This is a genomic window from Nonomuraea sp. NPDC005650 (assembly GCF_040605375.1).
Taxonomy (GTDB): domain Bacteria; phylum Actinomycetota; class Actinomycetes; order Streptosporangiales; family Streptosporangiaceae; genus Nonomuraea.
In genome coordinates, this window is the sequence record NZ_JBEXCR010000015.1 from 165,421 (window position 1) to 221,783 (window position 56,363).

The following is a 56,363-nucleotide window of genomic DNA, read 5'->3' on the forward strand; positions in this document are numbered from 1 at the left end:
CGTCGGCAGGCGCGCACAGCGGGTCGGTGGTTCATCATGGAGAGTCATCGGCCCGCGTGGCTTCGAGCTGCGGGCGTCGGAGCATTATCCGCCGGAGGAGGCCGTGACGGAGTCGGAGGGCTGGCTCGCCGCACACGCCGGGGCCTATCCCGACCGCCGGTTCGCTCCTCGTGCGCCTGCGCGGGGACCGCGTGCTCGGGCCCATCGCCATTACCCCTGTCTGGACCGTTGTCCGCCACTGCGAGGGAGTGGAGGAAGACCCAGGCCGCCCCGCCCGGGGCCGGCGGGTGATCGGTGGGAAACCGTTGCGAAACGGACTTGTGCTATTACCGTCCGGAAGAACGTACATGGATGGAGAACGCACGTGGACGACCCGCTAGGAAACTTCGCGAACATCGACGTCGAGGCGTTCCTGCGGGATTCCGAGAGACGGGTGGCCGATTTCGAGGCGGCGCAGAAGGAGGTCGCGGCAGCGGTCGGGAAGGCGACGGCCGCCGACGGTCTCATCGCGGTCGAGTGCACCGCGCAGGGCGGTGTGAGCCGGCTGGACATCGATCCGAGGGCGAAGCGGATGAGCGTGCAGGAGATGTCCGCGGCGATCCTCGCGGCCATCCGCGACGCCGACGCCGACCTTCAGCGCCGGCTGTCGGAGATCATGACGGGTACGTTCGGCGGCGGGCTGGACGGCGCCATGGGCGATCCGGACACCGCCCGGGCGAAGATGGCCGAGGCGCAGCAGGCCTTCGACCGGATGATGGGCGATGCGATGGGCGAGCTGGACCGCATGCGCAGGAAGCTCGGTTACTGAGCACCCTGGGGGCGGCCCGCCGCGTACTGCGGCTTGAGGCCGTCCGTGAGGCTGCGTTCGGTCATCCAGGCGGCCCCGTACTTCAGGGCCAGGCCGAGGACGGTTTTGAGCGTGAAGTTGCGCAGCTCGATGACCCGCCGCTCGGCGGTCATCGCCTGCGACAGCGCCTCCCACTTGAGGAACACCCGTCCAGGTCCGACCAGTGCGGCCCTGGCCAGGGTGGCCATCGCCAGGCTCGCGAGGCCCAGGTGGAGGTAGATGTACAGCGTCCAGAGGTTGGCCAGCACTCTGAGCAGCCACGAGAGGCTGTGGGCCGAGTCGGCCGCCGTGTCGGACTCCATGGCGTAGCCGGTCATCTTCTGCCCGTAGAGCTCCCGTTCCGCCGCCTGCCAACTGGCCGTGGACACGCTGTCGTGCTGCTCCTGTGCCGTCGCGCCCGCGGTGTAGACGCCGTTTCCGAAGGCGCTCCAGCCGTCCGCGGCCCTGTGCAGCACCTGCGGGTCGGCCGGCACCGACAGCCCGTACGAGACCACCACGCGCTCGAACACGGGAAAGATCAGGGAGGCGAACGCGTACATGCCGAGCGTGGAGTACTGGATCGCCTTGAGGTCGCCGCCCTCGTCGCCCGGCTGGAACGGGTCCGGGGTGCCGCCGGGGACGGGGATCTTAAAGCCGGACATTGGCCTCGCTCCAGTTCTCCGCGGTCTGGATGTTGTCGGCGACCGTGTGCAGTTGGTCCCGATGGTCGTGCAGGGCTTCGATCGTGTTGTCGACCGTGGTCTCCGCGTAGCCGACGATCTTGTCGTGCTCCTTGGTCAGGGGCCATCCGAGCACGCCCATGGCCCATGGCCCGATGCGCATGTTCGAGGGGAAGTCGGCGGCCTGGTCCAGGTGCGACACGGGGGAGGTGCCTGCGACGTCGTCGACGAGAGCGTCGCCCAGCGCTCTGATCGCTGATTGCCGGTGGATACGTGCGGCTTCGCCTTGGCTCAAAACTACTCCAAGTACGTGATCCATAACTTGGATGCACATACTAGCGATATCCGGATCACTCGGCCGCTGGGCCCCCGCGAGGGCGGATATTCGAGCGGCTCCAGCCCGAGGCCCTCCGCTGTCCGGGGATGGTCAGCGCGTGGACCGATCTGGCCGGGTGCGTCCGGGCCTCTGTTGGACACCTGGCCGCGGTGGCTTTGCTGAGCCTCACCCCCGAGGACCTGATGGTCCGTACCCGCGGGGCGCAAACCAGAACAGGAGCCCGAACCATGTCAGTCAACATCAGGAAGCCGCTCACCCTGCTGACCACCCTCGCGGCCGTCGGCGCCACCCTGCTCACCGCGGCCCCGGCGAGCGCCGCCGTCGGCGAGCGCGGCCGGCTGGCGACCGAGTGCGGCCTCTACCGGGACGGCGACGCGGCCATGTACAAGAACTGCACCGGTGCCGGCGAGAACATCTTCGTGACCTACCTGCTGGGCGGAAACACCTATTTCTGCGTGACACCGGGAGAGGCGAAGTACGTCGGCAGGTGGAGCAACGTGTTCAGGGCGTACAACCGGGGCGGCTGCTGACCGTTCCCATGACACGGGGCCGCGGGCAGCCCGCCTGCGGCCCCGTTGCGGGCCGCCTTGGGGGCCGCCTTGGACGGTGCCGGAGCGGCCGAAGGCGGCGTCATCCGGCCTGATACGCGGAGGCAGGCGGCCTCATCCGGCCTGAAAAGCGGCGTTAGGCGTGCGGATGCCGCGGCGGAACAGGGCGGGCAGGCACAGGACCGTGCCGAGTGCGCCGATCCACACCGCCGACTCCAGCCCGCCGAGCGCGGTGGCGGCGGAGGCGAGCAGGGAGCCGATCGCGACCGCGCCCCACAACAGGAAGCGCTGCACGGAGGCCACGCGGCCGAGGAGTTCGGACGGGGTCTGGGTCTGCCGGAGGGTCACCGAGGTGGGGTTGAACGCGCCCTCGCCCACGCAGTGCACGATGCTGCCGATGACGAGGCCGGCGGCGCCAAGGCTGCCGTGCGCCCCCAGTACGGGCATGGCCACGATGCCCAGCACCGACACGGTGGCGGCGAGCATGAGCGCGCGCGAACTGCCCAGACGCCTGATGAGGAACGCCGAGGCGAGGTTGCCGATCGGATAGCCGGCCGCGGCGGCGCCCACCACGACCCCGATCCACTGCGGTGACAGCCCCAGGACGTTGCGGCAGTACAGGACCAGGCTGGTCTCGACCATGGAGAGGAACAGGACGTAAAGGGTGCCGCAGGAGAAGACCGGCTCCAGGACCGGATGCCGGAGCACGAACCTGAGCCCGGCGGCGACGTCCCGCCGTACCCAGCCTCGCTCCCGCGCGGTGACGGCGGGCGGCGGCTCATGGTGCCGGATCGCGATCAGCGTCACGAGCGAGGCGGCGAAGCTGAGGGTGTTGGCGAGGATCGCGCCGGTCACGCCGACCAGCCCGATGACCGGCCCCGCGGCCATCGGCCCGACCGCCTTGGCGGTCGACTCCGACAGTGCCAGGCGGGTGTTGCCGGTGTGCAGCTCGCCCGGGTCGCGGAAGAGGCCGGGCAGGTACGAGGTGTAGGCGACCTGGAAGAACACCACCGCGCAACCGCTCACCAGCACCAGCGCGAACAGCAGGGGGAAACTCAGCACGCCGGTGGCCGCCGAGACCCAGATCGCGCCGAACGCGATCACCTGCACGCCGTCACAGACGAGCATGACGATGCGGCGGGGCAGCCGGTCCACGATGGCACCGGCCGGCAGGCCGAGCGGCAGGAAGGGCAGGAACAGTGCGAACGGCAGCAGCGCGGCCTGGGCCGGAGTCGCGCCCAGCACCGTCACCGCGAGCAGCGGCAGCGCCAGCGTCATGAACTGGTCCCCGAACAGCGACAACGACTGCCCGGCCCACAGCAGCCCGAAGTCACGCCGGACCGTACGGCCCGCCGTCTCCGGCAAGGACGGCGAGGACGGCGAGGACGGCAAGGGCGGCAAGGAGGTCATGCCTGCCGCCAGAAGTCACGCAGCAGCGAGTGGACGGTCTCGGCCTCCTCGACGTGGCCGAACGAGCCGCTGCGCTCCAGCATGTGGAACCGGGCCTGGGGCGCGAAGCGCCGGAAGTCGCGTTGCAGCGCCGGGTGCAGCGCCCGGTCGTGGCGGCCGGCCAGCACCATCAGGGGAACGCGGATCTCCTTGAGGCGGGGGCGGAAGTCGGGGATCCCGGCCACCTCACCCCCGATCACGAAATCGACGTCGTCGCCGCAGAAGATCGGATAAAGCTCCTGGTTCCTGGCGCCGGGCTCGTTGGCCAGCAGGGCGGCGTTGGCGGGGTCGTAGAAGCGCACCAGGGGCGCCGCCTTGGCGAACTCCCGCCTGAGCGGCTCGTCCGTGGAGCGCAGCCCGTTCAGCCGCAGCTCCTGGATCCGCTCCCACACCTCGGGAAGCTGGGTGGCCAGCTCGCGATTGATGTTGGCGTGGTTGAGCTGCCACATCTCGGGGCTGTGCAGGGTGTTGGCCAGGGTGACGGTGCGCGCCATGGCGGGGTGGTCGAGGGCGACGGCCTGCGCGATCAGCCCGCCGTACGAGAAGCCGTACACGTGCGCCGGACCCAGCAGGTCGAGCAGCGCGGCCACGTCGGCGACGTCGTCGGCGAAGGTGATCTCGGAGAGGTCCCGGGGGCGGTCGGAGCGGCCGCGGCCGTACAGGTCGACGTAGATCACCCTGTGGTCCGCCGCCAGGGCGTCGAAGTGCGGGTGGAAGATCACATGCGACCCCGCGGGGCCCAGCCCGGCGAGCAGCACCACGGCGTCGCCGTCCCCGTGCTGCTCGACCCAGACGCGCCGGCCGCCGCGGATCTCGTACGCCTGACCAGGGGGATGTTCGATCATGGCGCTCATCTTGGCCCGATCGGGAGGCGGAACGACGGCGGATATCGGACCTTTCATTTCGGGCGCCCGCGCGTCGACCGGGCCCGGTGAAATTCGACTGGGAAAGTGTCGGTGCCCGGTGGTAGAAACCAGGTTCGATACTTGTGTGCTCGTGCCCGGGGGAGGGCCTGCCAGTGACCACCAGCAACTCGGAGTTCTCCGTCTCCGGCCCGCGCTACAACCGGCGCGGCCCGGTGCGCTGGCTCTGGTCCCATCTTCGCAGGCATCCGGCGCACCTGATCGGGTTCCTCGGCGGGTCGCTGATCATGGTGGTGCTCAACGCCATGGTGCCGCAGTTCACCGGCGACGCCTTCGACGCCGTGCTGGGGCAGCGGGGCGAGCCGCTGGACGCGCTCGGGTTCATCGCGCTGGCGCTGCTGGCGATCGTGCTGGCCCGGGGGCTGTTCGACCTGGTGGCCAGGCTGTCGAGCGAGGTGCTGGCCAAGCGGCTTGAGCGGGACGCGCGCGACGAGCTCTACGTGAGCCTGCTCGGCAAGAGCCAGACCTTCCACAACCGGCAGCGGGTCGGCGATCTGATGGCCAGGGCCGCCAACGACATCCGGCAGCTCTCCATCATGATCACGCCCGGGGTCGATCTGATCGTGGACTCGGGGCTCACCGGGCTGGTGCCCATTTTCTTCATCGGGGCGATCGATCCTCGGCTGCTGCTGGCGCCCGGGTTGTTCGCCGTCGTGTTCACGGTCGCGCTCTGGCACTACATGCGGCAGCTCAATCCGGTGGCGACGAGTATGCGTGAGCAGTTCGGCGACCTCAACGCCGGGCTCAACCAGGCCGTGCGCGGCATCGAGGTGATCAAGGTGACCGCGCAGGAGGCGCAGGAGCGGCGGCGCTTCCGCACCAACGCGCGGCTCTACCGCGACCTCTTCGTCCGCAACGGGCTGGTCCAGGCCCGCTACCTGCCCACCCTGCTGTTCTCCTTCGCTATGGCCGGGGCGCTGTGGCACGCCCTCTATCTCCAGGGCATCGGGGCGATCACCATCGGCGAGCTGGTGGCGTTCATGGGGCTCATGGGCCAGCTCGGGTTCCCCACGCAGATGTCGATCTTCACGTTCTCCCTGATCCAGATCGGCATCGTGTCCTCGCGCCGGATCCTGAACGTCATCACCTCCGACAGCGAGATCGAGCAGCGGGCCGACGGGCACGCCGCGCCGATCAGCGGCGAGATCGTCTTCGAGGACGTGACGTTCGGCTACGAGGACGACGAGGACCCGGCGGTGCGCGGGGTGACGTTCACCGTGCGGCCGGGGGAGACGGTGGCGATCGTCGGCGAGACCGGGTCGGGCAAGAGCACGCTGACCAAGCTGGTGCCGCGGATCTACGACGTCACGTCCGGGCGGATCCTCGTCGACGGCGTGGACGTGCGCGACTGGGACCTCGACTCGCTGCGGTCCCAGATCTCCACCATCGAGCAGGACATCGTGCTGTTCTCCCGGTCCGTGTCCGAGAACATCGCGTTCAGCCTGGGGCAGCGGGCCGATCACGAGGCCGTGGTGCGGGCGGCGGAGGACGCCCAGGCCGCCGAGTTCATCGGTGAGCTGGACGACGGCTACGAGACCGTGATCGGGGAGCGCGGGGTCACGCTCTCCGGCGGGCAGCGGCAGCGGCTGGCCATCGCGCGGGCCCTGCTGACCGATCCGGCGATCCTCGTGCTCGACGACTCGACCAGCGCCATCGACTCCGCCACCGAGGACCTGATCCAGCAGGCGATCGGGCGCATCCTCGACGGGCGCACCACGCTGCTGATCACCCACCGGCTCTCGCAGATCCGGTGGGCGGACAAGGTGCTGCTGCTCAGGCGCGGCGAGGTGGTCGACTTCGGCACCCACGACGAGCTGATCGCGCGCAGCCGGCTCTACCGCCGGATCTTCGCGCACTACGACGAGGTCGAGCTGGACGCCGCCGAGGACGCGGTCCTGGCCGCGGAGCAGGGAGGGGTGCGCTGATGGGCTTCATCATGGACGGCCTCGACGCCGAGGACTACGACCGCACCTACAGCGACCGTGCCCTGCTGCGCCGGATCCTGTCGTACTTCCGGCCCAAGCTGGGGTCGATGATCCTGGTCGCCACGATGATCGTGCTGCTGTCCGCGAGCCAGGCGGCCGTTCCCATGCTGGGCAGCCTGGCCGTCGACGCGATCGCCGGCGGCACCATCGGCTCGGTGGGCTGGCAGCTCACGGCGGGGATCCTGGTCGCCGGGGTGTTCTCGTGGGTGTTCAACTTCGTCCGGCAGAAGTTCAGCGCGCAGGTCACCGGCGACGTGGTGCTCCGGCTGCGCGAGGACGCGTTCGACGCGGTGCTGGAGCGCGACCTGTCCTTCTACGACGAGACCCCGTCCGGGAAGATCGTCAGCCGGGTGACGTCCGACACCGACGACTTCGCCACCGTGTCCACGCTGACGATGGACCTGATCAGTCAGGTGCTGATGGTCGGCTTCGTCACGGCCCTGCTGTTCGTGCGCAGCGTCGAGCTGGCCCTGCTGACGCTGCTGGTGGTGCCGATCGTGGTGGGCCTGGCGCTGATGTTCCGGCGGCTGGCCAGGGCCGGCACGCGCCGGGCGCAGCGCTCGCTCGGCCGGGTCAACGCCAACCTGCAGGAGACCATGGGCGGCATCGCGGTCGCCAAGAACTTCCGCCAGGAGCAGCAGGTCTACGACGAGTTCCGGCCCATCAACCGGCAGAGCTACCAGGTGACGCTCCGCCAGGGGTTCGTCTTCTCCACCATCTTCCCCGTGCTCTTCCTGGTGGCCGGGCTCGCGACGGTGGGCCTGGTCCGGCTGGGCGGCGCGCAGGTGCTCGACGGCGGGCTGTCCGCGGGCGACTGGTACCTGTTCCTGCAGGGTGTGTCGCTCTTCTGGTTCCCGCTGACGTCCATCGCCGCGTTCTGGTCCCAGTTCCAGCAGGGGCTGTCGGCGTCCGAGCGGGTCTTCGCCCTGATCGACGCCCCGCCGCGGGTGGTGCAGAGCGCCGCCGAGCCGCCCGGCCGGCTGGCCGGGCGCATCGAGTTCCAGGGCGTCACCTTCGGGTACGACGCCGCCAGCCCCGTGCTGCGCGACTTCGACCTGCGCATCGAGGCCGGGGAGACCGTGGCGCTCGTCGGCCACACCGGTGCCGGCAAGTCGACGCTCAGCAAGCTGATCACCCGGTTCTACGAGTTCCAGGAGGGCCGCCTGCTGATCGACGGGCGCGACATCCGCACCCTTGAGCTGGGCGCCTACCGCAGCCAGATCGGCGCGGTGCCGCAGGCCCCGTTCCTGTTCAGCGGCACGGTCGCCGACAACATCCGCTACCCGAGGCCGGAGGCGGGCGACGACGAGGTGCGCGCCGCGGCGGCCGCGGTGGGCGGCGGCGACTGGATCGAGGCCCTGCCCCACGGGCTGGAGACGGACGTGGGCGAGCACGGGCGGGCGCTGTCGATGGGGCAACGCCAGCTCGTCGCGCTGGCCCGGCTGCTGATCCAGGATCCGGCGATCGTGGTCCTCGATGAGGCCACGGCCAGCGTCGACCCGCTGACCGAGGCCCAGATCCAGGAGGGGCTCGACCTGGTGCTGGCCGGGCGGACCTCGATCGTCATCGCGCACCGGCTCTCGACGATCGAGCACGTCGACCGCATCATCGTGCTGGACCACGGGCGGATCGTGGAGGAGGGAGACCACGCTTCGCTGTTGGCCCGGGGCGGGCGCTACTGCGAGGTCTACAACACCTACTTCCGCCACCAGTCACCCCACTACCGGGCCGGCACCGGCTTCGTCTCCGTCGGGGACGAAGCCGCCGGCTGAGACCTCGGCTGCCGGGCGGGGGCGGGTGGCGGCCCGGACCTGTGAGGGCGCTGACCTGCCTGGGGACGGGGGTGCCGGTTGCCGATGGCGGGCGAGTGGGTGGTGACGCGGACCTGCGAGGGTACTGACCCGCTTGGGGACGGCGGTGTTGGCCGGAGTTGGCTGCCGGTGGGCGGGCAGGTGAATGGTGACGCGGACCTGGGAGAGCGCTGACCTGCCTGGGGCTGCCGTGTCGGCTGCCGAGGCCAGGCAGGTGGACGGTGACCTGGACCCGGGAGGCAGCCTTCCCGCTTGGGGATGGCGGTGCCGGCTGCCGATGCCGGGCGGACCCGTGAGGGTGTGAGTCGTTTGGGAGGGGCGGTCAGGTCGCCAGCTCGTGGCCTTCGTCCAGAGATGTTCGCCTGGGCAGCAGCGCGAACCTCCCGGTCAGCCAATCGGCGAGCAGGTCGCGCTCGACGAGCAGCAGCGGCTGGCGCGCGTCGATCGCCTCCTGGCGGGCTGGGCGGGTGAAGTGCCCCGTGGTGATGAGCACGCCGGTATGCCCGGTGAAGGCGTTGGCCAGGGCTCCGAGGAAGTTGCGGACCGCCGGTGCGCCGACACTCTTGCGGTAGCGCTTGCACTGGACGGCGCATCGCGTGCCGTCGGGCGCGACGGCCGTGATGTCCACACCGCCGTCCCCGGCGCCGCCTCGAATCTGCACCCGGCGGAACCCCTCGGCGATCATGCGCTCGGCGACCAGCTGCTCGAACTGCGGCCCGGTCATGAGATCGACCTTCTCCAGGGCCGCGTTGGCCGCGAGGAACTGCATGCGGCGGGCCTGGATGACCCGATGCCGCAGGAAGAGCCCGCCGCCCAGCGCCGCGAGCAGGATGGTGGTTATGGCTATCGCCCATCCCGGATATCGGGTGATGAAATAGGCCACGAGAACGATCGCGACCACGGCTCCCGCCAGTGCTATTACCTGAAGATCGCCGATACCGTTCGACTTTCGCCGCTTGTTGCCCCGTCTGGATCCCCTCGCCATGGGTCCCTCCTGGAAGACCGGTGTTTGACGGCGAGTATGAAGCGCGGCACCGACAGAATCCGCGCGCGGAACAAAAGCAGAATGGGTTGCGGCTTATTGCGTTGGCTATATGCCCGTTTTCGCCCCAACGTGACAGAAACTGCGGCTGCTGGTTTGCCATTCCCGTCAGGCCGGGAGCCCTCCCTGTGATGTTGGCTGCATGTGATCAAGGACGTGGCTTGGAGTGGTCCGGCGAGGTCGTCGCCGTGGGCGTTGGTCGTCCGTGCGGTCTGTGACGATTGTCCATTTTTGTGACAAGTGTGGTAAACCTCCTTCGTCACACCTGTCACGGAGGCCCCATGCGTACCCTGCCCATCGTCGGCTTGACCACCTTGATGCTGGGGCTGGGCGCCCACGCCGCCGTCGCCGAGCCGTCGGTGGCGAAGACGGCGGGGGACGGGCCGCTCGCGCACAATGTCCCGACGACGTTCGCGGCCGGAAATGACTACTGGACCCCGGAGCGGATGCGCGGCGCGCAGCCGCTCGCCGCCCCCGCCGACACGGCGAGCGGCGAGACCAAGAGCGTGACGCCGTTCGCCGCGCAGGAGCAGGTGGACATCGCGCCCACGCCTTCGAAGGACACGATGCGCTGGGTCCGCCCGTACGTCACCTCGGCGGCCAAGCAGCGGACGTGGCAGTCCGGCGGCCTCATCGCCAAGACGGCGGGCAAGGTGTTCGGCACCGGCGGCAACGGCAAGGACTTCGTGGCCTCCGGCAACGTCGTGACCAGCGCGGACGGGGACGTCGTCGTCACCGTCGGGCACGCGTTGATCGACGGTGAGGGCCGGTGGAGCAAGAACCTGGTCTTCATCCCGGCGTACAAGAACGGCGCGGCACCGTACGGCAAGTTCGTGGCGCGGACCATGTTCATCTGGTCCGGCTACTACAAGGACGGCGCGCACCAGCCGCCGCTCGACTTCGGCATGCTGGTCGTCAAGCCGGTGCAGGGCAAGACCGTCGTGCAGACCGTGGGCGGCCAGGGGATCAGGTTCAACTCCGCCACCGTCGGCTCGTCCAACCTGCTGCTCGGCTACCCGAGCAACGGCAACGGTGGCAAGACCCTGCAGTACTGCAGCGGCGCTTCGGTGACCCCGGCGTACGGCATGAAGTACGCGCTGGTGTGCGACATGGGTGGGGGCTCCAGTGGTGGCCCGTGGTTCCAGGGCTTCAACAAGGTCACCGGCATCGGCTACCAGATCTCCACCCACGCCCTGCGCAACAGCACCACCAGCTACGGCTCCTACTTCGGCCCCGAGGCGCTCAAGACCTTCCGCGCCGCAGAGGGCGCCTGAGCCTCAGGGACGGGGCGTCGGGGCACGGCGGACGCGCCGGCCTCAAGGTCGGGGCGGTCAGGCGCGTGGTGGACGCTCCCGCCTCAAGGTCGGGGCGTCAGGGTGCAGTGGACGCTCCAGCCTCAAGGTCAGGCGCGGTGGATGCCCTCGTGAGCGCATGCGGCGGTGGAGCCCCGGCCCCAAGGTTGGGGATCGCGTTTTGTGTTGATTGTGGTAGTAAAGACCACTATTGATGCTTTTGTGGCAACAGGGGGAAATGTGACCGCACTCAGCCGCCGACGGCTCCTCCAGGCGGGCGCGGGCGCCGTACCGGCGATCGCGCTCGGGGCCCGTCCCGCGTCGGCCAGCGTGGCCGCGCCGCTGACCACCGGTGTGGTGCCGAGCGCGATGGCCGGGTTCGACAAGGCGATGACGACGTTCATCACCGAACGGGACATCTCCTGCGCCCAGCTCGCGGTCGCCAAGAACGGCAAGATCCTGCTCGCGCGCGGCTACGGCTTCTACTCCAAGCCGGGCGCCCCCATCGTGCGGGTGCAGCCGACGTCCCTGTTCCGGATCGCGAGCCTCAGCAAGAGCCTCACGGCGGCCGCGATCGTCCGGCTGGTCCAGGACGGCAAGGTGTCGCTGGGCGCGAAGGTGGCCTCCCTGCTGGGGCTGTCCACCACGGCGGACCCCCGGCTGGCGAACGTCACCCTGTGGCGGCTGCTCCAGCACCTCGGCGGCTGGGACAGGGACGTCTCGAAGGACCCGCTGTGGATCGACCCCACGATCTCCGCGTCGCTCGGCGTGCCGCTGCCGATCGACCACGCCGACATCATCAAGTACGTCACCGCGAAGAAGCTCGACCTCGACCCGGGCACGAAGTACGTCTACAGCAACTACGGCTACATGCTGGCCGGGCGGGTCATCGAGAAGATCTCGGGCATGAGCTACGAGTCGTACGTGCGGCAGAAGCTCCTGGCCCCCGTCGGGATCACCCGGTTGCGGCTCGGCCGCAGCCTCCGCTCCGAGGCCGTCTCCACCGAGGTGACCTACGAGTCGAAGCTCACCAACAAGAGCGTCGTGGACCAGTCGGGCGCCGTCGTGCCGTTCCCCTACGGCGGGTTCAACATGCCCAACCAGGACGCCAACGGCGGCTGGCTCGCCTCGGCCGTCGACATGGTCAAGTGGGGCTTCGTCTTCGACGCCGCCGGGCCCGTGCTCAACTCCACGTCGATCTCCCGGACGTTCGCCAAGCCCGAGACCGGCGTGACCGCCGGCGGCTCCTGGTACGGCCTCGGCTGGAACGTGCGCAACAACAACGCCGGAGGGCTGAACACCTGGCACACCGGCAGCATGCCCGGCACGTTCAGCTTCCTCGCGCGGGTGCAGAACGGCGTCAGCTACTGCGCCATCTTCAACCGCAGGGAGGAGACGGGCACGCCCGACTTCGACTCGATCGACCCCATCCTCGGCGCGGCGATCGGCACCGTGAAGACCTGGCCCACCACTGACCTGGCTCCGAGGTATTTCTGACCGTCGGCGGAAAGCTCCACAAAAGTGCATCGTGACCACCAATGTTGTGTCATGTAACGTCGCGGGAAAGGTAAGCCCTACCGAGGAGCGGTAGATGGTAGAGGAGCAGCGCCCCGACGCGACAGGACAGCAGCAGACGAGAAGGCAAGTGGTCCGGGCGGTGGTCGCCTCCGCCGTTGGGACCTCGATCGAGTGGTACGACTTCTTCCTGTACGGCTTCGCCGCCAGCACGATCTTCGCGGAGCTGTTCTTCCCCAAGAGCGACCCGACCACGGGTCTGCTCCTGTCCCTCGGCACCTATTTCGGCGGGTTCGCCGCCCGCCCGATCGGGGCGGCGATCTTCGGTCACTACGGCGACCGGATCGGCCGCAAGGCCACCCTCATCATCACGCTCCTGAGCATGGGCATCGCCACCGCGCTGGTCGGGCTGGTGCCGACCTACGAGCAGATCGGGATCTGGGGCGGCATCCTGCTGACCGTGCTGCGGCTGCTCCAGGGCATCAGCGTCGGCGGCGAGTGGGGCGGCTCCGTGCTGCTGGCCACCGAGTGGGGCAAGTCGCGCGGCGGGCGGCGCGGGTTCCTGGGGAGCTGGCCGCAGTTCGGGGTGCCCGTCGGGCTCGTGCTCGGCTACCTGGCCCTCGAAGTGTTCCAGCCGCTCGACCCCTACTGGGGATGGCGCATCCCGTTCCTGCTCAGCATCGTGATGGCGGGCGTCGGCCTCTACATCAGGCTCGGCATCCTGGAGACGCCGGTCTTCACCAAGGTCCTCCAGGAGAACCGGGTCGAGCGCGTCCCCGTCCGCGAGGTCATCGTCAGGAACTGGCGGGAGATCGTGCTGAGCGCGTTGCTGCGGACCGGGCAGCAGGCGCCGTTCTACATCTTCACCGTCTTCATCCTCACGTACGCGACCAAGACCCTGGGGTTCAAGGCGAGCGACGTCTACCTGTACGTCATCGCCGCCGGGATCGTGTCGCTGTTCACCGTGCCCTTCTGGGGCTACATCTCGGACATCGTGGGGCGCAGGAAGCTGTACATCATCGGCGCGGCGGCCATGGTGGTCTGGTCGTTCATCTACTGGCCGCTGCTGGACACCCGCGTCCCGGCGCTGGTCCTGCTGGCCATCGTGCTGACGGCGCCCATCCATGACATCCAGTACGGCCCGCAGGCCACGTTCATCGCCGAGAGCTTCACCGGGCGGCTGCGTTACAGCGGGGCCTCGCTCGGCTACCAGCTGGCCTCGTTGACGGCGGGCGGGCCCGCGCCGCTGATCGCGGTCTGGCTGTACGCGACGTATCAGAGCTCGTTCGCCATAGCCGTCTATATGGCGATATGTGCGCTGATCAGCGTGGTCGCGGCGTTGGCCCTGAAGGATCGGTCGGATCAGGACTACGCGGTCGAGTACGACGACGTACGGACCGAGACCAGCACCTGACGTCGCGGCCGGACGGGCGCGCGTGGCGAGTAGCGGAAGAGCAGTGCGTGCGGCGGCCAGGCCGGGCACCGCGGTCGATCCGAGGTGGTCGATCCGCGGTGCCGCGTCGCCCGGCCGCCGGGCGTGTCAGCCGAAGGCGCGGACCTCCAGGAGGCCGACCGAGCCCTGGCCGCTCTGCAGCACGACCCGGAGCCTGGTGGTGCTGACGGCGGTGAACGTGACCGGGTTGTACGCCCCGGCCGCGATCCCGTACGCGCTGGCCCCGGGCACGTCCACGTACGCGCTGCCGTTCCAGTACTGCAGCTTCCACGAGGCGGGCACGCGCACGCCGCCGCCGTCGTCGAAGAAGTAGACCTCGGCCGACTTGATCGACTGGGTCGAGGACCAGGTCAGCTCGGCCCACTGGGTGCCGGTCTCCGGCCAGGTGCCCCAGCGCGGGCTGGGCACGAGGCCGTCGTTGACGGCCGCGACGCTCTCCCACGGCGAGGTGTACGAGGCCGAGGGCGTCGCGCTCGACGCCAGGTTGACGGGCGTCGGGTTCCCGCCGCCGCCGCCGAAGGCGAGGTCGTCGTCGCTGAAGATCGGGTGTGACGGGTTGACGTCCGCCTCGCCACCGCCGCCGTCGCAGCGGCGGTCGGGGTTGAACATCAGGTACGTGCCCGAGGAGCAGGCCGTCGCGGGCTCGGCGTCGCCGCCGATGACCACGCTGCCGCCGAGGTTCGCGCCGCCCTGGACCAGCGCGCTGTTCTTCACCACGGCGTTGCCGCCGACGGTCGCGCCGCTGTTGACCCAGGCCAGGTCCTCGACGCGGGCGTTGCCGCTGACCGTGCTGTTGCCGTACACGGCGGCCCTGGGGCCGACGTAGGCGGTGGCGGCCACGTTGGCGCGGTTGTCCACCCAGCCGCCGCCGTTGGAGTGCCAGTGGCCGCCGCCCGGCGCGGCCGGCTGCACGTGACCGGGCTCGAAGCCCCACGGCGTGGCGCCCTGCAGGCGGAACTGGTACGGGTAGCGGTAGTTCTTCGGGTAGCCGTCGAGGAAGGCGTACTTGTGCACGGCGCTCGGCGCGCCGACGACCACGAGGTAGACGTCCTTCTCGCCCGCCTGGGTCTGGAAGGTCACCTCGCCGTTCGAGGAGTTGTAGACGGGGCTGTAGCGGGGCGTGCCATTCTTCACCGCCACGAACCCGTACGACCAGCCCGACCCGGCCGCCGAGTTGACGTGGCCCCTGAACCGCATCCGGATGAGCGCGCCGTCGCTGCTCGGGACCAGGCGGATCTTGTTGTAGCCGTAGTCGGAGGGCGCGATGGCGTCGGAGACGCGGAAGTGCCCGGCCGCCGCGTTGACCGCCTGCGCCTCCACGCCGTTGTAGGCGGTGACGAAGGGATACAGGCTGTTGATGAACGGCATGAAGTCGGCGCGGTTGGAGTAGTCCCACGTCACGTTGCGCTGGGCGTACTCACCCAGCCGCCGGTTGAGCTCCGCCTGGTCGATGCCGGCGATCCGGCGATAGGTCTCCAGCGGGTGCTCGTTGCTCCTGGCCTCGTTCCACAGGCGGCTGAACATGGCCAGGCCGTCGCGGTCCTTGATGTACTGCAGCAGCATCCAGTTGCCGTAGTGGTGGCGGCTGCTGCTGTAGGCGAGGTTCTCCGTGCGGATGAACCGCGTCAGGTCGCCCGCGGCCGTCTTCGGGTAAACCTGCATGGCCATGAACTCGGCGCTGGTCTCCCAGAACGTGCCGGCGCTCGGGTCCGTGAACCCGTATCCGGACCTGCCGAGGAACGTGTAGTTCTGGAAGACGTGCCCCAGCTCGTGCGCCAGCCCCCATGAGCCGGGCAGCGCGGCGCCGGGGGCGATGTTGATGACGCCGACCTTGCCGTCGGTCGAGCCGCCCGTCGCCCACGCGTCGAGCGGCGCGTTCGACCAGGTCCTGGTGACGATGACGATGATCTTGTACTGTGCCAGCAGCCCGGTCTCCGGCGTGAACTTCATGGTGTTCACGTAGAAGGAGTAGAGGCTCTCCAACTGGCTGAGCATGTTGTCGGGGTCGAAGTTGTACGGGGAGGGCGCGGTCTTGGGGTTCGTGCCCGAGCGGTCACCCCATAACAAGATGAAGTTCGCGGACTCCTTCGTACGGTCGCTGGCCCACGGCACCTCGCCCGTGCTCTGCCAGCGCGCGGGGATGAAGACGGCCTTCGCTGCCGCCGAAGCCGCCGGGGTGGTCGTGAGGAACGCGGTGACAAGCATCAGGAGGGCGACCGTCGCCGCCCGCAATCGTCTCATTCGGAAACCTCCGGGAGCCGCCTTTGTGTTAGCGCTAACACCGTGCGTTATGTCACATATTTTGGAGCGGCTAGAGTGTTGAGGTTCGCAACAGAGACTGTCAAGACCCGGTGAAACTTTCAGCTCCGAAAGGCCGCCTCCGCCGCGTTCGCCTGGGCGAGCTTCTCCTGCTCGGCCGTCCACCCGGCGAACTCCCGCTCCAGCGTGGTTCCGGCGGTGGTGCGCGTGTCGGTGCCGATCGTGACCGCCAGCCCGTCCTCCAGAAGCGGGATCGCGGGGTGCTCCGGCATGCTGGGGACGGCACCGGTCATGACGTTGCTGATCGGGCACATCTCCAGGGCGATCCGGTCGCGGCGCAGCCGTTCGAGCAGCGCGGAGTCGCCGGTGCAGCGCACGCCGTGCCCGATCCGGCGGGCGCCGAGCACGTCGAGCGCCTCCCACATGCTCTCCGGGCCCGCCGCCTCGCCGGCGTGCACCGTGCACGGGAGGCCGGCGGCGTGGGCGAGGTCGAACGCGGCCCGGTGCGGCGCGCCGGCGTAGCGCTGCTCGTCGCCGGCCAGGTCGAGCCCGGCCACCTTGTCGCGGTGCCGCAGCGCCGTCTCGGCGACGGCCAGGCTCTCGTCCGGCGTCTGGTGCCGCAGGCAGCACAGCAGCAGCCCGGTACGCACTCCCGTGTTCGCCTGGCCCGCCGCCAGGCCCTCGGCGACGGCCACGACCGCCTCGTCCATGGTCATGCCCTGGTGGCCGTGCAGCTGCGGGGCGAAGCGCGTCTCGCCGTAGACCACGCCGTCCGCGCTCCAGTCCGCCACCAGCTCGCGGGCGGCCCTGCTCAGCGCGTCGGGCGTCTGCAGCACCTGGAGGGGCACGTCGATGTACGTGAGGAACCGGCTCAGGCTGCCGCACCCGGCGGGCGCCGTCACCAGTTCCTCGACGGGTGCGCTCAGGGTGATGCCCTGGCGGCGCGCCAGGTCGGCGATCGTGCTCGGGCGTACCGATCCGTCGAGATGGCAGTGCAGCTCGTAACGCTGGGTCATCGCGGTCCCTCACAGGTGTCGAAGAGCAGTTGTTTGAAAGCGGTCTCGTCGACCCGCCGCACCAGCGTCAGGTTCGGTGCGGGGGCCGTGCGGCGGCGGTCGATGATGAGCTGGCCGCGGGTCTCGTCGCCGAGCGCGACGTCCACGTACGCCCGCTCCCGCTCGACGGCCAGCTCGGGCCGGAGCGCCACGGCCATGGCGACGGGGTCGGGGAGGTCGTAGCCCGGCAGGCCGGTGACGTCGCGGGCCCAGTCGGCGACCGTCCGGTTGACGCGGTGGGCGAAGGCGGCCATGGGGGTGCCGAGCCGCTCCAGCCGGAGCTGGTCCGCCGGGGTCATGACGGCGTCCTGGCGCGAGACGTCCCAGCCGATCCAGGTCACCTTGTCCGGCGTGGCGGCCTGGAGCACCACGCGGGCGGCCTCCGGGTCGGCCCACACGTTGAACTCGGCGGTGGCCGAGACGTTGCCCCGCATGTCCGCGGCGCCGGCCATGCAGTACACGTGCCGGTAGCGGGAGAGCAGGTCGCGGTCGCGGAGCAGGGCGGCGGCGACGTTGGTGAGCGGCCCCAGGGTGACCAGCGTCAGCTCGCCGGGGAGGTCGCGGGGCGCGTCCAGGAGGACGTCGACCGCATGCTCGGGCTCGGCGGCCCGCAGCGGGTCGGGGAGGCCCAGATCGCCCATCCCGTCCTGGCCGTGCACGTGCTGGGCCGTGGACAGCGCGCGGGTCATCGGGCAGGCGCAGCCCTCGTGGACGGGGATGTCCTGGCGGCCGGCCGTCTGCAGGGAGATGAGGGCGTTGCGGGTCGCGACCGGGAGCGGCACGTTGCCCGCCACCGTCGTCACGACGCGTACGTCGCCCAGCCCGCTGGCGGCGGCCAGCAGCAGCGCCACCGCGTCATCCGAGCCGGTGTCGGTGTCGACGACCAAAGGCAGCACGGTCACCTCTTGTCTAATCGTTTAGATCTGCCGAGTGCCTATCTAAACGATTAGATGCGAGAATGTAAACCGTCATGATGAAACGTCCGAGCACTCTGGCCGACGTGGCCCGCAGAGCGGGCACCTCTACGGCGGTGGTCAGCTATGTGATGAACGACGGGCCCCGGCCCGTGGCCGCCGCCACCCGCGAGCGCGTCCTGGCCGCGGCGGCGGAGCTCGGCTACCGCCCCAACCGCATCGCCCGCGCGCTGCGCTCGCGCACCACGGGCGTGGCCGGCCTGGTGCTGGCCGACGCGTCCAACCCCTACTTCGGGGCCCTGGCCAGGCACGTCGAGCGGGCGCTGGAGAGCCGCGACCTGCTCACGCTGGTGGGCAACGCCGGCTACTCGGCGCGGCGCCAGCGGCATCTCGTCGAGCGGTTCCTGGCCGCCCAGGTCGACGGGCTGGTGATCGTCTCGGCGGACTCCGTGGGCGACGTGGCGGACGTGACCGAGGCGGCCGGCGTACGGGCCGTCTACATCCACAACGGCCCCCCGGGCGCGCGCGTGGCGGCGGCCGACAACCAGGGCGCGGTGCGGGAGGCGGTCGCGCACCTGCGCGGGCACGGGCACCGGCACGTCGCCTTCCTGGCCGGGCCGGACGACGAGGGGCCCGTGGGCGTGCGGCGGGCGGCCTGGCACGCGGCCGTCGCCGGCGACCCAGACGCCGCGCTCCTGCGCTGCGCCTACTCACGGGCCGAGGCGGACGCCCTGACCCGCCGCCTCGCCGCCGTGGGCGCCCTGCCCCACGCCCTGGTCACCGCCACGGACGAGCAGGCCATCGGCGTCCTGTCCGGTGCCTGGGCCTGCGGCCTGGCCGTCCCCGACCGGCTCGCCGTCATCAGCCTCGACGGGACCCCGGAGAGCGCCCACACCGCTCCGGCGCTGACGGTGACAGAGCAGCCGCTCCAGGCCATGGCGGAGCAGGCCGTCGCCCTGCTGTTCGACGAGGCGCCCGCCCCGCTCGCCCCGCACGCCGCCCTGGTCACGCGACATAGCTGCGGCTGCGGAGTGAGACCCCAGGGTGAGGTTCAAAGGACCTAGTCTCGTAAGAGAAGGGATAGGTCCATGGACATCAACATCGTGCTCGGAGTCATCGCCTTCTTGCTCTTCTTGGTGGTGGTCGCCGGGGTGAGAGTCGTCAACCAGGTCGAACGCGGCATCGTCTTCCGCTTCGGCCGGGCGCAGCAGCACATCCGCGAGCCGGGCCTGAGGTTCCTGATACCTGGGGTCGACCGCATGCGGAAGGTCAACGTCCAGATCGTCACGATGCCGATCCCCACGCAGGAGGGCATCACCAGGGACAACATCTCCGTACGGGTCGACGCCGTCGCCTACTTCCGGGTGCAGGACCCGATGCGGGCCGCGATCGAGGTGCAGAACTACCTGTTCGCCGTCGAGCAGGTGGCCCAGACCTCGCTGCGGTCCATCATCGGCAAGAGCGAGCTGGACGATCTGCTGACCAACCGCGAGGAGCTGAACAGGGGCCTCGCGCTCATGATCGACAGCCCGGCGCTCGGCTGGGGCATCCACATCGATCGCGTGGAGATCAAGGACGTGCAGCTGCCCGAGGCCATGAAGCGGTCGATCGCCCGCCAGGCCGAGGCCGAGCGCGAGCGGCGGTCCAGGGTGATCGTCGCCGACGGCGAGCTGCAGGCCGCGGGCAAGCTGGCCGACGCCTCGGGCATCATGTCCCAGACGCCGGGCGCGCTGCAGCTGCGCCTGCTGCAGACCGTGGTGGAGGTCGCCGCGGAGAAGAACTCCACGCTGATCATGCCGCTGCCGGTCGAGCTGCTGCGCTTCTTCGAACGGGCGACGCAGAGCGCGGCGCCGGCCGAGCCCGCCACGGTCGGCTCGGAACGGCTCCGGCCCGAGCGGCCCGCCCTCGCGGAGGAGGAGGCCGTCCCCGAGCTGCCCGCCCAGCGGAGCGAGAGCGAGTCGGCCCTTGAGCCCGGACAGAAATCGGGTGACCTACCGCTGACCCGGTGAGAGCCACTCGGCGAGGTCCGCGACCACGGCCGGGTCGACGTGCTGGGCCGGCTCGTACTCGGCCGGGGTCGAAGGGCCCTCGCCGGGGAAGAACAGGTGGTTGTCGGCGTCGTAGACGCGGAACGTGACGTCCGGCCGGTGCGCGAGCCCGGCCCGCCATCGCGCCAGATCGTCGTCGACGGTCACCTGGTAGTCGCGGGCGCCCTGGAGGAGGAGCATCGGCATGTCCAGCGCCGCCGCGGTCGCGACGGGGTCGTAGCCGCGCAGGTCCAGCCAGTACGTGCCGGAGAAGCCGAACAGCAGGTCCGCGGCCGGCGTGGCGGCGGACAACCCCGGGCCCCCGACCACCGCGGCCTGACGGATGATCGTCTCGGCCGCCGCCTGCCAGTCGGGGTTCGCCGAGGCGAGGTGGCGGGCGACGCGTACGGCCGCCTCGTGCATCGGCTGCGCGTCACCGGCCATGATCACCAGACCGGCCACGGACGGCTCGGCGGCGGCGATCCGCGGGGCCGCCTTGCCGCCCATGCTGTGGCCGAGGACGAAGACCCGCGCGGGGTCCACGTCCGGCCGCTGCCGGAGCAGCTCGACGGCGGCGACCGTGTGCGGGACGTACTCGTCGGCCATCGTGAAGTCGCCGGCCAGCCGGTCGGCGTGGACGTGGGTCACCTTGTCGTACCGCAGGACCGCCACCCCTCGGCTCGCCAGCCCCCAGGCCAGATCCTTGAGCGGCTTGTTCGGCCCGGTGGTGGCGTCCCGGTCGAACGGCCCGCCGCCGCTGAGCAGCACCACACCGGGCCACGGACCGCGACCGCGCGGCAGGCTCAGCGTGCCGGGTACGGCCAGGGGGCCCGAGCCGACGGTCACCTCGTGCTCCTCGAACAGCTCCGGGCGGGCGTAGGCGGGCGGTGCCCACTCCGGGGCGTCCAGCGGTGCCAGTTGCAGGCCGTTCAGCTCGCCCGCGTCGTCCACCGACATGATCACCATGAGCCCGCCGCGCTCGCACGTCACCGGGACGCTCACCCGGACCAGCCCCGCCCGGATCGGCTCGCCGACCGGCTCCCCGACGGCGGAGACGGGCCCGTGCCGCCCGATCTCGGCGGCCCAGACGGCCCCCAGCGTCTCGGCGGACACCTGTGCCCGCAGCGCCCCCGCGAACAGGCTCTCGATCTCCGCGAAACGCCCGTCGCGGGCCATCTCGACGACCGTCGTGGCGGTCGCCGCCGGGTCGGGTGTCATCACCGTTTCAACCTTTCTCTATTTATGCGAAAGGTAGCACAAGGTGAGATCGTAGGGAATGGTCCGGCGCAGCGGTGCTCGGCGTACCGTTCCCTGGGGAGCCGCACGCCGACGGCCCAGCGAGGGAGGTCGTCATGGGATCCGGGGAGTTCGCCACGTATTGGCGTTATCGCGGCCTTGGCGGCCTGGACCTGATGCGGGCGCGTTTCGTCCGCCGCCGGTTCGCCCGGCACAGCCATGAGACGTACGCGATCGGGGCGCTGGAGGCGGGCCTGGAGGAGATCCGTTTCGCCGACGGCGTCGAGCACGCGGGCGCGGACGACGTCGTGCTGATCGAGCCCGGCGTCGTCCACACCGGCGAGCCCCGGACCGCCGACGGGTGGGCGTACCGGGTGCTGTACCCGAGCGTCGAGCAGGTGCGGGAGGTCGCGGACGAGCTCGGCGTGCCCGGTGGGGTCCCGTCGTTCGAGCGGAGGGTGGCGCCCGACGCGCGGGTGGCCCGGCGGGTGACGGCCGCACATCACGCGGCGGAGTCCGGCGCGTCGCTGGCCGCCGACTCCCAGCTGCGCGCGGTGCTGGCCCTCGTGCTCGGCGCGTACGGCACGCGCCGCCCGGGGCGCCCGGCCCGCTCGGCCGGGCGGAGGAGCGTGGCCCGGGTCCGCGACCTGCTGCACGCGACCATGCCGGACCCGCCCGGCCTGACCGAGCTGGCCGCCACGGCCGGGGTCACGCCGTTCGCGCTGCTGCGCTCGTTCCGGCGCGCGTACGGCATGCCGCCGCACGCGTACGTGACCCAGCTGCGCGTCGTGAAGGCCCGCGAGCTGCTGCGACAGGGCATGCCGCCGGCCCAGGCCGCGCTGGCCGTGGGGTTCTGCGATCAGTCGCACCTTTCGCGGCACTTCCGGAGCCTGGTCGGCGTCCCGCCCCGCGCGTACCAGCGTGCCGTGCAATAACGTCCAATCCTTGGCGCCCGCCACCGGTCTACGGTGCCTCGCGTGACGACCGACGAAAGTGCTCTTCCCCTCGAACTCGACCGGTCCGCCGTCGCCCGGCTGGGCCGCCAGGCGGTGGACTTCCTGGCCGACTGGGTCGCCGAGCTGGACTCGGCGCCCGCGAGCGACTACGGGCAGGTGGACCGGCTGGCCGCCACGCTGCTCCGGCCGCCCGCCGACGGTCCCGGCGACTTCGGCGCGCTCCTGGAGACGTTCCGGCAGGCGGCCGGGCAGGGCGTGAACACGGCGGGGCCCGGCTATCTGGCCTACTTCCCTGCGGGCGGGCTGGTCACCGCGGCGCTGGCGGAGCTGCTCGCCCAGGCCGCCAACCGCTTCACCACCGTGGCCCAGATGTCCCCTGCCCTGGTCGCCATGGAGCACGGGGTGCTGACCTGGCTCTGCGACCGCTTCGGCCTGCCGGCGGGTGCGGGCGGGCTGGTCACGACGGGCGGCTCGCCGGCCACGCTGTCGGCGCTGCTCGCCGCCCGGCACGGCCGCCCGGGCGACGGCACGTTCTACGTGACCGAGCACACGCACTACTGCGTCGCCAAGGCCGCCCGCATCGCGGGCCTGCCCCCGGAATCGATCCGCGTCGTGCCCGCGACCGCGGACCTGCGCATGGACGTCGCGTCGGCGGCCAGGATGATCGCCGACGACCGCGCCGCGGGACTGCACCCGTTCCTGCTGGCCGCCACCGCCGGAACCACCAGCTCCGGCACCGTCGACCCCCTGCCCGAGCTGGGCGAGCTGGCCCGCCGCGAAGGGCTCTGGTTCCACGTCGACGCGGCCTACGGCGGCGGCTTCCAACTCACCGAACGCGGCCGGACCCGGTTGGCCGGGATCGAGGCCGCCGACTCGATCGTGCTGGACCCGCACAAGAGCCTCTTCCTCCCGTACGGCACCGGCGTGCTGCTGGTACGCGACCCGGCCGTGCTGCACGCCGCCCACGCGGCCGACGGCCGGTACCTGCAGGACCTGAACGCGATGGACGGCCTGCCCGACTACGGGCATCTCGGGGTGGAGCTGACCAGGGAGTTCCGCGGCCTGCGGCTGTGGTTGCCGCTGCACCTGCACGGCGTGCGCGCCTTCGAGCGGGAGCTGGACGAGAAGCTCGACCTCGCCGGCCACGTCCACCGCCGGCTCGCCCAGGACCCGCGCTTCGAGGTGCCGTGGCGGCCGGACCTGACGGTGGTGCTCTTCCGGCTGCGCGGCACGGACGAGCGCAACCGGCGGCTCCTCGCGGACGTGAACGACACCCGGCGCGTGTTCCTGAGCAGCACCACCGTCGACGGGCGGTTCTTCCTGCGCCTGTGCGTGCTCAGCTTCCGCACCCACGCCGACCGCGTCGAGGAGGCCCTGGACATCGTCCGCGCGGCGGCGTGACCTTCTCCTCCGGGTCAGTGCTTGATGGGCAGGTCCTTGCGGGCCTGCGCCAGGTCCGTCTTCCAGATCCACAGCCGGTTCGGTGGCGGGACCTCGTGGTAGCCGAACGGGCCGACCTCGGTCAGGGTGCGCAGGTCGACGCAGACGCGCTCGTAGGCGTTCGCGACGGCCTCCGCCGGGTTCTTCAGGTCCTTGGTGCCGAGCTTGATGCAGGCCCGGTACTCGTAACCCAGCAGCAGCTCCGGGCCGAACTGCGCCCACGCGCCGCGCTTGTGCTGCCAGGCGTCCTCGGCCTCGTCGAGCATCAGGTTCAGGTCGTAGGCGGGCGGGATGGAGGGGTAGATGAGGAAGCTGGCGGCCCACCCGAGCGACAGCATGTCGAGGTTGAAGGTGCGGCGCTGCGGGTCGTCGCGGGGCGGCATGGGGTCGGACGTCCCGCCGGCGAACCAGGGCGCGGTGTAGGCCAGCAGGCGGCCGTGGTTCTCGACGAGCTCGCCGGTGGCGACCACGGCCAACTTGCGCTGGGTGCCGTCCGGGCGGGTCAGGCGGGTCTTCACCATGGTCTTGTGCGCCTCGGCCGCGAGCTGGCCGGCGGTGAGGTGGTGGTCGGCGGCGTTGGGGGTGATGCGCGAGATGAGGTGGTCGCGCAGCTGCTGGGGGATGGCGTCGTACGTGCCGTCCTGCAGGCGGGCCTTGGTGCGGTCGAGCGCGGCCTGGGCCGTGGCCGGGCTGCCCCCGTAGTGGCTTTCCGGGGTGTCGATGGACACCATGCGGATCGACATTTCGATCTTCGGGGTGTCGCCGTCGATCACTTCGGTGAGCCTGTAGTCGTTGGCGGGACGGCTGGGCCCGACGAAGCCGAGATTGATCATTGTGCGCTCCAACACCGGGTGATACCTGGAGCACCAACATCGCAGTCGATCGGAACGCTCTGGCGGCTGACACGCTGACCTGCGCCGACGTAGATCGAAAACATTGACCAAGATCTACCTGAGCGGGCTTGCGGGTTGGGTCAGGTGCTCGCGCCCCAGGTGAGGGAGAGGCCGGTGGCGGCCCGTTCTGTGCGGATCTCCATCATGCTGCCCAGGATCGTGGCGTGGTCGGCGACCAGCGCGGTGGCGTCGAGCGCGTACGTGATCCGCTCGCTGACGAAGACCGGGCTGCCGGCAGGCTCCCCGAGGTGGGGTGCGACGGCCGGGTCGAGCAGGCCGGGCCGGATCTTCTCCGAGGCACGCGCCACGGCCACCCCGCAGTCGGCGAGGGCGCCGTAGAGGGAGGTGGCGGTGAAGTCCCGATCGCGGATCTGCTCGGCGGCCGGCCGGCGGATCCAGGAGACCTGGTGGATCGCCGGGCGGCCGGCGAACTCGCGCACCCGCTCCAGCCGCAGCGCGGTCTCGCCGGGAGCCGTGCGCAACTGGGCGGCGATGCGGGCCGGCACCCGGCGCACCGAGCGGCCGAGCACGACGGTGCGGATCTCGTGGCCCTGTTTCCTGAGGTCGTCGGCGAGGCTCCGCAGGGAGCCCAGCTGGTAGGCCAGGTGCGGCGGGGACACGAACGTGCCCCGGCCGGCCTGCTGCACGATCAGCCCCTCGTCGCTGAGCTGCCGGAGCGCCTGGCGCAGCGTCATGAGGGTGACCCCGTACGAGGCGCTCAGCTCGCGTTGGGACGGCAGCGCCGCGCCGGGGGCGTAATGTCCCGCCCGGATCTTCGCCGCGAGGTCGGCGGCTATGGCGCGGTACCTCGCTTCGTGTCCGGCGTCACGGGCCATGGTCTTTCGTCACGCTCCTGGTCAAGGGCCCGCCGCAGCCCCGTCAGGTAGGCGCCGACGTCGTCCGGCCCCGCCCCGTCGAGGATCCGGCGCATGATCGCGGCACCGATGACGACACCGTCGGCGCGCCGGGTGGCTTCCACGGCCTGCTCGGGCGTGGAAATGCCAAATCCTAGCAAGACCGGCCGGTCGCTGCCCTGCTTGATCCGTTCGGTGAGGGCCGCGGCGGACTCCGCGAGCGCGGTCCGCTCGCCGGTGGTGCCCATCACCGAGACGGCGTAGACGAAGCCCCGGCTGCGGCGCGAGATCTCGTCCAGCCGCGGCTGCGGCGTCACCGGGGAGGCGAGCAGCGCCAGGTCGACGCCGGTGGCCGCCGCCGCGTCGGCCAGCTCGCCGGCTTCGTCCAGCGGCAGGTCGGGCACGATGAGCCCGGCGATCCCCGCCCGGCGCAGCGCCCGGCAGAACGCCGTGGGCCCGTCGCGCAGCACCAGGTTGTAGTAGGTGCTGGCGACCAGCGGCACGTCCAGGCGCAGCTCGGCGACCTCGGCCAGGATGCCGTCCACCGTCGTGCCCCGGGCCAGCGCCGCGTCCGACGCCTCCTGGATGGTGGCGCCGTCGAGCGTGGGGTCGGAGAACGGCAGGCCGAGCTCGATCGCGTCCGCGCCGGCGGCGGCGAACGCCCGCAGGTAGCCGGTCCAGCCGGGGGCGATGCCGCCGGTCACGTACGGCATGAGCAGCTTGTGACCGCCGTCGCGCCGGTCGCGCAGCGGCCTTTCGAGCAGTCCGGTACTCATACCAGCTCCTTCAGGGTCGAGATGTCCTTGTCGCCCCTGCCGGACAGGGTGAGCAGAACCGTCGCACCCGGCGGCAGCTCGCCCGTACGCGCCGCGCGGAGCACCCACGCGACCGCGTGCGCCGACTCCAGCGCGGGCACGATGCCCTCGGCGCGGGCCAGCCGCACCGCCGCGGCCACCACCTCCTCGTCGGAGACCGTGACATAGCGCGCCCTGCCGAGATCGCGCAGGTGGGCGTGCTCCGGCCCGACCCCGGGGTAGTCGAGGCCGGCCGCGATGGAGTGCGCCTCGGTGATCTGCCCGTGGTCGTCCTGGAGGAACAGCGAGCGGAAGCCGTGCAGCACGCCCAGCGTGCCCCTGGCCGCCCCCGCGCCGCCCTCCGCCTCGACGCCGACGAGCCGGGCGGTGGTGCCGACGAAGCCGGCGAACGTGCCCGCCGCGTTGGAGCCGCCTCCCACGCAGGCCACGACATAGTCGGGCACGGCGCTGGCGAGCGCCCCGGCGCACTGCTCGCGCGCCTCGTCGCCGATGACCCGCTGGAACTCGCGCACCATCCACGGGTACGGGTTGGGCCCGATGACCGAGCCGACGCAGTAGTACGCCTCGTCGGTGACCCCCACCCAGTGGCGCAACGCCTCGCTGGTGGCGTCCTTGAGGGTGCGGCTGCCGGTGCCGACCGGTACGACCTCGGCGCCCAGCATCCGCATCCGGAAGACGTTCAGCGACTGCCGCTCGACGTCCCGTTCGCCCATGAACACGGTCGCCCGCAGCCCCAGCAGGGCGGCGGCGGTCGCGACGGCCACGCCGTGCTGGCCCGCGCCGGTCTCGGCGATCAGGCTGGTGCGGCCCATCCGGCGGGCCAGCAGCGCCTGGCCCACCACGTTGTTGATCTTGTGGGAGCCGGTGTGGGTGAGATCCTCCCGCTTGAGCAGCAGGGTCACGCCGAGCTCCGCGGACAGCCGCCGGGCCGGGGTCAGCGGCGTGGGCCGCCCCACGTACAGGGTCAGCGCCTCCGCGAGGCTCTCGCGGAACGCCGGGTCGGTCCGGGCCTCCCGGAAGGCCGCCTCCACCTGCCGGCAGGCCGCGACCAGCGACTCCGGCACGTACAGCCCGCCGTAGTCCCCGAACCTGCCCAGCGCGCCGGGGTCCTCCATCACGCCTGGCCGCGTCGCCAGGACCTCTGCTTTCATGTGCCTCACTCCTCTATAACTCTGACGAGAGTTCTATAACTGTGAGTTTGGCACAGGGTGCGCGAGAAGCGCTAGGGCACCCAGCAGAGCGGCGACCGTGATGTCACACTCGGCGGCGTCGAGGGCTCTCAGGGGGTGCACGGCTGCCGCCGCTTTCCAAGGAGCTCTCTTGACCACCGCCTATGTCGTCACCGCCCTCGTGACCATCGCCGCCAACACGTTCTCGGGCTTCGCCGCCATGACCCGGCTCGAACCGATCATGCGGACCCTCGGCCCCGCCCTGAAGACGGCGGGAGTGCCCGAATCGTGGCTGGTATTCCCGATCGGCGCGCTCAAGGCTGCGGGCGCGCTCGGGCTGGCGCTAGGGCTCCTCGGCGTGCCGCTGATCGGCACGGCCGCCGCGGCCGGCCTCGTCCTCTACTTCGTCTGCGCCCTCTACACCCACCTGCGCGTCAGCGACTTCTCGCCGATGTTCTTCCTGGCGCTCGGGTTTCTCGGGGCGGCGGTGGCCACGCTGGCCTTGGACCCGGCGCTGGTGCTGCACGCCGCGAGCTGAAGGAGCGGGCTACGGATCCGGCGTCGCGTGGGGAGCGCGGTGGGCCTCGACCTCGGCGGTCCCGCCTAGGGGCGGCGGCCCGACCGTACGATCACCGTCACCAGCAGGGCCAGGGCGAACGCCGCGCCCAGCAGGAAGAGGGCGAACCCGGCCAGCAGGTTCCAGTTGCCCAGGTCGGCCAGGAGCGGGAGGGCGGGGTCCAGGTAGAACAGGACGATCCACGCCGCGCCGACGAACCAGGAGACGCCCATCGCCGCGGCCAGGCGGCGGGCCAGGCGGTTGGTCGATGCTTCGCGAGCCTGCTGATCGGACACCGGGCATCACTCCTGTTCGGATGGATCCAGCGTAACCAGATCAGGCGCAGAGCAGGCGGGCGATCGTCAGATCGGTGATGAGGACGTTGACCCAGCCGCCCTCGATCGCGGCCTTGATGGCGGAGAGCTTGCGCATGCCGCCCGCGACCCCGACCCGCCGTTCGACGGCGCGGAAGGTCGGCGCGTCGATGCCGATGACGCGCTGGTCGAAGCCCGAGTCGACGGGTTTGCCCGTGGAGTCGAAGAAGTGCAGGCAGACGTCGCCGACGGCGCCGAGCCCGCGCAGCTCCTCCTGGTCGGCCTGGCTGACCGCGTTGCCGCTGCTGAGCAGCAGCGGGGAGGGCTCCAGGCTGCCGATGCCCACCAGCACGACGGTCAGGTCGTGCCACTGCGCCTGCACGTCCTTCACGCTGGGGTCCTCCAGCAGCGCGTCGCGGATCGCGGTGGTCGCGACGACGCCGGGCAGGGGCACGAAGACCGGCCGGGCGTAGGTGAGGTTGGCCAGGCGGGCGACGAGCCGGGTGGCGTGCACCTGAGCCTCCGGGCTGCCGACCCCGCCGACCAGCTGGATCACCCGGTCGGCGACCTGGGAGTTCTTCTGCGGCAGGCGCTCGACCGTGGCCAGCAGGGTCTCGCTCCAGGAGGAGATGCCGATCACGTCCCCGCCGGTGAAGGTGACGCCGAGGTAGGCCGCCGCCGCGGAGGCCAGCGGCGGGATCACGTCGTCCTGGTAGTCCTCGATGTCCACGACCACGGCGTCGCGCAGCCCGTACCGGCGCTGCAGCTCCTCCTCCAGCTCGGTGTGCACCCCTTCGGGGAGCGTGACCACCGTGCGGACCATGCCCCGCGTGACCGCCTCCTTGAGGAGGCGGGACACGCGGGGCTGTGAGATGTTGAGCGTGGCGGCGATCTCGGGCTGGCGCATGTTCTGCTCGTGGTACATGCGCGCCACCCGGGCCAGGAGTCGCAGGTGATCCTTGGTCGTGTCGCGCCTACGTTCCGCGTTCTGGACCACCGCGCACCGCCTTTCTATTCACTCCTGAATGAAGCCTATTGTCCGAGCCGGCGTGGTGCAGACGTCCGGCAGGGTCACTTCCTGGCGAACACCCCGAACTCGTCGGCGTTGTCGGCCGTGACGAGCTCGCAGTCGATGGACTGCTTCTCGTCCTTGCCCGTCTTACCGGTCTTGATGAACTGGTCGGCCTGGTCCACGGCGCTGGTCGCGCCGAGCGCGGCGGGCTGCAGCCCGGTGGCGTGCATCTCGCCCGCCTTGATGGCGGCGATGGCGTCGGGGCTGCCGTCGAAGCCGACGACCACGACCTTCTTCAGCAGGCCGGCGGCCTTCAGCGCCGCGACCGCGCCCAGGGCCATGGTGTCGTTGCCGGCGATGACGCCCTGGATGTCACGGCTCTTCTGGATGATGGTCTCCATCTTGGTGAACGCCTCCTGCTGGTCCCAGTTGGCGCTCTCCTTGGCCACCGACTTCAGGTCCGGATACTGGGAGATCACGTCGGCGAAGCCCTTGGATCGGACGCTGGCGTTGGTGTCGGACTCCTTGCCGACCAGCTCGACGTAGTTGCCCTTGCTCTTCATGGCCTCCACGAACGACTGCGCGACCAGCTGGGCGCCCTGGGAGTTGTTGGAGACGATCTGGGCCTTGGCGATGCCGGTGGCGTTGATCTCCCGGTCGATCAGGAAGACCGGGATGCCGCCCTGCGCGGCCTTGCGGACCGGCCCGATGGAGGCGTCGGCGCCCGCGTTGTCCAGGATGATCGCCTTGGCCTGGCGGGAGATGGCGGCGTCGATCAGCTCGCTCTGCTTGTTCGGGTCGTCGTCGTGGGAGGCCACGGACGTCTGGTAGCCGAGCTTTTCGGCCTGGGCCTTGGCCGCCTCTGCCTCGGCCTTGAAGAACGGGTTGTCGTGCGACGGGGTGATGATCGCGATCAGGCCGCCGCCGGCCGCGGCGCTGCCGCTGCCCGCCGTCGCGGTGGTCGCGGGCTGGTCGCCGCCGCCGCAGGCGGTCAGCGTGGTGCAGCCGAGCAGGACGGACAGGGCCAAAGTGACAATGCGGGTGGGGGGCATGCTGTCTCCTTGTGGTTCAGTCTTGCTTCTTGCTGGCGGCGACCGCCGCCGCGGCGGCTCCCCGTCGCTTGAATCGCTGCTGGCCCTGGTCGAGCATCACAGCGAGGATGATGACCGCGCCCTTGATGAGGATCTGCCAGAACGTCGACACGCCCAGGATCACCAGGCCGTCGGCGAGGAACCCGATGACGAACGCGCCGACCAGGGTGCCGCGCACGGTGCCCCGGCCGCCGCTGAGCGCGGCGCCTCCGATGACCACCGCCGCGATGGCGTTGAGCTCGTACGTCTCCCCGGCCTGCGGGGCGGCCGAGGTGAGCTCCGAGGCGATGATGAGCCCGGCGACCGCCGCGCAGGCCCCGGAGATCACGTACACGATGGTCTTGACCCGCCGGATCGGCACGCCCGACAGGTCGGCGGCCCGCTCGTTGCCGCCGGTGGCGTAGAGCCAGCGGCCGAACGGGGACTTGGCCAGCAGCAGCACCGCCGCCACGGCCAGCAGGATCATGATCCAGATGGAGGTGGGCAGGCCGAGCGGGCGCCCGCTGCCGAGCAGCTCGAAGCCGGTGTTGCCGAGCGCCGGGTTGCCGCCCAGGTTGGGGTAGGTGGCGCCGTTGGAGATGAGCATCGCCGCGCCGCGGGCCACGTACAGCATGCCGAGCGTGGCGATGAACGGCGCCACGTTGAAGCGGGTGACGAGGATCCCGTTGAGCAGCCCGATCGCCATGCCGACCGAGACGCACAGCACGATCACCACCCACACGGGCGGGTAGGCGATCACGCCGCCGACGTGCAGACCCTGCAGGAGCTCGCCGGCGACCACGCCGGACAGGCCCACGATGGAGCCGACGGACAGGTCGATGCCGCCCTTGAGGATCACCAGCAGCATGCCGAGCGCGATCACGCCGTTGATGGCGACGTGCTTGGTCATCGTGATCAGGTTCGGGACGGTGAGGAAGGAGTCCGACAGCACGCCGAAGATCACGATGAGCACGGCGAGCGCGATGAAGGCGCGCAGCTCGAAGGCCACGTTCAGCAGCGAGAGGCGGCGGGCCCGGGTGGCGGCCTGCTCCGGGGCCGCGGTCGTCGCCGTCGCCGTCATGACGAACCGTCCTGAGTTCCGCCGTCGGACACGCGCATCAGTTCCTCCCGGGTCAGCTCGCCGCGCCGAAACTCGCCGACGAGGGCGCCGCGGGCGAGCACGAGCAGCCGGTCGGGGATGTGCAGGGCCTCTTCGGCGTCGGATGTGGTGAACAGCACGGCCAGGCCCCGCCTGGCCTGGGCCGCCATCAGCTCGAAGATGTCGGCCTTGGCGCCCACGTCCACGCCGCGGGACGGCTCGTCCAGCAGCAGGACGCGCGGCCCGGTCAGCAGCGCCTTGCCGATGATCACTTTCTGCTGGTTGCCGCCGCTCAGCGATCCGATGGCCGCCTGGGCGCCGCTGGTCTTGACGGTGACGTCGGCGATGGTGCGGGTGACGGCGGCGCGCTCGCGCTCCTGGGAGACGAACAGGCCGCGGACGAACGTTCCGAGCGCGGCCAGCGACAGGTTCTGCCCGACCGACATGGTCTGCACGAGGCCGTCACGCTGGCGGTCCTCGGGCACCAGCACCACGCCCCGCCCGATGCGGTCGCGGATACCGCCCTCGTGCAGGGGCGCCCCGTCCAGCAGCACCTCGCCGGAGGACGGCCGCAGGCGGCCCGCCAGTGTCTCCAGTAACTCGGTGCGCCCGGAGCCCATCAGCCCGTAGATGCCGACGATCTCGCCCGCGCGCACGCTGAGCGACAGCCCGTTCACGGCCAGCCGGTCGGGAACGGCCGGGTCGGCCACGGTGAGCCCTCGGACGCCCAGCGCCTCCTCGCCGAGCACCGGCTCGCGGCTGGGGAACAGCGTGTCCTGGTCGCGGCCGACCATCTGCTCGACGATCCAGCGGATGTCGACCTGTTGTCGGCCTGGGCCTGCCTGGGCCGTGGCGACCAGCCGTCCGTCGCGCAGCACCACGACGTCGTCGGCGATCTCCAGCGCCTCGTCCAGGTGGTGGGAGATGTAGACGACGGCGACTCCTGCGGCGGTCAGCTCCCTGATCACCCGGAAGAGCACGTCGACCTCGGGCGCCGTCAGGGCCGAGGTGGGTTCGTCCATGATGAGGACGCGGGCCTGTTGCAGCAGGGCGCGGGCGATCTCCACCAGCTGCTGCTGGCCGAGGCGCAGGTCGCCGACGAGCCGGTCGGGGTCGACGTCCTCCTCCAGCCGGTGCAGGACCGCGGCCGTGGCCGCGCGCTGCGCCTTGCGGTCGATGGAGCCGTACGCGGTGCGGACCTCGCGGGCCAGGAACAGGTTGTCCTGGATGCTGAGGTTGGGGCAGAGGCTGAGCTCCTGGTGGATGATCGAGATGCCCTGGTCGGCCGCGTCGCGGGAGGAGCGCAGCCGCACGGGCCGCCCGTCCAGCTCGACGTCGCCGGTGGTGGGCCGCTCGATCCCGGCCAGGATCTTCATCAGGGTCGACTTGCCGGCGCCGTTCTCGCCGAACAGCGCGGTCACGCGGCCGGGCGCGACGGCGAAGTCGACGCCCTTGAGGGCGTGCGTGCCGCCGTACACCTTGGTGACCTCGCAGGCCCGCAGGACCGGGTCGGAAGTAGGCGCGGTCATGAGATCGCCACCGGGGTGATCGTCACCGTCTGCGGCGTCAGCAGGGTGAACGCCCCGGTGACGGAGATCTGCTTGCCTTCCAGTGCCGCCGCGTCCAGCCCTTTGAGCAGTTTTTCGCGCAGCTGGTTGTTCAGGGCGGTGGCGGCGTCGGCGTACTCCACCTGGTTGGTGAACTGGCCGAACGTGATGAATCCCACCGCGTCGCGCAGCGCGGTGCCGTTGATGGCGGGGCCGATCTGCACGGAGACGCGGGTGCCGTCCGGCAGGCCCTTGACGGTGACGGGGAGCAGCCCGGACCTGGCCGCGCCGGCCTCGCCGGTCACCTTGACGGCGAAGGTGTAGGGGCCGGTGCCCTGGCGCTTGCCGTACTTCTGGCTCGCGGCGTCCTTGTCGGCGGCCAGGGCGTCGAGCAGGACGGGCAGGTCGACGGCGGCGCTCTTGACGGCGGGCACGATCTTGGCCTCGTAGTTCTGGGCGCCGAACGCGGCCGGGTCGAACTTCTTCGGTGCCGCCGCGGCCGCGGTCTCGGCCGTCCGGTACTCGGTGCTGACGGCCATGAGGACGATCAGCACGGCGACGGCGGCGGCGGTGATCCAGCGGATCGGGACGCGCCGATGGGGGGTCGGCGCCGTTGCTGTCATGTGGTGTTCCCTTCTCAGGAGGGCTGGGATCTGCGCACGGCCTCGTGCCAGGCGGCCTTCCTGGCCGCGCGGTCGGTCTCGGCCAGGGCGGGCTCGAACCGGTCGGCGGGCCGCGGGCGCCGTTCCAGCTCGTCGAGCGTCCACAGCTTGGCCGCGAGCCCGGCGGCGTCGGCCACGCCGAGGCACGACAGGTCGTGCTCGCCGGAGCGGGCGACGGCGCGTCCGCCGAGGTCGGCCTGCAGTCGCATCATCCGGTCGCTGCGGGTGAGCCCGCCGTCGGCCATGAGCACGCTCACCCGGCCGACGGCCCGTTCGATGGCCGTCACGACGTCCTCGACCTGGAAGGCGACGGCCTCCAGGGCGGCGGCGACGAGCTGGCCGCGCCGGGTGCCCAGCGTCAGGCCGGTCACGACGGGGGTGGCGTCCGGCTCCCACCACGGGGCGCCGAGCCCGCCGAAGGCCGGCACGAAGTGCACGCCGTCCGGGCCGGTGTCCGCGGCCTCGGACAGCAGCTCCTCGGTGCGTACGCCGAACAGCTCCGCGAGCCAGCTGACCGTGCGCCCGGTCGCCCGGATGTTGCCCTCGACGCCCAGCACCCTGCCGCCGACGTCCCAGGCGATGCTGCGGCACAGCCCGGGGGCCTCACCGCAGTCGCCGATGGCCATCACGGAGGAGCCGGTGCCGTACGTGGCCTTCACCACGCCGGGCCGCCAGCCGGCGTGGGCGAACATCGCCGCGTGCGAGTCGCCCATGACCGCCAGCACCGGCACCCCGTCGGGCAGCGGCGCGAGGTCGCGGACGGCGGGGAAGGCGCCGCAGGAGGCGACCACCCGTGGCAGCACCTCGGCCGGCACCCCGAACAGCTCCAGCAGCCGCGGGTCCCAGTCCCCGGTCCCGACGTCGAGCAGCTGGGTGCGCGAGGCGTTGCCGACCTCGATGACGTGCTCCCCGCCCAGCCGGCTGAGCAGCCAGGAGTCGACGGTGCCCAGGCACAGCTCTCCCGCCCGGCCGCGGCGCCGGTCCGGATCGTACGCGTCGAGCAGCCAGCGGGCCTTGAGCGCGGAGAACATCGGGTCCAGCGGCATCCCGCTCACCGACCGCACCAGGCCGGCGGCCCCGGTGGCGGCCAGCTCGCGGCACTGGGCGGCGGTGCGCTGGTCCTGCCAGCTGATCAGCGGCCCGACCGGCTCGCCGGTGCGGCGCTCCCACAGCACCAGCGACTCCCGCTGGTTGCTGAACCCCACGCCGGCGACCCGGGCGGCCAGCTCGGGGCTGACACAGTCGGCGACCGCCCGCCGCACGCTCTGCCACAGCTCGTCGGCCGACTGCTCGACCCAGCCGGGGCGGGGCTGGGCCTCGGCGACCGGCACGACGGCGCGGGAGACGACCCGGCCGGCCTCGTCCACGAGCAGCGCCTTGGTGGAGCTGGTGCCCTGGTCGATGGCCAGGATGAGCGGGCTAGCCATGGCGCAGCAGGTCCTTGACGGCGCTGACGATGCCGTCGGCGGACAGGCCGAAGTGGTCGAGCAGGAAGGCGGTGTCGCCGGTGGGGGCGAACACGCGGGGCACGCCGAGGATGCGCATGGGGACGGGGTGGCGGGTGACGACGGTGGCGGCGACGGCCGCGCCGAGCCCGCCGCTGATGGTGGCCTCCTCGGCGGTGACGATGCCGCGGGTCTCCCGCGCGGCGGCCTCGACGGCGTCCTCGTCCAGCGGGTCGAGGAAGGGCATGTTGAGGACCCGCAGGTAGATGCCCTCCTCGCGGAGCCGGGCGGCCGCCTGCAGCGCGCGCGAGGTCAGCGAGCCGATGGCGATCACGGTGGCGTCGTCGCCGTCGGCGAGCAGCACCGCCCTGCGCGGCTCGAAGGGCGCACCCTCCGGCGTGACCACGGGCACCTTGAACCGCGGGATGCGCACGTAGCTGGGCCTGCCGGAGGCCGCCGCCCAGCGGACGGCGGCGCGGGTCTGGACGGAGTCGGCCGGGACGATCACGTCGAGCCCGGCGACCGCGCGCATCCAGGACAGGTCCTCGATCGAGTGGTGGGTGGGGCCGAGCTCGCCATAGGCCATGCCCGGGCTCTGCCCGCAGAGCACGACGTGCGCCTCGCTGTAGGCGACGTCGGCCTTGATCTGCTCCAGGGCGCGGCCCGTGAGGAACGGCGCCGCCGCGCACACGAAGGGGATCTTGCCGGCGTTGGCCAGCCCCGCGCCCACCCCGACGAGGTCCTGCTCGGCGATGCCGACGTTGATCAGCCGGTCGGGGAACCGTTCCCGGAAGCCGACGAGGTTGCTGGAGCCCACGGAGTCGTTGCAGACGGCCACGATCCGCTCGTCCTCCGCGGCCAGGGCCAGGAGCTCCGCGGCGAAGTCCTGGCGGCAGTCGAAGGCGGTCTGCTGGTCGGTCAGGGTCATCGGGCCAGCTCCGCGAGGGCCGCTTCGACCTGGTCGGGGCTGGGCACCTTGTGGTGCCACTCAACCCGGTCCTCCATGAACGACACTCCCTTCCCCTTGATCGTGTGGGCGATGACGGCCACCGGCCGGCCGGTGGACGAGCCGCTCATCGCCTGCAGGAGGGCGAGGTGGTCGTGGCCGTCGACCTCGCGTACCTCCCAGCCGAAGCTGCGCCATTTGTCGTCCAGCGCGCCCAGGGCGTTGGTGTCCTCCGTCCTGGCGCCCTGCTGCAGCCGGTTGCGGTCGATGACGGCGGTCAGCGACGACAGGCCGTGGTGGGCGGCGGCCATGGCCGCCTCCCAGTTGCTGCCCTCCTGCAACTCCCCGTCACCGAGCACCACGAACGTGCGCCAGTCCGCGCCGTCGAGCTTGGCGGCCAGCGCGCACCCGGTGGCCACGGGCAGGCCGTGCCCGAGCGCGCCGGTGTTGGTCTCGATGCCCGGGACCTTGATGCGGTTGGGATGACCGTTGAGCGCCGACAGCGGGGCCATGAAGGTGTCCAGCTCGGTCGTGGGGAAGAAGCCGCAGTGGGCGAGGGTCGAGTACAGGGCGGCCGCGCAGTGCCCCTTGCTGAGCACGAAACGGTCGCGCCCGCTCCAGTGCGGGCGTTCCGGATCGACGGACAGCACGCCGTAGAAGCAGGTGACCAGGATGTCGGTGACGGACAGGTCACCGCCGACGTGCCCCATCTGGGCACGGTCGATCATGCGGATGATGCTCCGGCGCACCTCTGTGGCCAACTGGTCCAGCTCCGCGGCCGCGGTGTGCCGGTCGGCCCGGCGAATCCGTTCGGTCGCCTGGCGATAGACGGCCGAACGCGTCGGATCGGCAGCAAGCAACATCATCACCGGGCCACGACTTGAATATCTATTCCGATATGACTAGGCATATTTTGAAGCTAAGGCCGGGATCGCGTTCATGTCAATGAGGTGCGGAAGTGTGCGGCTCGCCTGCTTCTTGACGGCTGTATGTCGCCGACGTTACATTCCGCTCGAATAGACAGGCGCTATTGAATAGCTATTCAATCGCCTCCAGCCCTCTGGAGATGGCAATGAAGACCCCAGGCAAAGCGGCAGTGCTGGCAGCATCTGCGCTGCTCCTGGCCGCCTGCAGCGGCCGAGTCGAGGACAACACCAGTGCGACCAGCGGGGGGCAGGTCAAGCTGAGCTGGTGGATGGTCACGCAGAACGCGGAGTCGGCAGGTGCCGCGTTCAAGTCGATTATCGGCGACTTCGAGAAGCAGAACCCGAACATCAAGGTAGATCTTCAGTACCGCGCGGTGGATGCGCACAAGGACGCGCTGCGGACGACGGCCGGCAGTAGCTCCGGCCCGGACATCTACTACAACTGGGCCGGCCCCGGCCTCGGCGGCGAGCTGGTCAAGTCGGGCGTGAGCCTCGACCTGAGCAAGTACTACCAGCAGTACAAGTGGGCCGACCGGTTCAACCCGTCGACCCTGAAGGCCTACACGCAGTACGGCGGCTACCACGGCGTGCCCTGGACGCAGCGCACCGAGGTCGTCTACTACCACAAGGACCAGTTCGCCAAGGCGGGCATCAGCGCGCCTCCCACCACGTACCAGGAGTGGGCCACGGCGGCGCAGAAGCTCAAGGACGCCGGGCTCACCCCGATCACCATGGGTGGCAAGGACAACTGGCACGTCATGCGGCTGCTGGACACGTTCATCGAGACCAACTGCGGCGCCGAGCTGGGCGACAAGCTCAACACCCGCGCGACGAGCTGGGCTGGCCAGCCGTGCGTGGACAAGTCCTTCGAGCAGCTCAAGCAGTGGTCGGACAACTACTTCAACAAGGGCTTCGCCGGCCTGCCGGTGGCCGAGGCGGGCGCGATGTTCCACTCGGGCAAGTCGGCCATGCAGCTTGAGGGAGACTGGTTCACCCAGCAGAACATCGACGCCGGCGACGACCAGAACAACGTGGGCGTCTTCCCGATGCCGACCGGCACCGACCGGCTCTACGGCTTCTCCGAGGGCATGTACATCAGCAAGTCGAGCAAGCATCCGGACGAGGCCGCCAAGTTCCTGGACTTCTTCACCTCCGCCGCCGTGGAGGGCAAGTACCTGGGCGTCTTCTCCTCGGTCCCGGTGAACAAGGACACCAAGGGGGCCAACCCGCTCGCGCCGATCAACACGCAGATCGCCGAGCTGACCGGCAAGGCCAAGGGCTTCTTCCTCAACAACGACCAGAACTTCCCCACCGACGTGACGACCGAGTACTGGCGCATCCAGAACGGGGTCACCAGCGGCTCGATCGCCCCCAAGGAGGCGGGCGCGTTGCTGCAGAAGTTCATCGACACCCACAAGGACTGACCAGCCGTGACCGGCCGGGGGATCGTCCCTCCGGCCGGTCCGATCAACCGAGGAGGAGCGGCCTTGGCCACCGTGTCCACCGCCCCCACCACGTCACGACCCACCCACCCCTCGCACCGCCCCCGCACGCCACGCCGCAGCCTGCCCTTCCTGGGCGCGCTGCCGTTCCTGGCGCCCGCGCTGGCGCTCTACGGGATCTTCCTGCTGTTCCCCATCGTCTCGGCGATCTACCTCAGCTTCGTGCGGTGGAACGGCTTCCCCACCGTGCCGCAGATCTGGGCGGGACTGGCGAACTACCAGGACATCTTCACCAACGACACGGTCTTCCACACCGCCCTGCGCAACAGCGTCATGTGGGTGGTGCTCTCGCTCATCGTGCCCACGGTGCTCGCCCTGCTGCTCGCCCTGGCCCTCAACCACCGGCTCCTCGGCCGCAACCTGATGCGCTCGGCGTTCTACATCCCCGCGGTGCTGGCCTCGATCGCCGTGGCGACCATGTGGACGTGGATGTACAACCCGAACTCCGGTCTGGTCAACAGCACGTTGACGTCCCTCGGCCTGTCGTCGTGGATCCAGGACTGGCTCGGCGACCCGCAGATCGCCCTCTACTCCGTCTTCGTCGCCTTCGTCTGGCAGACGACGGGCTTCTCCATGGTGCTGTTCCTGGCCGGGCTGCAGACGGTGCCGGCCGATCTCGTCGAGGCGGCCAAGCTGGACGGCGCCTCCGCCTGGCAGACCTTCAGGAACGTCACCCTCCCGGCGCTGCGGCCCACCTTCACCGTCGTCCTGGTGCTCACCGTCATCAGCTCGCTCAAGGTGTTCGACCTCATCGTGGGTATGACCAACGGCGGTCCGGCCCAGTCGAGCCAGGTGCTGGCCCTGTGGTCCTACAGCCAGTCGTTCATCAACCACAACTTCGGAGGGGGCAACGCGCTGGCCGTCGTCCTGCTCGTGATCACCTTGGCGCTCGTCCTGCCGTACCTGCTGTGGACCTTGAAGGAGGACGAGCGATGACCGCTGTCCGCCGGTTCAACTACCCGCTCATCGGGCTGTGGATCGCGCTGGTCGTCACCGCGCTGATCTGGCTCGCGCCGTTCGCCTTCATGGTGCTGACCTCGCTGAAGTCCACCGCCGACATCACCCGCTCCTCGGTCTGGGCGCTGCCGGAGGTGTGGCGCTGGGACAACTACTCCGCCGCCGCCGAGCGGGGCGAGCTGTGGACCGTGGTGAAGAACAGCGCCTACATCGCGCTCATCAAGGTGCCGCTCGGCCTGATGGTCTCGGCCGCGGCGGCGTTCGCGATCGCGCGGCTGCGCTTCAAGCGGCACCGGATGCTGCTCATCGTGATCACCCTGGGCGCGATGGTGCCGGTGCAGGTCGCCATCGCCCCGATGTTCACCACGCTGTCCAGCATGGGGCTGCTGAACTCCACGAACGGGATCATCCTGCCCTACCTGGCCTTCGGCATCCCGTCCCAGGTGTTCTTCCTGTACGGGTTCTTCCGCTCGCTGCCCCGCGAGCTCGACGAGGCCGCCCGCATCGACGGCTCGGGGAACTGGCGGCTGTTCGTCGGGGTGATCCTGCCGCTGGCCAAGCCCGCCCTGGCCGCCCTGTTCATCCTGGACTTCGTCGCCACCTGGAACGAGTACGGGATGGCCCTGGTGCTGCTGCAGGACCAGGACGCGCGTACGGTGCCGCTGGCGCTGCAGGCCTTCCAGTCGCAGTTCGCCTCCAACTACGGGCAGCTCAACGCCTTCATCATCATGTCCATCCTCCCGGTCCTCATCGTTTATCTGATGTTCCAGCGCTTCTTCACACAAGGCGCCCTCGCCGGCGCGATCAAGGGATAGGAGACCATTCCGCATGGCAGCAGAACCACTGTTCGGCGCCGGGCTCTGGCACTTCGGGCAGTTCCGCGACCGCTACGCCACGGACGGGTACGGCCCGCCCGTCTCCACGCTGGAGGCGATCGACCGCGCCGGCCAGGTCGGCAGCCTGTCCGTGGTCGACATCAACTACCCGTTCAACCCCGCCGACCTCGACGTGGACCAGCTGGAGGACCGGCTGAAGGCCAACGGGCTGCGGGCGATCGCGCTGACGCCGGAGATCTACACCAGGAAGTTCGCCCGCGGCGGCTTCACCAACCCCGACCCCGCCGTCCGGCGCGACGCCATCGAGCTGGTCAGCGAGTCCGCCGACCTGGCCCGCCGCCTCGGCTGCGACTACGTCAAGCTCTGGCCCGGCCAGGACGGCTGGGACTACCCCTTCCAGGCCGACTACAAGGCGTTGTGGCAGTTGTCCATCGACGCCGTGCGGGAGCTGGCCCAGCGCCACCCCGACCTGCGCTTCGCCATCGAGTACAAGCCGCGCGAGCCGCGTAACCGGATGACCTTCTCCTCGGCCGCCCGCACCCTGCTGGCCATCGAGAAGATGGACGTGCCCAACGTCGGCATCCTGCTGGACTTCGGCCACTCCCTGTACGGCCTGGAGTCCCCGGCCGACGCGGCCCAGCTGATCCTCGAACACGACCGGCTCTACGCCATCGACGTCAACGACAACTTCCGGGGTTGGGACGACGACATGGTCGTCGGCTCCATCCACCTCGTCGAGACCTTCGAGTTCTTCCACACCCTGCGCCAGGCCGGCTGGCAGGGCGTCTGGCAGCTCGACCAGTTCCCCTTCCGCGAGGACTCGGTGGAGGCCGCCCGCGCCGGCATCGAGGTCATGCGGACGATCTGGCGGGCCCTGCGGGTCCTCGACGTGGACGCCCTCGCCGAGGCGCAGGCCCGCCAGGACGCCCTGGCCGCGCAGCGCATCGCACGGAAGGCGCTGCTCAGCGCCCAGGTGGACGGCTGATGGGCGACGTGACGCGCGTCGGGGGAGCCTGGCGCGAGGTGGAGATCACCCTCACCGCCTCGGCCGACCTCCCCGACGCCTACACCGCCGTCGAGGTGTGGGCCGACTTCACCCACGACTCCGGGCTGTCCCTGCGCCGGCCCGCGTTCTACGACGGCGGGCGCACCTGGCGGGTCCGGTTCAGCTCGCCGCTGGCGCACGGCCGCTGGCACTGGAGCACCGACGCCTCCCTCGACGACCGCGGGCTTCGCGGGGCGTCCGGGATCATCGAGGTCGAGGCCGTCGAGCCGCCCGCGCACCGGTTCCGGCGGCACGGCTTCTGGACGATGTCGCCGGGCGGGCGCAGCCTCGTCCACGCCGACGGCACTCCGGCGATCATGGTCGCCGACACCGCCTGGGGCCTGCCCTGGCGGGCCACCGAGGAGCAGGTCCGCGTCTACGCGGCCGACCGGCAGGCCAAGGGCTTCAACGCGGTGCTGCTGATGTCGGTCCAGCCCGACATGCGCGCCGTCGGCCCACGCGACCGCTCCGCCGACGAGGGCTTCGACGTGGCCTTCGAGGACCTGCCCACGGGGCACGTCAACGCCCTCAACCCCGCCTACTTCCAGTACCTGGACCGGCTCCTGGACATCCTCGCGGAGCACGAGATCGTGCCGGTGCTCCAGCCGGTCTTCCAGGGCTTCGGCTGGAAGGGGCTCGACGTGGCCGGCACGGTCGTACCTCCCGAGGAGTACGCCCGCTACTGCCGCTACCTGGTGGCCCGCTACGGCGCCCGCCCCGCGATCTACCTCGTCGGCGCCGACGGCTCCGGCCGCGAGCCGCAGATCGCGGCCGGCGGCGCCGAGGTCCACGCCTGGGACTGCTACGCCCAGCCCACCGGCATCCACTACCGCCCGCACGCCGACAACCGGGCCTGCCAGGACGCCGACTGGCTGGACTTCCAGTGGTGCCAGACCGGCCACGGCGGCGAGCACGTCCCCGAGCGGGTCGCGGTCATGCGGCGCGACACGCCCGTCAAGGCCGTCGCCAACGGCGAGCCCACCTACGAGCAGACCCGCAGCGTCACCAACGCCGCCGGCTGGTGGCAGGGCCACGAGGCGTGGAGCAACCTGTGCGCGGGCGGGGCCATGGGCGTCGTCTACGGTGCCGCGAACATCTGGCAGTGGAAGCTACACGACGACGAGCCCGGACACGCGCCGTACTTCCTGGCGCCGTCCGGCGGCTGGCGCGAATCCCTCGACTTCGAGGGCTCTGCCTATGTCGGGCTGCTCGGCAAGATCCTTGACGGCCTGCCCACGACCGACATGGAGCCGGACTGGGAGACGTTCATCAGCCCGCGCGCCCTGCGGGTGCCCGGCCGCCTGCAGGTGATCTACCAGGAGAACGGCGGCGCGCTGCGCCCGACGCGTGAGGACGGGCTGCCGACCGCCTATCGCGTCGTCGACCCGCGCACGGGCCAGGTCGTCGCGAGCGGCCGGCGCGGCCCCGGCGAAGCCGTCGAGGACGAGCGACACGTGGCCCGCGTGGTCATCTTCTGCGACGAATGACCCATCGGGTGTAGATCCCACTCCGTGCATGGTTGACCATGCGCGGAGTGGGCCGACGTCTTGCTGAAGGGACGCTCAGACGAGCCGGAGACCGGCCGGGGTGAAGATCGACGCTGCGAGGCTCTGGACGAACCGAGCGAGCAGCGCCTCAAGGAGCATCATGGCGGCCTTGGCGAGCAGGGAGGCCAGGAACTCGGACAACTCTCTACCTCATTGCTAGAACTACGCTTCAAGTCATATTTAGGTAGAAAGATGTATATAGGGTGATAATCCGGATGTCCATAGGGTGAACGGAAGATGACTATCCCGAGATGGCCGCCCGCTCGATCATGGCCCCCACCAGGGACGTCGCCGCGGCGCACCCGAGCCCGATGCTCCACGCCAGCGGCCCGACCGGCTGGCAGCCGAAGAGCTGGCTGAGACCGGGCACGGAGACGATCACGCCCAGCGCCAGCAGGGACGACACCGAGGCCACCACCACCGTGCGATCCCCGGTGCCCAGCGACAGCGTCTGCAGCAGCTGCGCCGCCACGAGGCCGATGAGCCCCACCGTATCGGCCCGGCCCCGGGTGCCGGTCATCCGGGCCAGCACCCACGACGCGCCCGCCGCCACGGCCGTGGTGACGGCACGCAGGTAGATGTCCTTGGTCAGCGCGGCGCCCAGCGACGCCTCAGGGCCCTCGGCCAGCAGTTTCTCCGGGCTCGCGGCGCTCGGCGGCCGGATGGCCACCGCCATCGCGGGCAGCATGTCGGTGAGCAGGTTGACCAGCAGGAGCTGGCGGGCGTTGAGCGCGCTGCGCCCGGTGAGCAGGCTGGATCCCAGGGCGAAGACGATCTCCCCGACGTTGCCGCCGAGCAGGATGCCCAGCGCGTCGCGTACGGAGGTCCACATGGCCCGGCCCTCGACGATCGCGTCGATGATCGTCTCGATGCGGTCGTCCACCACGACGATGTCGGCGGCGGCCCTGGTGGCGGGCGCGGCGCGCGAGCCGAGCGCGACGCCCACGTCGGCGAGCCGGATCGCGGGCACGTCGTTGGCGCCGTCGCCGGTCACGGCCACGACCTTGCCGGCCTTGCGCCAGCAGGTGACGATCCGCGCCTTGTGCTCGGGCGTGACCCGGGCGAACACCGCCACCTTCGGCAGCTCGTCGGCCAGCGCGTCGTCGTCCAGCTGATCGAGCTCCGGGCCGGTCATCACGCGCAGGCCGTTCAGGGCGCCGATCTCCGCGGCGATGGCCTCCGCCGTGCTGGGGTGGTCGCCGGTGAGCATGGCGACCCGCACACCGGCCCGCGCCAGCCCGTCCACGCTGCTCTTCGCGGTCGGCCGCACCGGATCCGCCAGACCCAGGAACCCCAGGAAACACAGGTTCTCGATGCGTGACTCGTCGAGGTCGGCGCGGCTGGAGGCGGGGCGCTCGGCGACGGCGAGCACCCGGTAGCCCCGCAGCGCGAGCCGGTCCACCTCCTCCTCCAGCTGCCGCCTCGTCCGGTCGTCCAGCGGCACGCGCTCCCCGTCGACCGCGATGTGCGTGGAACTGGTGAGCACGATCTCGGGAGCGCCCTTGACGCTCAGCAGCTGTCCCTCCTCCGAGCGGCCGAGAACGGCGTGGTAGCCGCGGGCCGGCTCGAAGGGCAGCTCGTCCACGCGGTGCCACTTGCGCAGCCCGTACCTCGGGGTGACGCCGAGCTTCCCGGCGCCCTCCACGATCGCGCGGTCCGTGGGGTGCGGGATGGCCCGCCCGCCCTCGAACCTGGGCCCCGCGCGCAGCGCCGCGCCCACGATGGCCCGCAGCTCCGGCGTGGCCTCCTCCACCGACTGCTCGACCCGGCCGTCCGACACCCGCCGCAGGCTGATGTGACCTTCGGTGAGCGTGCCCGTCTTGTCGAAGCAGAGCACGTCCACGCGGCCGAGCGCCTCGATCGTGGACGGGTTGCGCACCAGCGTGTTGTGGGTCGACAGCCGCTTGGCCGAGGCCAGCTCGGCGGCGGTGGCGACGAAAGGCAGCCCCTCGGGGACCGCGGCCACCATCATGCTGACCGCAGGGGCGAGCGCCTGCGACAGCGGCGAGCCGCGGACCAGCTCGACGGCCATCAGCACCACGCCGGAACCGAGAGCCGCCGGGAGAATCCGGCGGCTCAGCGCGCGCAGGCGCAGCTCCACCCCGCTCGGCGGCGGGCCTTCCTGGGCGAGCCTGGCGGTCCTGCCCGCCTCGGTGGCCTCTCCCGTGGCCACGACCACGGCGAACCCGTGGCCCGCCGCGACGGTCGTGCCCTTGTAGACCATCGAGGTGCGGTCCGCGACGGCGGGCGCCGCGGTCGGGGCGTCCGTCTTGGCGACGAGCTGCGACTCGCCGGTGAGGGTGGACTCGTCGATCTCGAGCCCGGCCGCCTGGAGCAGCCGCCCGTCGGCCGGTACGGCGTCGCCGGCACGCAGCTCGATCACGTCCCCTGGCACCAGATCCTCGGCGAAACCCGCCACGGAGCCCGTGGGACGCAGGATCCGTACCCGGATGGCCGTGGTCTCGGTGAGGCGGTTCAGCGCCCGCGCGACGTTGCGCCGCTGCGCGCCGCCGAGCACTGCGTCCACCACCATCACGCCGCAGATGAGCACGGCGTCCAGCGCGGAGCCGAGCCCGGCCGACACGCCCGCGCCCGCGGCCAGGACCGGGCTCAGCGGGTTGGCCAGCTCGTGCAGGGTCGCGCTGAACAGGGACTCGGGGCCGGCCGCCGCCGGCCCCGCCTGGCCCGTCCTGCGGCGGGCGGCCTCCGCCTCGCTCAGCCCGTCGGGCGAGGCCGCCAGCCGGGCCAGGACGTCGCGGGCCGCCATGGCGTGCCAGGGCGTGTGGTCGGCGAGCAGTGGCGCGGGCCTGTTCCCGGCGCTGCGCCCGGCCCATTCACCGGCCGCGAAGGCGACGAGCGCGGTGCAGTCGCGGGCCAGATTGGCGCGTCCGACGGCCATCGTGGCCGGGCCGAGGAACGCCAGCCCCGTGCCGGCGACCGAGCCGGCGGCCGCCACGAGCACCCCCCGGACACTGGCCTTCCTGGCCGTCGGCAGGCTCTGCAGCAGCAGGTGCACGCCTTCGAGCCCGCCCATCACGTCGGCGTCCCACGGGACCCACCGCGCGCCCTCGAGCACCCCGATGCCCAGGTCGGCCTGGCGCAGCCCGCGCCGGCCCCGCTGCGACACCAGGGCCACGGCGTGCCCCTCCGACTGCAGCGCCCGCACCGACGCGCCCAGCCGCTGCCCGTTCTGGACGACGCGGTTCACGCGCAGCCGCTTGGCGAGCGCGGCCTCCCCGCCGGCCAGGACCACCTCGCAGGCGCCCCTCGACGCCGCGACCAGGGCCTCGGCGAGCGGATGCAGCTCGGGGGCCAGGTGGACCAGGGCGATCGGGGTTCCGCCGCGTTTGACCATGACGGTGGTACGGTCCTCCGCCCCATGGGGCTCGGTGCTCCACCCGTCGAGCTCGCGCGGGGCCGAAGGGTCGGTGAGGTCGATCAGCGAGTAGAGCCGGGTGTAGAGCTCGTCCGAGTCCACGTCGGGGCCGAGCGAGGTCATGTCGTCGATCGTCCAGGCGCCCGTGGTGAGCACGGCGGCGTCGAAGACCACGGTGTCGATGCGGTCCATGCGGACGAGCACGTCGCGGTTGAGCACCATCATCCCGCGCCCGGCGAGCGCGCGGGCGACGGCGCTGGTGAAGGCTTCCCTGCCGAGGTTCGCGGCCTTGGGGACGCCGGCGACCAGCACGGACAGGCCCCGCTCGCGGTCGTTGCTGATCACCGTGGCCAGGCCGAGCCCGGTCAGCGACACCGCGCTGGCGGCGTCGGCGTAGCGCTCCACGGGGCCGCGGGGGAGCCGGCCAGGGCGCGGCGCGGCGGCGGCCCTGGTGTGGCGGTAGGCCCCCTCCACCGCCGCGAACTGCTCCTCGCGCTGTCCCCACGCCTGGAGCCCGGCGCGCGAGTCGATGTACCGGCCGGCCGCGGCGACCGAGTCGATCAGCAGGGACATGGGCCGCATGGCCAGCGTGTTGGCGGCGACCCGGGTCATCGCGATCAACGTGTCCGCGCCGGGCTTGCCGATGCGCTCCTCCAGCTCGCGGCGTACCCGGGGGGTGTGCTCGGCCAGCGAGAGGAGGTTGGGCACGGCCGCGGACAGCCTCGGGACGCGGGCCATCCGGCCGGCCAGGGCGAGCCCGGTGCCGACCAGCTGCAGGCCGAGGCTCACCGCGGCGCGGTCCTGCTGCTCCTCGCCGTCCCGCGCGGGGGCGGGGCGGCCGTCCCCGCCCTCGTCGAGCTCCTCCACGACGGCCACGAGCTTGTCCATGTCGTCCGTCGTGACGTCGCAGGCCACGAAGACGCAGCCGAGCGAGCCGTTCACCTCGGCGCGCGGCACTCCGACCGCCCTGAGGCGCTCCTCCAGTTCCCGGGCGCGCCGCTCAGTGCGCGGGCCGCCGATGTTGCGCAACTCGATACGTGCTCCGCCCGGGCACGGCTGAACGCGGCGGGAGCGCGGGAGGGCGCTCCGCACCGGCTCCGGGAACATGTTCAGGAACGTGCCAGTGTTGAGCAGGCCGAACAACGCCATGTGATCTCCCGTCTACGGCGTTGTCGTCACCTGCTCGGTGCGGTGCTCTTTCGCCTGCTTGTCGAGGTCGAACTCGAGGTGGATTTCCTGGTGGTGGTGCGCGAGGTCGCGGCCGGCTTGCCGGTGGTGCTCCTCGTGGTGCCGGTGGCCTTGGCGGTGGTGCGAGCGCTCGTCGCCGGCTTGGCGGCGGTGCTCCTGGTCGCGCGGGTCGTCGTGGCCGGTTTGGCGGCCGTGCCTCTGGTGGCGCGCGTCGTCGTGGTCGGCTTGGCTGCCGTGCTTCTGGTGGTGCCGGTGGTCGTGGCCCGCGTGGTGCCGGTGGTCGTCGCCGGTTTGGCGGCGGTGGCTCTGGTGGTGGCTCTGGTGGTGCGGGTGGTGGTGGCCGGCTTGGTGGCGGTGGTCCTGGTGGTGCGGGTGGTCGTGCCCGCCCTGGTGGTGCCGCCGGTCGTGGTGGTGCCGCCGGTCGTGGTGGTGCCGCCGGTCGTGGCGGCCCTGCGCCTGCCGGTGGTGGTGGTGCCGGTCGTGGTGGCCCTGCGCCTGCCGGTGGTGGTGGTGCCGGTCGTGGTGCCGGCCGCCGTCCCGCGCCGGGTGGCGGTCGCGGCCCGCCTGCTCGGCGTCGTGGTCTCCTTCGCCGCGGGCTCCTTGGCCGGTGCGGCGGTCGTACGCGTCCGGCCGTACGTGGTCCGCTGCTGCTGTCCCCGCTGAGCGATGATCGTCCCGGCGCCGATGGCGGCCGCGACGGGCCATTCGAGCACCCCGATCGCGGCGAGCGCGCCGAGTGCCCCGTAATAGGCCATGCGCTCGGGCGCGGGAAGGAACGTGCGGGCGACGTCGACGTAGTGGCCGAGCTCCTGCCTGCTGACACGCGGCATCGGGAGGTTCGGCATCGGGATGCTGGGCATCTGGACCCGCGGCATCTGTATTCGTGGCATCGCGATGTGCGGCATCTCTATGTGCGGGAGCCGGACCTCGGGCTGCCGGACCTGGATGCGGAGCATCGGCAGGTCCAGGGTGAACCGCCTGGCGCCATTCCCGTCGGGCCCGGCGGTCGTGCGCCTTCGCGGCTGGGTGACGGCCATGATCCCTCCTACGGACGCGGATTCCTTGCGGTATCCCTATCCACGGCTCGGGTCCTCTATTCCGGACTTGAGAGATTTGGGGATTTTTGCTGTCCTTTATTAGTTCCTAGGGCAAAGCCCAGGTCAGGACGAGGGCGATCGTGTCCCAACCGCTAACTGGAGTGCTTCAGGAGAGCGCGGAGCACGTCCTTGGCGTGCGTCCACAGCACCGCGCCCCCGATCCCGGGCACGAGGTGCCGGACGGCTCCGGGGACGCGGGCGGTCAGGCTCGCTCCCTGGTCGGGCGAGTGGCCGGTGTCCTCCTGGCCGTACCACAGGTCGACCGGGACGGTGATCGACGCGAGGTCGACGTCCCAGCGGCCCATGGCCAGCGCCGTGTCCCGCGCGTACCCCTCCGGGCCCGGCGCGAAGGCTTCGTCCAGCGCCCGCCGGTAGGCGGCGGCGAACGTGGGCTCCCGATAGACGGCCAGGTCGCAGGCGCGGGTGACGCTACGGGCGGCGCACGCCAGGGCGAACGGGGCTCCCTGCGAGTTCCCGACCATCACCGGGCGGTCCAGCCCGCGCCGGGCGGCGAACGCCCGGACGTCGTCGGCGAAGCCGGCGAAGGTGCGTCCGGGCGATGGCGTGGAGACGCCGAGCCCGGGGCGGTCCAGCGAGATCAGCCGGACGCCGAGGCCGTCGACCACACCCGCGCCGAACCCGAGGCTCCGGCCGGTGGCCGCGCCCGGCGAGAGCAGCACCGGGGTGCCGTCCGGCGGCCCCCACTCGGCCCAGCCGAGGAGCCGCCCGTCGGGCAGCGGCTCCGCGCCGACGCGGACCGGAGGGCGGATCTCAGCCCTTTTCATGATCTCCAGTGTGTCGTCCGGAACACGGACGCGTCATTCCGATACCAGGCGGGCGGGGAAGCCGCCGGTCGCGATGGGGCCCCAGCGGTCTATGTGGATGCGGATCAGCGACTTGTCCTGGCGGTGCATGGCGGCGCGGTACTCGTCCCAGTCGGGGTGCTCGCCGGCGATGCACCGGTAGTACTCGACCAGGGCGTCGAGGGCGTCGGGCATGTCCAGCACCTCCGCGTGCCCGTCGACCTGGACGTAGGGGCCGTTCCAGTCGTCGGACAGCACGCAGATGGACACCCGCTCGTCCGCGCGGGCGTTACGGGCCTTGACCCGGTCGGGATAGGTGGACACCACGATCCGGCCGTCCTGGTCGACCCCGCAGCTGACGGGGGAGAGCTGCGGCCGGCCGTCCTTACGGGTGGTCGAGAGCAGCCCGTGGTGCCTGGGCCGGAGGAATTCGAGCAGCTCGGGCAGGTCGACGCGGCGTGCGGTGGCGATGTTCGGAGCCATCTCTGTGCCTTTCGGTCATACGAAATCCCTTCGATCCTTTCATCCGAAGCGGGGCCTGCCGGGCCGGAGACGTTCGGGAGCGTGATATCCCGCCCGGGCGGGGCATCAGGGGGGCGTCTGGGAAATCGGGAGGAGTCGAGCATGTGCGGCATCTGCGGCTGGGTTGACTTCGAGCGGGACCTGCAGGACGACCGGGCCACCGCGCAGGCCATGACGGACACGATGGCCTGCCGCGGCCCTGACGACGAAGGGCTCTGGGCGGCGCCGCACGCCCTCATCGGCCACCGGAGGCTGGCGATCATCGACCTCCCCGGTGGCCGGCAGCCGATGGTCGCCGAGGAGGAGGGGCGGGCGCCGGCCGTCCTCACGTACAGCGGAGAGGTGTACAACTACCGCGAGCTGCGCTCGGAGCTGGCCGCCCGCGGGCACCGGTTCCGCACCCAGAGCGACACCGAGGTGGTCCTGCGCGCCTACGTCGAGTGGGGCGCGGACCTGGCCACCCGGCTGAACGGCATGTACGCCTTCGCCGTCTGGGACGCCGAGAGCGAGGAGCTGCTGCTGGTCCGCGACCGCATGGGGATCAAGCCGCTGTACTACTACCCGACCGCCCACGGCGTGCTGTTCGGCTCGGAGCCCAAGGCGATCCTCGCCAACCCGCTCGCCCAGCGGGTGCTCGACGCCGACGGGCTCCGCGAGCTGGTGGCGTACGTCAAGACGCCGGAGCACGGGATCTTCAAATGCATGTACGAGGTGCGCCCCGGCCAGCTCGTACGGGTGACCCGCGACGGGATCAGCAAGCACCGCTACTGGCAACTGGAGTCCCACGAGCACCAGGACGACGTCGACTCCACGGTCAAGACGGTGCGCGACCTGCTGGAGGACATCGTCCACCGCCAGCTCATCAGCGATGTCCCGCTGTGCGCGCTGCTGTCGGGCGGCCTCGACTCCAGCACGATCACCGCGCTCGCCGCCAGGGGCCTGGCGGAGCAGGGTCTGGGGCCGGTCCGCTCGTTCGCCGTGGACTTCGTCGGCTACACCGAGAACTTCAGGCCCGACCCCATGCATTCGACGCCCGACGCGCCGTACGTGCACGAGCTGGCCGGGCACGTACAAGCCGAGCACACCGACATCGTGCTCGACTCGCGGGAGCTGATGAGCCCGGCCGTGCGGGCCGCCGTGCTGCGCGCCCGCGACCTGCCGATCGGCATCGGGGACATGGACAGCTCGCTCTACCTGCTGTTCAAGGCGATCAGGGGGCACTCCACGGTGGCGCTGTCCGGGGAGTCGGCCGACGAGGTCTTCGGCGGCTACCGGTGGTTCCACGACCCGGCGGCGATCGCGGCCGACACCTTCCCCTGGTTCGTCGACGGGCTCGCCGACCGCCTGGGGGTGGAGGAGCTGCTCAAGGAGGACCTGGCGCGCACGCTCGACGTCGCGGGTTACCAGGACATGAGATACCGCCAGGCGCTGGCCGAGGTGCCCGAGCTGCCCGGCGAGACGGGGCACGAGCGGCGCATGCGCGAGGTCAGCTACCTGCACCTCACCCGGTTCGTGCAGATCCTGCTCGACCGCAAGGACCGGATGAGCATGGCCGTCGGGCTGGAGGTCCGGGTGCCGTTCTGCGATCACCGGCTGGTGGAGTACGTCTTCAACGCCCCCTGGGCGATGAAGACCTTCGACGGGCGGGAGAAGAGCCTGCTGCGCGCCGCCGCCGCCGACCTGCTGCCCGAACCCGTGCTCCAGCGCGTCAAGAGCCCCTATCCGGCCACCCAGGACCCGGCCTACGAACAGGCCCTGCGCGACGAGGCCCGCGCCCTGGTCGAGCGCGACACGCCCTGCGCCCAGCTGATCGACATGGACAAGGCACGCGCGCTCGTCGAGCGCCCCGTGGGCGACACCAGCTCCCTCGCCGGCCGCGCCTCGCTGGAGCGGCTGCTGCAGCTCGACGCGTGGCTCAGGGAGTACCGGGTCCACCTCGCGCTCTGATCGGACGATGTGCGGCACGCCGTTCGACGCCCGAGTGAGGGTGAGGAGCCGCTCGGGACGGGGACGGCGCTACCGGCTCCTCAGGAGCCCGGCGTGGGCGTGGGGGTCGGGGTCACGGTCTCCGAGACCGACGGCGTCGGCTCGGGGGTCGGCGTCTCAGTAGGTGTCTCGGTGGGAGTTTCCGTGGGCGTTTCCGTCGGTGTCTCGGTAGGTGTCGTGGTCGGCGTCGGGCACGGGGTCGGCGTCTGCCACGCGGGCGGGCCCTGCCACAACTGCCAGGCCTGCTTCCAGCCCTTGTGCGACCAGATCCGCTTGACGGGCCGCGACAGGTCGTAGACGGAGTTGGCCGTGGCCGCCTGGTCGTCACCGAGCGCGGTGACCGACACCCAGTCGTCCTGCTTGACCGCGCTGTTGCCGCGGCGTCCGGCGATCGTGCGCGTGTCGTCGTCGATCGCGTACGTGCGCTCGAAGCCGTCCTGGCTCCGCACGGTGATCGAGTCCTCCGCGACGGCGGTCGCCTGCCCGGTCTGGGCGAACAGGGTCACGGTGCCGCAGCCGTCCTTCGTCGGCACCGCGAACTCGCCGTGCATGGTTCCGACGAATCCCCACGGGTCGATCGGCGCTATTTCGGGACGGGGTGAGGTGGGCGTTTCGGTCGGGGTATCCGTCGGCGTGTCGGTAGGTGTTTCGGTCGGTGTCGTGGTCGGTGTCTCAGTCGGTGTTTCCGTGGGCGTCTCGCTGATCGTCGGCGTGGGGGTCGGCGTGCCCGTGGGCGTCGTTCCCGACGCCGCCGAGGCGGTTCCGATCCCGCCCGTCGTCGCCAGCACGACGGCGGCGGCGACGATCAGCGGTCGGGGGACGCGCCTGCGCGGCCCGCCCGGCTCGAATGACAGTTCCTCGTGTGGTTGGTCAGTAGGTGGCACCTTGTCCTCCACATCGGGTTTGTCCGATTACAACCCCCACGGACTAAGCCACGTGTAAGTCGCAGACAGCAGATATCGGTCACCCCTTTAGCGACTCAGGTGTGAAATGCGAGGATTGGAGTCGTTTGTCCCCTAAGCGATTGGCGGGAGCATGGCAGACGAACACGGCAGGAAAGCGCTGGTGGTGCGGGGCGGCTGGGAAGGGCATGCCCCGGTCGAGGCCACCGAGCTCTTCGTGCCCTTCCTCGAGAAGAACGGGTTCGAGGTGCATCGGGCGGAATCTCCGGCGCCGTACGCGGACTCCGCCTTCATGTCCGGCGTCGACCTCATCGTGCAGTGCTACACGATGGGCACGATCGAGCGGGAGGAGCTGATCGGGCTGGAGACCGCGATCCGCGCGGGCACCGGGATGGCCGGCTGGCACGGCGGCATCGCCGACTCCTTCCGCAACTCCTCCGACTACCTGCATCTCATCGGCGGGCAGTTCGCCTGCCACCCGGGCAAGGACCCGGCGGAGCGGGAAGGCACGCAGGCCGACAACTTCGTGCCGTACACGGTCAACCTGCTGCCCGAGGCGGCCACCCACCCCATCACCGAGGGCATCGCGGACTTCGACCTCGTCACCGAGCAGTACTGGGTCCTGACCGACGACTACGTCGACGTGCTGGCGACCACGACGCAGAAGGTCCGCCCGTGGGACCCCTGGCATCGGGAGGTCACCTCGCCCGCGATCTGGACCCGCCGGTGGGGCAGCGGGAAGATCTTCGTCGCCACCCCAGGGCACAGCCTCGACGTCCTGCACCACGACAGCGTGCGCACCATCATCGAAAGGGGAATGTTGTGGGCCAGCCGGTGAACGTCGGTGTCGTGGGGTGCGGGGCGATCTCGGCCCAGTATTTCCAGACCATCGACCGGTTGCCGCAGCTGCGGCTGGTGGCCGTGGCCGACCTGGACCTCGACCGGGCACGGGAGGCGGTGAGCCCCTATGCGGGCGTCGACGTGCTGAGCGTGGCGGAGCTGCTGGCGGACCCGCGCGTGGACGTCGTGCTCAACCTCACCATTCCCGCCGCCCACGCCGAGGTCGCGCTGCAGGCCATCGCGGCGGGCAAGGACGTCTACTGCGAGAAGCCCCTCGCCGCGACGGCCGCGGACGCCGCGCGCGTGCTCGGGGCCGCCGCCGACGCCCAGGTACGAGTGGGGTGCGCGCCCGACACGGTCCTGGGAACGGGTACGCAGACCGCGCGCAAGGCCATCGACGACGGCCTGATCGGCAGGCCGATAGCGGCGACCGCGACGATGACGACCCCCGGCCACGAGCGCTGGCACCCGAACCCCGACTTCTACTACGTCCCCGGCGGCGGGCCGCTCCTGGACATGGGGCCGTACTACATCACCAGCCTGGTGACGCTGCTCGGCCCGGTGGCGAGCGTGATCGGCGCGGCCAGCCGCACGCGGGCCAAGCGCACGATCGGCTCGGGTCCCCGCCAGGGCGAGGAGATCCCGGTCACGGTCGACACCCACGTCACCGGGGTGCTCGTGCACGCCTCGGGAGCGCTGTCCACGCTGGTGATGAGCTTCGACGGGACGGCGACCAAGGCGCCCAACATCGAGGTGCACGGCGAGGCGGGCTCACTCGTCGTACCCGACCCCAACCGCTTCGACGGGCAGGTCCAGATCTCGACGGGGAAGGACGGCTGGCGCGACCTTCCCGAGTCGGCCGGCTACGCCGAGGCCGGGCGCGGCGTGGGGCTGGCGGACTTCGCGGCCACCCCGGCGGGCGAGGAGCCCCGCGCGGGCGGCTCGCTGGCCTTCCACGTGCTCGACGTCATGGAGTCGCTGCTGGCCGCGGCGCGTTCGGGCACGTCGGTGGCCATCACGAGCACCTGCGAACGGCCCCTGCCCGTGGCCCTGCGGCCGAGTGATCAGCCGGACTGAGCACCGGGGCGTGTCGTAACAAGCGGTGCGTGATCGGCCACTTACAGTCGGAACATGGACACCGTGGATCTCGCGCGCTGGCAGTTCGGGATCACCACGGTCTACCACTTCCTGTTCGTGCCGCTCACGATCGGGCTGTCGGTGCTGGTGGCGATCCTGAACACGGCCTGGGTACGCACCGGCAACCCGGCCCACCTCCGCGCCACCAAGTTCTGGGGCACGCTCTTCCTGATCAACTTCGCCATGGGCGTGGTGACGGGGATCGTGCAGGAGTTCCAGTTCGGCATGAACTGGAGCTCCTACTCCAGGTTCGTCGGTGACGTCTTCGGCGCCCCGCTCGCGCTGGAGGCGCTGCTGGCGTTCTTCCTGGAGTCGACGTTCCTGGGGCTGTGGATGTTCGGCTGGGGCCGGCTGCCCAAGCTGGTGCATCTCGCCTGTATCTGGGTGGTGGCGATCGGCAGCTCGATCTCCGCCTACTTCATCCTGGCCGCCAACTCGTTCATGCAGTGGCCGGTGGGCTTCGTCGTCAACCGGCGGGCTGAGCTGACCGACTTCGGGGCCGTGCTGACCAACAAGGTCCTGCTGGCCACCTTCCCGCACACCATCCTGGGCTCCTGGCTGGCCGGCGGGGTGATCCTCATGGCCGTCTCCGCCTGGCACCTGGCCAGGAAGCGGGACCTCGACGTCTTCCGCCCGTCCCTGCGGCTCGGCGCGGTCGCGGTGCTGGTGGGCGCCGCCGGCACCCTCGTCTCCGGCGACCTCCTCGGCAAGATCATGACGCAGACGCAGCCGATGAAGATGGCCGCCGCCGAGGCGCTCTACGAGACCCGGCAGCCTGCGCCGTTCTCCGTGTTCACCATCGGGACGCTCGACGGGACGAAGCCGCTGTTCGCGCTGGAGATCCCGGGGCTGCTGTCACAGCTGGCCACCGGCTCGTTCGACGGCAAGGTGCAGGGGGTCAACAACCTGCAGGCGGAGTACCAGCGCAGGTTCGGCCCGGGGGACTATCGTCCCTACATCCCGCTCGCCTACTGGTCCTTCCGGTTGATGATCGGCTTCGGCATGCTCGCGGGGCTGGTGGCGCTCGTCCTGCTCTGGCTGACCCGCGGCGGGCGCGTACGCGGCAAGGGCTGGATCTGGCGGCTCGCCGTGTGGTCCGTCGTGCTGCCCTTCCTCGCGCACAGCTTCGGGTGGATCTTCACCGAGACGGCCAGGCAGCCGTGGATCGTCTTCAGCCAGATGAAGACCGTTCACGGCGTCTCGCCCAGCGTCGGCGCGGGCACCGTGCTCACCTCGCTGATCGTCTTCACCCTCCTGTACGGCGCGCTGGCCGTGGTGGAGGCCGGCCTCATGATCAAGTACGGCAAGGCGGCCCCGCCGTCCGCCGACAGCACCGAGCCAGGCGAGCCGTCGCCCGCCTACTAGCAGGGAGGTCGCGCGATGGAGCTCGTCGACGTCTGGTTCGTGGCGATCACCGTGCTCTGGCTGGGCTATTTCGTCCTGGAGGGGTTTGACTTCGGCGTCGGCATGCTGCTGCCCGTCATCGCCGGGAACGACGCCGAACGCCGGGCGTTGATCGCGACGATCGGCCCTGTCTGGGACGGCAACGAGGTGTGGCTGATCACCGCG

General features: G+C 71.0%; 50 protein-coding genes (1 of these 50 running past the window's edge). 22 read left to right on the forward strand and 28 right to left on the reverse strand.

The genetic code is table 11. From position 1 onward, the window contains the following. The first annotated feature begins 364 nt into the window (after window positions 1-364). Window positions 365-808 carry a YbaB/EbfC family nucleoid-associated protein gene (locus tag ABZS69_RS26300; RefSeq protein WP_355377142.1) on the forward strand — a complete coding sequence of 148 codons (444 nt, stop codon included), beginning with the start codon at window positions 365-367 and terminating at the stop codon, window positions 806-808. Here ABZS69_RS26300 and ABZS69_RS26305 read toward each other — a convergent pair. Further along, complete coding sequence (locus ABZS69_RS26305; protein ID WP_355377143.1) at window positions 802-1,488, reverse strand: hypothetical protein; 687 nt, start codon at window positions 1,486-1,488, stop codon at window positions 802-804. The two genes, ABZS69_RS26300 and ABZS69_RS26305, sit on opposite strands and share 7 nt — an antisense overlap. Further along, the gene (locus ABZS69_RS26310; RefSeq protein ID WP_355377145.1) at window positions 1,475-1,801 is read right to left on the reverse strand and encodes a hypothetical protein; all 327 of its coding nucleotides are present in this window, start codon (window positions 1,799-1,801) and stop codon (window positions 1,475-1,477) included. Before ABZS69_RS26310 ends, ABZS69_RS26305 begins: the two co-directional genes overlap by 14 nt. Window positions 1,802-2,070: 269 nt before the next feature. On the opposite strand from ABZS69_RS26310, the gene ABZS69_RS26315 reads away from it, so the two are divergent. Further along, window positions 2,071-2,373, forward strand: a complete 303-nt coding sequence (locus ABZS69_RS26315; protein WP_355377146.1) for a DUF6355 family natural product biosynthesis protein — start codon at window positions 2,071-2,073, stop codon at window positions 2,371-2,373. 132 nt (window positions 2,374-2,505) lie between these two features. Here ABZS69_RS26315 and ABZS69_RS26320 read toward each other — a convergent pair whose 3' ends face one another. Together ABZS69_RS26320 and ABZS69_RS26325 are read right to left on the reverse strand one after the other, a co-directional pair. Continuing rightward, the gene (locus ABZS69_RS26320; RefSeq protein WP_355377147.1) at window positions 2,506-3,801 is read right to left on the reverse strand and encodes an MFS transporter; all 1,296 of its coding nucleotides are present in this window, start codon (window positions 3,799-3,801) and stop codon (window positions 2,506-2,508) included. Further along, window positions 3,798-4,685, reverse strand: a complete 888-nt coding sequence (locus ABZS69_RS26325; RefSeq protein WP_355377148.1) for an alpha/beta hydrolase — start codon at window positions 4,683-4,685, stop codon at window positions 3,798-3,800. The genes ABZS69_RS26320 and ABZS69_RS26325 overlap by 4 nt, the downstream gene beginning before the upstream one ends. Before the next feature lie 173 nt (window positions 4,686-4,858). Between ABZS69_RS26325 and ABZS69_RS26330 the strand changes: the two genes are divergently transcribed. Further along, entirely contained in the window at window positions 4,859-6,688 is a 1,830-nt protein-coding gene (locus ABZS69_RS26330) for an ABC transporter ATP-binding protein (RefSeq protein ID WP_355377150.1), read from the forward strand. Next, entirely contained in the window at window positions 6,688-8,520 is a 1,833-nt protein-coding gene (locus ABZS69_RS26335) for an ABC transporter ATP-binding protein (protein WP_355377152.1), read from the forward strand. The genes ABZS69_RS26330 and ABZS69_RS26335 overlap by 1 nt, the downstream gene beginning before the upstream one ends. Before the next feature lie 361 nt (window positions 8,521-8,881). On the opposite strand, the gene ABZS69_RS26340 is transcribed toward ABZS69_RS26335, so the two are convergent. Beyond that, on the reverse strand, window positions 8,882-9,460 hold the full coding sequence (locus tag ABZS69_RS26340) for a restriction endonuclease (protein ID WP_355377153.1): 579 nt from the start codon (window positions 9,458-9,460) through the stop codon (window positions 8,882-8,884). 422 nt (window positions 9,461-9,882) lie between these two features. Between ABZS69_RS26340 and ABZS69_RS26345 the strand changes: the two genes are divergently transcribed. The 3 genes from ABZS69_RS26345 to ABZS69_RS26355 all read left to right on the forward strand — a co-directional run bounded on the left by ABZS69_RS26345 (window position 9,883) and on the right by ABZS69_RS26355 (window position 13,822). After that, window positions 9,883-10,875: a hypothetical protein gene (locus ABZS69_RS26345; RefSeq protein ID WP_355377154.1), complete on the forward strand. Its 993-nt coding sequence runs from the start codon at window positions 9,883-9,885 to the stop codon at window positions 10,873-10,875. Window positions 10,876-11,133: 258 nt separating this feature from the next. Next, window positions 11,134-12,390 (forward strand): serine hydrolase domain-containing protein, encoded by a 1,257-nt coding sequence (locus ABZS69_RS26350; RefSeq protein WP_355377156.1) that lies wholly within the window; start codon window positions 11,134-11,136, stop codon window positions 12,388-12,390. Between the two features lie 94 nt (window positions 12,391-12,484). After that, entirely contained in the window at window positions 12,485-13,822 is a 1,338-nt protein-coding gene (locus tag ABZS69_RS26355) for an MFS transporter (RefSeq protein ID WP_355377157.1), read from the forward strand. A gap of 126 nt (window positions 13,823-13,948) precedes the next feature. Here ABZS69_RS26355 and ABZS69_RS26360 read toward each other — a convergent pair whose 3' ends face one another. The 3 genes from ABZS69_RS26360 to ABZS69_RS26370 form a co-directional block, all read right to left on the reverse strand. Continuing rightward, on the reverse strand, window positions 13,949-16,102 hold the full coding sequence (locus tag ABZS69_RS26360; protein ID WP_355377159.1) for a DUF6055 domain-containing protein: 2,154 nt from the start codon (window positions 16,100-16,102) through the stop codon (window positions 13,949-13,951). 119 nt (window positions 16,103-16,221) lie between these two features. After that, the gene (gene add, locus ABZS69_RS26365) at window positions 16,222-17,136 is read right to left on the reverse strand and encodes an adenosine deaminase (protein WP_355377160.1); all 915 of its coding nucleotides are present in this window, start codon (window positions 17,134-17,136) and stop codon (window positions 16,222-16,224) included. Continuing rightward, the gene (locus ABZS69_RS26370; RefSeq protein WP_355377162.1) at window positions 17,133-18,071 is read right to left on the reverse strand and encodes a nucleoside hydrolase; all 939 of its coding nucleotides are present in this window, start codon (window positions 18,069-18,071) and stop codon (window positions 17,133-17,135) included. Before ABZS69_RS26370 ends, add begins: the two co-directional genes overlap by 4 nt. A 74-nt stretch (window positions 18,072-18,145) precedes the next feature. On the opposite strand from ABZS69_RS26370, the gene ABZS69_RS26375 reads away from it, so the two are divergent. Together ABZS69_RS26375 and ABZS69_RS26380 are read left to right on the forward strand one after the other, a co-directional pair. After that, window positions 18,146-19,153, forward strand: coding sequence for a LacI family DNA-binding transcriptional regulator (locus tag ABZS69_RS26375; protein ID WP_355377163.1), 1,008 nt, complete (start codon window positions 18,146-18,148; stop codon window positions 19,151-19,153). Window positions 19,154-19,177: 24 nt separating this feature from the next. Continuing rightward, a complete protein-coding gene (locus ABZS69_RS26380; RefSeq protein WP_355377165.1) occupies window positions 19,178-20,098 on the forward strand; it encodes a slipin family protein in 921 nt (306 codons plus the stop codon). On the opposite strand, the gene ABZS69_RS26385 is transcribed toward ABZS69_RS26380, so the two are convergent. Then, window positions 20,081-21,334 (reverse strand): alpha/beta hydrolase, encoded by a 1,254-nt coding sequence (locus ABZS69_RS26385; protein WP_355377337.1) that lies wholly within the window; start codon window positions 21,332-21,334, stop codon window positions 20,081-20,083. The two genes, ABZS69_RS26380 and ABZS69_RS26385, sit on opposite strands and share 18 nt — an antisense overlap. A 134-nt stretch (window positions 21,335-21,468) precedes the next feature. On the opposite strand from ABZS69_RS26385, the gene ABZS69_RS26390 reads away from it, so the two are divergent. Further along, entirely contained in the window at window positions 21,469-22,287 is an 819-nt protein-coding gene (locus tag ABZS69_RS26390) for an AraC family transcriptional regulator (protein ID WP_355377167.1), read from the forward strand. Window positions 22,288-22,329: 42 nt separating this feature from the next. Further along, window positions 22,330-23,709, forward strand: a complete 1,380-nt coding sequence (locus ABZS69_RS26395; protein WP_355377168.1) for an aminotransferase class V-fold PLP-dependent enzyme — start codon at window positions 22,330-22,332, stop codon at window positions 23,707-23,709. A gap of 14 nt (window positions 23,710-23,723) precedes the next feature. Here ABZS69_RS26395 and ABZS69_RS26400 read toward each other — a convergent pair whose 3' ends face one another. From ABZS69_RS26400 to trpB, 4 genes are all read right to left on the reverse strand, one after another. Continuing rightward, window positions 23,724-24,581 carry a hypothetical protein gene (locus ABZS69_RS26400; RefSeq protein WP_355377169.1) on the reverse strand — a complete coding sequence of 286 codons (858 nt, stop codon included), beginning with the start codon at window positions 24,579-24,581 and terminating at the stop codon, window positions 23,724-23,726. 140 nt (window positions 24,582-24,721) lie between these two features. Continuing rightward, entirely contained in the window at window positions 24,722-25,477 is a 756-nt protein-coding gene (locus ABZS69_RS26405) for a GntR family transcriptional regulator (RefSeq protein ID WP_355377171.1), read from the reverse strand. Beyond that, window positions 25,435-26,271 (reverse strand): tryptophan synthase subunit alpha, encoded by an 837-nt coding sequence (gene trpA, locus ABZS69_RS26410; protein WP_355377173.1) that lies wholly within the window; start codon window positions 26,269-26,271, stop codon window positions 25,435-25,437. Before trpA ends, ABZS69_RS26405 begins: the two co-directional genes overlap by 43 nt. After that, window positions 26,268-27,461, reverse strand: coding sequence for a tryptophan synthase subunit beta (trpB, locus tag ABZS69_RS26415; protein ID WP_355377175.1), 1,194 nt, complete (start codon window positions 27,459-27,461; stop codon window positions 26,268-26,270). The genes trpA and trpB overlap by 4 nt, the downstream gene beginning before the upstream one ends. Window positions 27,462-27,630: 169 nt before the next feature. Here trpB and ABZS69_RS26420 point away from each other — a divergent pair, with 169 nt between their 5' ends. After that, entirely contained in the window at window positions 27,631-28,017 is a 387-nt protein-coding gene (locus ABZS69_RS26420) for a DoxX family protein (RefSeq protein ID WP_355377176.1), read from the forward strand. A gap of 65 nt (window positions 28,018-28,082) precedes the next feature. Here the strand turns inward: ABZS69_RS26420 and ABZS69_RS26425 are convergent, their stop codons facing one another. The 9 genes from ABZS69_RS26425 to ABZS69_RS26465 all read right to left on the reverse strand — a co-directional run bounded on the left by ABZS69_RS26425 (window position 28,083) and on the right by ABZS69_RS26465 (window position 36,996). Further along, a complete protein-coding gene (locus ABZS69_RS26425; RefSeq protein ID WP_355377178.1) occupies window positions 28,083-28,331 on the reverse strand; it encodes a cell division protein CrgA in 249 nt (82 codons plus the stop codon). Window positions 28,332-28,371: 40 nt separating this feature from the next. Continuing rightward, on the reverse strand, window positions 28,372-29,346 hold the full coding sequence (locus ABZS69_RS26430) for a sugar-binding transcriptional regulator (protein WP_355377180.1): 975 nt from the start codon (window positions 29,344-29,346) through the stop codon (window positions 28,372-28,374). 74 nt (window positions 29,347-29,420) lie between these two features. Next, the gene (locus ABZS69_RS26435; protein ID WP_355377182.1) at window positions 29,421-30,413 is read right to left on the reverse strand and encodes a D-ribose ABC transporter substrate-binding protein; all 993 of its coding nucleotides are present in this window, start codon (window positions 30,411-30,413) and stop codon (window positions 29,421-29,423) included. Window positions 30,414-30,429: 16 nt separating this feature from the next. Next, window positions 30,430-31,512 carry an ABC transporter permease gene (locus tag ABZS69_RS26440; RefSeq protein WP_355377184.1) on the reverse strand — a complete coding sequence of 361 codons (1,083 nt, stop codon included), beginning with the start codon at window positions 31,510-31,512 and terminating at the stop codon, window positions 30,430-30,432. Beyond that, window positions 31,509-33,059 carry a sugar ABC transporter ATP-binding protein gene (locus tag ABZS69_RS26445; protein ID WP_355377186.1) on the reverse strand — a complete coding sequence of 517 codons (1,551 nt, stop codon included), beginning with the start codon at window positions 33,057-33,059 and terminating at the stop codon, window positions 31,509-31,511. Before ABZS69_RS26445 ends, ABZS69_RS26440 begins: the two co-directional genes overlap by 4 nt. Further along, on the reverse strand, window positions 33,056-33,700 hold the full coding sequence (locus ABZS69_RS26450; protein WP_355377188.1) for a DUF2291 domain-containing protein: 645 nt from the start codon (window positions 33,698-33,700) through the stop codon (window positions 33,056-33,058). The genes ABZS69_RS26445 and ABZS69_RS26450 overlap by 4 nt, the downstream gene beginning before the upstream one ends. 14 nt (window positions 33,701-33,714) lie before the next feature. Next, window positions 33,715-35,166 (reverse strand): FGGY family carbohydrate kinase, encoded by a 1,452-nt coding sequence (locus ABZS69_RS26455; RefSeq protein ID WP_355377190.1) that lies wholly within the window; start codon window positions 35,164-35,166, stop codon window positions 33,715-33,717. Further along, a complete protein-coding gene (locus ABZS69_RS26460) occupies window positions 35,159-36,112 on the reverse strand; it encodes a transketolase C-terminal domain-containing protein (protein ID WP_355377192.1) in 954 nt (317 codons plus the stop codon). Before ABZS69_RS26460 ends, ABZS69_RS26455 begins: the two co-directional genes overlap by 8 nt. Then, the gene (locus tag ABZS69_RS26465; protein WP_355377194.1) at window positions 36,109-36,996 is read right to left on the reverse strand and encodes a transketolase; all 888 of its coding nucleotides are present in this window, start codon (window positions 36,994-36,996) and stop codon (window positions 36,109-36,111) included. Before ABZS69_RS26465 ends, ABZS69_RS26460 begins: the two co-directional genes overlap by 4 nt. Window positions 36,997-37,202: 206 nt before the next feature. Here ABZS69_RS26465 and ABZS69_RS26470 point away from each other — a divergent pair, with 206 nt between their 5' ends. From ABZS69_RS26470 to ABZS69_RS26490, 5 genes are all read left to right on the forward strand, one after another. Continuing rightward, window positions 37,203-38,480, forward strand: coding sequence for an ABC transporter substrate-binding protein (locus ABZS69_RS26470; protein ID WP_355377196.1), 1,278 nt, complete (start codon window positions 37,203-37,205; stop codon window positions 38,478-38,480). Between the two features lie 72 nt (window positions 38,481-38,552). Continuing rightward, a complete protein-coding gene (locus tag ABZS69_RS26475; protein ID WP_355377339.1) occupies window positions 38,553-39,494 on the forward strand; it encodes a sugar ABC transporter permease in 942 nt (313 codons plus the stop codon). Next, window positions 39,491-40,330: a carbohydrate ABC transporter permease gene (locus ABZS69_RS26480; protein WP_355377198.1), complete on the forward strand. Its 840-nt coding sequence runs from the start codon at window positions 39,491-39,493 to the stop codon at window positions 40,328-40,330. Before ABZS69_RS26475 ends, ABZS69_RS26480 begins: the two co-directional genes overlap by 4 nt. A 13-nt stretch (window positions 40,331-40,343) precedes the next feature. Continuing rightward, complete coding sequence (locus tag ABZS69_RS26485) at window positions 40,344-41,336, forward strand: sugar phosphate isomerase/epimerase family protein (RefSeq protein ID WP_355377200.1); 993 nt, start codon at window positions 40,344-40,346, stop codon at window positions 41,334-41,336. Further along, window positions 41,336-42,883: a DUF4038 domain-containing protein gene (locus tag ABZS69_RS26490; RefSeq protein ID WP_355377202.1), complete on the forward strand. Its 1,548-nt coding sequence runs from the start codon at window positions 41,336-41,338 to the stop codon at window positions 42,881-42,883. The genes ABZS69_RS26485 and ABZS69_RS26490 overlap by 1 nt, the downstream gene beginning before the upstream one ends. A gap of 75 nt (window positions 42,884-42,958) precedes the next feature. Here the strand turns inward: ABZS69_RS26490 and ABZS69_RS26495 are convergent, their stop codons facing one another. The 5 genes from ABZS69_RS26495 to ABZS69_RS26515 form a co-directional block, all read right to left on the reverse strand. Continuing rightward, window positions 42,959-43,084 carry a hypothetical protein gene (locus tag ABZS69_RS26495; protein WP_355377204.1) on the reverse strand — a complete coding sequence of 42 codons (126 nt, stop codon included), beginning with the start codon at window positions 43,082-43,084 and terminating at the stop codon, window positions 42,959-42,961. 100 nt (window positions 43,085-43,184) lie between these two features. After that, entirely contained in the window at window positions 43,185-47,468 is a 4,284-nt protein-coding gene (locus ABZS69_RS26500) for an HAD-IC family P-type ATPase (RefSeq protein ID WP_355377206.1), read from the reverse strand. Window positions 47,469-47,494: 26 nt separating this feature from the next. Next, window positions 47,495-48,544: a hypothetical protein gene (locus ABZS69_RS26505; RefSeq protein WP_355377208.1), complete on the reverse strand. Its 1,050-nt coding sequence runs from the start codon at window positions 48,542-48,544 to the stop codon at window positions 47,495-47,497. 152 nt (window positions 48,545-48,696) lie between these two features. Beyond that, the gene (locus tag ABZS69_RS26510; RefSeq protein WP_355377209.1) at window positions 48,697-49,389 is read right to left on the reverse strand and encodes an alpha/beta fold hydrolase; all 693 of its coding nucleotides are present in this window, start codon (window positions 49,387-49,389) and stop codon (window positions 48,697-48,699) included. Between the two features lie 33 nt (window positions 49,390-49,422). After that, on the reverse strand, window positions 49,423-49,890 hold the full coding sequence (locus tag ABZS69_RS26515) for a PPOX class F420-dependent oxidoreductase (RefSeq protein WP_355377211.1): 468 nt from the start codon (window positions 49,888-49,890) through the stop codon (window positions 49,423-49,425). Between the two features lie 141 nt (window positions 49,891-50,031). Here ABZS69_RS26515 and asnB point away from each other — a divergent pair, with 141 nt between their 5' ends. Then, window positions 50,032-51,876 (forward strand): asparagine synthase (glutamine-hydrolyzing), encoded by a 1,845-nt coding sequence (gene asnB / locus ABZS69_RS26520; protein WP_355377212.1) that lies wholly within the window; start codon window positions 50,032-50,034, stop codon window positions 51,874-51,876. Window positions 51,877-51,956: 80 nt separating this feature from the next. On the opposite strand, the gene ABZS69_RS26525 is transcribed toward asnB, so the two are convergent. Beyond that, window positions 51,957-52,799, reverse strand: coding sequence for a hypothetical protein (locus ABZS69_RS26525; RefSeq protein ID WP_355377213.1), 843 nt, complete (start codon window positions 52,797-52,799; stop codon window positions 51,957-51,959). 151 nt (window positions 52,800-52,950) lie between these two features. Here ABZS69_RS26525 and ABZS69_RS26530 point away from each other — a divergent pair, with 151 nt between their 5' ends. The 4 genes in view from ABZS69_RS26530 to cydB are tightly spaced (at most 54 nt apart) and all read left to right on the forward strand, a layout consistent with a single transcriptional unit that may run on beyond the window. Continuing rightward, entirely contained in the window at window positions 52,951-53,655 is a 705-nt protein-coding gene (locus ABZS69_RS26530) for a ThuA domain-containing protein (protein ID WP_355377214.1), read from the forward strand. Further along, window positions 53,640-54,734, forward strand: a complete 1,095-nt coding sequence (locus tag ABZS69_RS26535; protein ID WP_355377216.1) for a Gfo/Idh/MocA family oxidoreductase — start codon at window positions 53,640-53,642, stop codon at window positions 54,732-54,734. Before ABZS69_RS26530 ends, ABZS69_RS26535 begins: the two co-directional genes overlap by 16 nt. Before the next feature lie 54 nt (window positions 54,735-54,788). Further along, a complete protein-coding gene (locus tag ABZS69_RS26540) occupies window positions 54,789-56,159 on the forward strand; it encodes a cytochrome ubiquinol oxidase subunit I (protein ID WP_355377217.1) in 1,371 nt (456 codons plus the stop codon). A gap of 15 nt (window positions 56,160-56,174) precedes the next feature. After that, window positions 56,175-56,363: the 5' portion of a cytochrome d ubiquinol oxidase subunit II gene (gene cydB / locus ABZS69_RS26545; RefSeq protein ID WP_355377219.1), read on the forward strand. 795 nt of this gene lie beyond the right edge of the window; the window shows 189 of its 984 coding nt (coding positions 1-189); the start codon lies at window positions 56,175-56,177; its stop codon lies off the right edge, out of view.

What these genes read in the sequence shown, in the direction of transcription:
- ABZS69_RS26325 (WP_355377148.1), bottom strand. Translation starts at nt 4,685, where the DNA reads ATGATCGAACATCCCCCTGGTCAGGCGTACGAGATCCGCGGCGGCCGG.
- trpB (WP_355377175.1), bottom strand. Translation starts at nt 27,461, where the DNA reads ATGAAAGCAGAGGTCCTGGCGACGCGGCCAGGCGTGATGGAGGACCCC.
- ABZS69_RS26515 (WP_355377211.1), bottom strand. Translation starts at nt 49,890, where the DNA reads ATGGCTCCGAACATCGCCACCGCACGCCGCGTCGACCTGCCCGAGCTG.
- ABZS69_RS26450 (WP_355377188.1), bottom strand. Translation starts at nt 33,700, where the DNA reads ATGACAGCAACGGCGCCGACCCCCCATCGGCGCGTCCCGATCCGCTGG.
- ABZS69_RS26335 (WP_355377152.1), top strand. Translation starts at nt 6,688, where the DNA reads ATGGGCTTCATCATGGACGGCCTCGACGCCGAGGACTACGACCGCACC.
- ABZS69_RS26305 (WP_355377143.1), bottom strand. Translation starts at nt 1,488, where the DNA reads ATGTCCGGCTTTAAGATCCCCGTCCCCGGCGGCACCCCGGACCCGTTC.
- ABZS69_RS26490 (WP_355377202.1), top strand. Translation starts at nt 41,336, where the DNA reads ATGGGCGACGTGACGCGCGTCGGGGGAGCCTGGCGCGAGGTGGAGATC.
- trpA (WP_355377173.1), bottom strand. Translation starts at nt 26,271, where the DNA reads ATGAGTACCGGACTGCTCGAAAGGCCGCTGCGCGACCGGCGCGACGGC.
- ABZS69_RS26345 (WP_355377154.1), top strand. Translation starts at nt 9,883, where the DNA reads ATGCGTACCCTGCCCATCGTCGGCTTGACCACCTTGATGCTGGGGCTG.
- ABZS69_RS26355 (WP_355377157.1), top strand. Translation starts at nt 12,485, where the DNA reads ATGGTAGAGGAGCAGCGCCCCGACGCGACAGGACAGCAGCAGACGAGA.
- ABZS69_RS26315 (WP_355377146.1), top strand. Translation starts at nt 2,071, where the DNA reads ATGTCAGTCAACATCAGGAAGCCGCTCACCCTGCTGACCACCCTCGCG.
- ABZS69_RS26375 (WP_355377163.1), top strand. Translation starts at nt 18,146, where the DNA reads ATGATGAAACGTCCGAGCACTCTGGCCGACGTGGCCCGCAGAGCGGGC.
- ABZS69_RS26360 (WP_355377159.1), bottom strand. Translation starts at nt 16,102, where the DNA reads ATGAGACGATTGCGGGCGGCGACGGTCGCCCTCCTGATGCTTGTCACC.
- ABZS69_RS26390 (WP_355377167.1), top strand. Translation starts at nt 21,469, where the DNA reads ATGGGATCCGGGGAGTTCGCCACGTATTGGCGTTATCGCGGCCTTGGC.
- ABZS69_RS26440 (WP_355377184.1), bottom strand. Translation starts at nt 31,512, where the DNA reads ATGACGGCGACGGCGACGACCGCGGCCCCGGAGCAGGCCGCCACCCGG.
- asnB (WP_355377212.1), top strand. Translation starts at nt 50,032, where the DNA reads ATGTGCGGCATCTGCGGCTGGGTTGACTTCGAGCGGGACCTGCAGGAC.
- ABZS69_RS26540 (WP_355377217.1), top strand. Translation starts at nt 54,789, where the DNA reads ATGGACACCGTGGATCTCGCGCGCTGGCAGTTCGGGATCACCACGGTC.
- ABZS69_RS26385 (WP_355377337.1), bottom strand. Translation starts at nt 21,334, where the DNA reads ATGACACCCGACCCGGCGGCGACCGCCACGACGGTCGTCGAGATGGCC.
- ABZS69_RS26380 (WP_355377165.1), top strand. Translation starts at nt 19,178, where the DNA reads ATGGACATCAACATCGTGCTCGGAGTCATCGCCTTCTTGCTCTTCTTG.
- ABZS69_RS26470 (WP_355377196.1), top strand. Translation starts at nt 37,203, where the DNA reads ATGAAGACCCCAGGCAAAGCGGCAGTGCTGGCAGCATCTGCGCTGCTC.
- ABZS69_RS26480 (WP_355377198.1), top strand. Translation starts at nt 39,491, where the DNA reads ATGACCGCTGTCCGCCGGTTCAACTACCCGCTCATCGGGCTGTGGATC.
- ABZS69_RS26500 (WP_355377206.1), bottom strand. Translation starts at nt 47,468, where the DNA reads ATGGCGTTGTTCGGCCTGCTCAACACTGGCACGTTCCTGAACATGTTC.
- ABZS69_RS26405 (WP_355377171.1), bottom strand. Translation starts at nt 25,477, where the DNA reads ATGGCCCGTGACGCCGGACACGAAGCGAGGTACCGCGCCATAGCCGCC.
- ABZS69_RS26435 (WP_355377182.1), bottom strand. Translation starts at nt 30,413, where the DNA reads ATGCCCCCCACCCGCATTGTCACTTTGGCCCTGTCCGTCCTGCTCGGC.
- ABZS69_RS26465 (WP_355377194.1), bottom strand. Translation starts at nt 36,996, where the DNA reads ATGATGTTGCTTGCTGCCGATCCGACGCGTTCGGCCGTCTATCGCCAG.
- ABZS69_RS26460 (WP_355377192.1), bottom strand. Translation starts at nt 36,112, where the DNA reads ATGACCCTGACCGACCAGCAGACCGCCTTCGACTGCCGCCAGGACTTC.
- ABZS69_RS26400 (WP_355377169.1), bottom strand. Translation starts at nt 24,581, where the DNA reads ATGATCAATCTCGGCTTCGTCGGGCCCAGCCGTCCCGCCAACGACTAC.
- add (WP_355377160.1), bottom strand. Translation starts at nt 17,136, where the DNA reads ATGACCCAGCGTTACGAGCTGCACTGCCATCTCGACGGATCGGTACGC.
- ABZS69_RS26485 (WP_355377200.1), top strand. Translation starts at nt 40,344, where the DNA reads ATGGCAGCAGAACCACTGTTCGGCGCCGGGCTCTGGCACTTCGGGCAG.
- ABZS69_RS26505 (WP_355377208.1), bottom strand. Translation starts at nt 48,544, where the DNA reads ATGGCCGTCACCCAGCCGCGAAGGCGCACGACCGCCGGGCCCGACGGG.
- ABZS69_RS26510 (WP_355377209.1), bottom strand. Translation starts at nt 49,389, where the DNA reads ATGAAAAGGGCTGAGATCCGCCCTCCGGTCCGCGTCGGCGCGGAGCCG.
- ABZS69_RS26530 (WP_355377214.1), top strand. Translation starts at nt 52,951, where the DNA reads ATGGCAGACGAACACGGCAGGAAAGCGCTGGTGGTGCGGGGCGGCTGG.
- ABZS69_RS26445 (WP_355377186.1), bottom strand. Translation starts at nt 33,059, where the DNA reads ATGACCGCGCCTACTTCCGACCCGGTCCTGCGGGCCTGCGAGGTCACC.
- ABZS69_RS26320 (WP_355377147.1), bottom strand. Translation starts at nt 3,801, where the DNA reads ATGACCTCCTTGCCGCCCTTGCCGTCCTCGCCGTCCTCGCCGTCCTTG.
- ABZS69_RS26455 (WP_355377190.1), bottom strand. Translation starts at nt 35,166, where the DNA reads ATGGCTAGCCCGCTCATCCTGGCCATCGACCAGGGCACCAGCTCCACC.